Raw genomic sequence first — 55,258 nt, 5'->3', positions numbered from 1 at the left:
CCCTACCCCGAGGAATTTTTCCGGTCCGAGCGCCGCCCGGCCGGCGCGGATGACATCGCCGACCGCATCGGGCTCCATGTCGTAGCAGCAGAGAATTGCTCCGTCGCAGAGTTTGCCGGTGGCCGCGAGATCGACGCCGCCGAGCCAGCCGTCCTTCAGGTCGATGAGCACGATGCGGCTGGCCGGATCGGCGGCTGCCTTGATCTCGCCGATCAGGCTGGTCACCGGTTCGCTGTGCCAGGCGAGAAAGGCATGCAGCTCGGGATGGTCGCGGAATGCGTCGATGCCGGCTGCCGGGAAGTCCGGGAACTGCCGTTCCGGGACGGCGCGTTCGCAGAGTTCGACGATGAAGCGCGCAACCGTGCTGCGCGCACCTTCGACCGGCACGCCGGCCTTTGCGGCGCGCGCCGTGCAATGATCGCAAAAGCAGAGCGACAGCAGGAAATCGTCTTCGGCATTCAGGCCGACGCCGTCTTTTTCGTGATGGTATTCGTGCGCGAAGCCCATGAAATTAGGGCTTTCCAGCTCCACCATATCGGGCCGATAGTTCTTCGTGATGTCGCGAACGAGGGTGACGGCATAGTCTCTCGCCGCCGGGCTGGAGGGGCAGAGATTGTAACAGTTCGGATTGCCGAAGGCGTTGTGCGTCACATGTTCAGGATGCAGCATGCCGAGCCGGGTATTGTGGAGGCAGACGGTCCAGCAGGAGACTTTGAGGCCGGTCGTTTCTCGCCCTTTGACGAGCGCTTCCAGCATGTCGCCGCGCGCGGCGACATTTCCGGCCATCAGCGGCCGGATCATCTTGTCCTGCCACAGGCCTTCATCCGGCCGGAAATAGACCGTTCCGTCTTCGGGGAAATAGGCCTTCTGCTTGGGGCTTCGCGGCTGAAGGAAACGGCCGGCATGATAGGAGGTCGCCAGGCTGACCGTGTTGAGACCCGCGCGCCCGCGAAGCTCGGCGGCGAAGGCGTCGAGCCCCTGATCCTGAATGTCCCAGGGATAGGTCCACATGGAAAGATGCATGGCGTGCTCCCGCTGAATCTGTCCGCTTTATAGAACATCTGTCCATAATAGTGTCGAGCCAAATCATCGTTTCTCGATGATTAATCAATCTGCTTTCGCGGGTTGGAACCCGCCCGCCGGGAGGATCCTGCCGATCGACGACGCCGTTGCAACGCGCTGCGCGCATTTGCATATTCCCGACCGGCGCAATGGGGGATGCGTTGATTGCTGCGACCGCACTCGTTCACAATCTCACCGTGGTACGCGAAATGTGAGAGATTTCGACGGCGCCGGTGTCATTATCGTCGATCCGTGGCAGGGTCAGGCAGCGCAGACGCCTTGAATGGAATCGAGTATGAGCAAGACGAATTATCGGGACATCGCGCGTCTTGCCGGTGTGGGCACCGCGACGGTCGAGCGGGTTCTGAACGGGCGCGGAGGCGTTCGCGCCGAGCTGGTCGAGAAGGTCGTCATTGCCGCGCGCGCTTTGGAATATCCGCGCAAGCTGCCCGAGGCTCATCGCGGCCCGCTGCGCATCGAAGTGCTGATGGTTTGTTTTGAGACGACCCAAAAGACATGTTTGAGATCGTCTATTATACGCTGGTGATCGGCTCCGGCGCGGGCGCCCGCATGGGCGAAACCCCGGAGGCTTCGGTGCTCAATCCGTATAATCAGGTCTGGGACGCTCCGAACCTCATCGTCACGGACGCCAGCGCCTTCCCCGGCAGCGGCATCGCCGGCACGACGCTTACGGTCATGGCCTTGACGATCCGCGCCTGCCGGAACCTTGTCGGCCAGTACAGAGCAGGGAAGCTCTAGGCGCGCTCATCGCGTGCTGTATATGCCTGCCTGGCAGGGGAACGACGGAGGCGCGCAGCCGTTTCAGCTTTTGATGACGGGTCGTCACACAACCGTTGCACGGACATGCTCCTGTCAAAGAAGCAGAAGGAAAAAGGCCATGTCTCAAACACATCAGGACCAGCTCAGCCGGATAAAGGCCGAAATCGCCGACAGCTTCGATGAGGAGCTGGAAATGCAGATGGAGGAGGACAGGCTGGATGATCTGGTCGCCGAAGGAATGTCGGAACCGGCCGAGCAGACGCTCGAGCGAAAGATCTACTTCCGGGAGCTTTTCCGGTTACAGCACGAACTGGTGCGGCTGCAGGATTGGGTTCAGCATAAGAAGCTGAAGGTTGTGGTCCTGTTCGAAGGCCGGGATTCGGCCGGCAAAGGCGGGGCGATCAAGCGCGTGACCCAGAGGCTCAATCCACGCGTCTGCCGCACGGTCGCACTGCCCGCACCGACCGAGCGGGAACGCCATCAATGGTATTTCCAGCGTTACGTCCCGCATCTTCCCACTGCCGGCGAAATCGTGCTCTTCGACCGCAGCTGGTACAATCGCGCCGGCGTCGAGCGCGTCATGGGCTTCTGCACCCCCGACGAACTCGAAGAGTTCTTCCGCTCGGTGCCGGAATTCGAACGGATGCTCGTCCGCTCTGGAATCGTGCTGATCAAATACTGGTTTTCGATCACCGACGAGGAGCAGGAATTCCGTTTCAAGATGCGTATCCACGATCCGTTGAAGCAATGGAAGCTTTCACCGATGGACATGGAAAGCCGTGTCCATTGGGAGGAATATACCAAGGCCAAGGAAGAAATGCTGGCGCGCACGCACACCAAGGAAGCGCCTTGGTGGGTGGTGCAGGCGGTGGACAAGAAAAGGGCGCGGCTGAACTGCATCGCTCATCTTCTCGAGCAGATTCCTTACGGGGATGTCCCGAAGCCCGAAATCGAGTTGCCGGACCGCATCCGTCACGCCGACTACACCAGGGCGCCGGTGCCCCCTGAGATGTGCGTACCGGAGCGTTATTGAAGCAATAGCCGCAACGGGCTTTCATAGCTGAAGACCACGTTCTCGCATGGCGCCGCAACGCCACGCGAGAATGTGGCGTTGCGGTCGGTCGCGCGCGGCTTCCCCTGCTCTCAGGCAGCGATGTCAGCCATATGATTCAGCTCCTCGACAGCCTCATGCGGCAGCGTGAGTCCGGCTGCGGCGAGGTTCTCCCTGAGATGGCCGACGGACGAGGTGCCGGGGATCAGCAGGATATTCGGCGCGCGACGCAGCAGCCAGGCGAGCGCCACCTGCATGGGCGTGGCGCCGAGGCGTGCGGCAACATCCGACAGCGTGGACGATTGCAGCGGGGTGAATCCGCCGAGTGGAAAGAACGGCACGTAAGCGGTGCCCTCCTGCGCGAGTTCATCGATCAGGGCATCGTCGGCCCGGTGCGCAAGATTATATTGGTTCTGCACGCAGACGATCTCGGTAATCCCGCGGCCTTGGGCGATCTGCTTCGCGGTAGCGTTGCTCAAGCCCACGTGACGGACGAGACCCTGCCGCTGGAGATCGGCAAGCACCGTCAACGGCCCTTCGATCGACCCTTCCGCAGGCTTATGCAGGTCGAAGGCGATCCTGAGGTTGACGACGTCAAGCACATCGAGGCCGAGATTGCGGAGGTTGTCATACACGGTCTGCGTCAGCTCCTGTGATGAAAAGGCTGGAATCCATGATCCATCCGCGCCGCGCCGTGCGCCGATCTTGGTGACGATGACGAGATCGTCGCGATAGGGGTGAAGCGCTTCACGGATGAGCTGATTGGTGACGTGCGGGCCGTAGAAGTCGCTGGTATCGATGTGGTTGACCCCTGATGCCACGGCTTCGCGCAGCACAGCCAGGGCCGCATCATGATCGCGGGGCGGACCGAATACGCCAGGGCCTGCGAGCTGCATGGCGCCGTAACCGAGGCGCCTGACGCGGCTGTTGCCGATGGGGAACGTTCCGGACTGATCGATAATGGACATGATCTAACTCCTTCTTGAGATGAGATGAAGTTAAGCGTTGTTCAGTCGTATGAAAATCAGGCATAATCCGTACAGGCTGTGCGGGAATACGAACAATGAAAGTTGATCTTGGAGATCTGAATGCCTTCGTTGCAGTGGCGCAGGCCGGCGGTTTTCGCGAAGGTGCCCGCGTCAGCGGCGGCAGCGCCTCCTTTCTCAGCGAAGCGGTGCGCCGCCTGGAAGCTCAGCTCGGCGTCAGGCTGCTCAACCGCACGACGCGCAGCGTCGTTCCGACCGAAGCGGGCAAGGGTTTGCTGGAACGGCTCGGCCCCGCCTTGACGGAGGTGGAGGCGGCCCTCGACGTCGTCAATGGTTTTCGCGACAAGCCGGCCGGTTCGCTGCGTCTGAACGTGCCGGTCAGCGCGGCGCGGCTGGTGCTGCCTTCCATCATTCCACAATTCCTCGCGACCTACCCGGATATCCGGCTGGAGGTCGTGACCGAGGAGAGTTTCGTCGACGTGCTTGCGGCCGGGTGCGATGCCGGCATCCGTTATGACGAGCGGCTAGAGCAGGATATGATCGCAGTGCCGATCGGGCCGCGCGTCCAGCGTTTCGCCACCGCCGCGTCGCCTGATTATCTCGACCGCCACGGCCGGCCGCAGCACCCGAGCGAGTTGCTCGGCCATGCCTGTCTGCTGGGCCGCTTTGCCAGCGGCGCGCTAACGACGCCGTGGGAGTATGAGCGCGACGGCGAGGTCATGCGGGTCGAACCCTCGGGGCCATTGATCGTCAGGGTCGGCGGGGCGACCGATCTTTCCGTCGACGCGGCAATATCGGGCATCGGGATCATCTGCGTCTTCGAGGACTGGCTGCTTCCGCATATCGACCGCGGGGCTCTCGAGCCGATCCTCGAACCATGGTGGCAGCGCTTTTCCGGCCCGTTCCTCTACTATCCCGGACGGCGCCTGGTGCCCGCCCCGCTTCGGGCGTTCATCGACTTCGTCAAGGCGTCGAACCACCAGCCGGCGACCGAGCCTCAATGAACGCTCGGGATTTCCACGGCCATCGCGAAATCCTCGGCCACCAGTTCGCTGACGGCGATGAGGATCTCTTCCCGGGAAAACCCTGATTTCAGGGCCTGCTGGATCAGGTCCTGCAGATCCGGTTCCACGACGTCGCGGCAATCCTCGAGGCGCTCTTCCGAGACGGTGAGGCTGTTCAATTCGTCCATTATCTATCCTTTCCGGTAATCGTCGAAGCCTGGAGAAAGACCGCTAGCTAGAGCAATTCCGTTTTTCTTCGAATCGCGGAATTGCTCTATCTCTTTGTTTTCACGCAATTCCCGGCAAAAGCGCTTTGCGCTTTGCCTGAGAAAACCGCTGCACACTTTTTTCTGGAATTGCTCTAGCGAGCGGCCGTCCGCTTGCGCCCGGCAAGCAGGCCTTCGCGCTGCATCTTCTTGCGTGCCGCCTTGCGCTGCCGGCTGATTGCCTGCGCTTTTTCCCTGACGCGGCGTTCGGACGGTTTCTCATAGGCGCGCCGTTCCTTCATTTCGCGGAAGAGACCTTCGCGCTGCATTTTCTTCTTCAAGGCTCTCAGCGCTTGGTCGACGTTGTTGTCTCTGACGAGTACCTGCATTTCGAGTTCTCCTTGTTTGGATGGGTGTCCCGACTGCCGTTGGCCGAGCTGCCCTCATCGCCCTCACGCGGATTGACGACCGCAATTGCGGCCGCGGTATGTAGATGGTTCAAAAAGAGATCCTTTGCCTCAAGCAGCCGGGATCATCATTAATTGCTGGGAACATCCATACGCACCTGGGACGGCGCGCATCGCTTTGGACGTTCACTGAGGGGCCGGCACTCGGTTTGACCGGTCTGATCGGGTCGGTTCTAAGGTAGGTGCCGGTGCCGGCGATTGCAATGGTGTGCAGACGGCCTGGAAGCGGCACCATGAATGCGATGCTGCAACATAGTCGCGCAGAGGTTCCTTCAAGTTTACCGCGTATAAACTACTCGAAATTTCTTCAAATTTGACTGAACTCAGGAACGTATTGGTCGTTAAAAAGGCGACAGCACACGTTTGAGGCGAATGTTAACCTTGCGTTAAATACCCCATTGACTTGTAGTATTAATAAGTTGTTAAAGGAGCCGCTCGCTAAGGTCAAAATGACCCGCCGATAATTATTCTAAGGAGAGAGCGATGGCTTCGCCGATACACGCAACTGATGATAGCGCAACATTTCAAGAAACTGACGTAATTTCCGGAAATCTCCTTTCCAACGATTCTTCCGACAACGGCCACCTGTTCCTGCGCGCCTTCGACGGCGCTGCCGTTGGCGCCAAGGGCGGCAACAGCCAGGTTACCGAGATCCAGGGCGACTACGGCACCTTCTTCGTCAAGCCGGACGGCAGCTATACCTACGTCCTGAGCGACGCTGCCAAGATCGGCTTCGCCAACGGTGAATCTTACCAGGAAAGGGTTTCCTACAAGATTTCCGACGGCAGCGGCCATACCGATGTCGGCCTGTTCACCCTGAACATCCAGGGCGTCACCCAGGTCAAGCCGATCGCTGTCGACGATGTCTACAGCTTCACCGAAGGCAGCCCCATCGGCGGCAACGTTCTCGACAACGATATTGCCGGCGACAACGGCAAGATGTTCCTGCGTCAGTTCCTGAGCACGCAGGTAGACGCCCACAATGACGCGGTTACCGACGTTCTCGGCACCTACGGCACGTTCCACGTCAAGTCGGACGGCACCTTCACCTACGATCTGACGGCCGATCTGGACGCAGGCGTGACCTACACGGAAGTTCTCCGTTACTACAAGATCTCCGATGGCGAAGGCCACACGGACACTGCCAAGGTGACGCTCAACATCCTCGGCACGGACGCTCATCCCGATGGCGTCGGCGTTTGATCCGCAGCAATAGATCAGTGAGACAAGACGCCCGCCGCGCAATCGGCGGGCGTTTTCGTATATCCGCCGCGCTTGGCGCGAGACCCGGCGGATATAACTCTTTTTAGCTAGTTCTTATAAAAGGCGGGCGGGCGTAGTCTCGATGTTCGGAGGACACGCCCTTGACCGAACACATCGAACCCAAGCAAATCGAAACGGACGATCTGACGAAAGTCTGGTCCGTAACCGAATTCTGCGCTCGTCATCGGATAGATGCCGAGGAACAAGCGCTGTTGCTCAAACTCTTCGGGCCGTTCGCGACGGCCTGCGAGTTGCTCCACAATGCCAGGCGCGCGCCACGATTCCGATGAGACATCCTCGCTCGTCGACTGGCGAAATGTCACGCTTCCTTCGTTGATCTCGACCTTCTCATCCCCCGGAACCGGCAGAAGAATCACCAGATAGGGTGACCGTCGCTGTCGTGCTTCCGAGGGCTGCGGTGAATTCCAATCCGCCGTCACACCCGCCGCGGGCTGGGGGCCTTCCATGGTTTCCCGGATCGGGCCATTTCCTGAATTGCTCCTCACTCTCTGCACAAAATCTGCAATCCGGCGCGGCATCTTCTCGCCATGAGCAAAAACGACATCCCGCCCCGCCTGACATCGCCCGCCTTGCCGGATTGCCTCCGCAAGGACGGATGGTGGCTGACCGAGGGGACCCCTGCCGAGGGGAGGTTGGGACATACGCTCATCGTGATCGAACATCGGCATCTGCGAGAGGAGCACCAATGGACACAGCCGACATCTTGACACCACCGATGCCCATCAGGCGTGGCAGCGGCGGGGTCGCCGCACTGCTTGCGCTGGTGGCGCTTGCCGATTTTCTGATCTTTGGCTACGCGCCCGGGATAAACCTTTTCCTCTTTGCCGTTGCCGTCTCAGTCGGCATTCTGCTCTCGGCCCGGAAGCCGCCATCGCCTGCGAAGGCCGCTCTGCTGGTGGGCTTTCTGGTCCTGGCTTCGGCGCCCCTGCTGGAGGCGCCGTCACTCTCGGGCCTTGCCTTTTGCGTCGGCGGATTAATGTCGGTCGCTCTCGGCAGCGCCAGGCTCATGCCTCGCCGGCTAACCGCCCTGCCCCTGGTGTATTGCCGTTTCGCCCTCGTCCTTCCGTTCCGGCTTGCCGGGGATGTCAGGAAATATCTTGCGGCACCGGGTAAACGCCTATCTCTAACCGGCGTCCGGCAAAGCATAAGCCTCTGGATCATGCCGCTGGTTCTCGCCGCGGTCTTCGTGTCTCTCTTCGCGGCTGCGAACCCGCTTATCGAGATCGCGCTGCGGAGCATCGATTTCGGCGTTCTGCTGCAGTTCCTCGATTTTTGGCGGATCGGCTTCTGGATGATCATCGCCATCGTGGTCTGGGCGATGCTGCGTCCGCGCCTGAAGCGTCGCGCGGCGCGGTCGCAGGCCAGCAGGGCCTTCATGATCGTGCCTGCCAGGAATGCGCCGCTCGGCCACGCCTCGCTGCTGCGGTCGCTCGTCCTGTTCAACGCGGTCTTTGCCGTGCAGACGCTGCTTGATCTCGTCTATCTCTGGGGTGGCGCGGATTTGCCCGATCACATGAGCCATGCCGAATATGCTCATCGCGGCGCCTATCCCCTGATTGCGACCGCGCTTCTTGCCGCCGGTTTCGTCCTCGTAGCCATGCGGCGCGGCGGCCCCGGCGATCATAGCCCACTCATCCGCGGCCTCGTCCACGCCTGGATCGGCCAGAACGTCCTTCTCTGCCTGTCGTCGATGCTGCGGCTCGGGCTTTACGTCGAAGCCTATTCGCTGACCGAACTGCGCGTTGCCGCCGGTCTCTGGATGGGTCTCGTCGCCATCGGCCTCGTCCTGATCCTGCTGCGCATTCTGCTCAACCGATCCAACCAGTGGCTGATCGCGGCCAACCTTGCCTCCCTCGTCACGGTTCTCTACATCAGCGCCTTCATCGATTTTCCGGCATTGATCGCCCGCTTCAATATTATCCATAGCCAGGAAATCAGCCGGGAAGGCCCGCCGCTCGACCTTGTCTATCTCTCTTCGCTCGGCCCCTCCGTCATTCCGGCGCTCGATCTCTATCTCAGCATGCTGCCGGAGCACCTGATCGACCAGAGGAACGAAGCGGTGACAGTTCGGTACTACCTCGCCAGGAATTTTGGGATGCGCCGGAGTGACTGGCGGAACTGGACCTTTCGGGCGGCGCGGCTGGAGAGCTACCTTCTGGCCCCTGCAGCCATTGCAAGATAGGGCGAGAACGATAACAACAGGCACGACAACCAGTACAGGACCGGTGATGGCGCCCCGCATTCTCGTCGTCGATGACGAACCTCATATCCGCGACGTGATCTGCTTTGCCCTTGAACGCGCCGACTTGGCATCAATGGCGGCCCGGAACGGCACGGAGGCGATGGCGGCCTTCCGACGCGGCAACATCGATCTGATCATTCTCGATATCGGCATGCCGGGTATGGATGGTCTGGAAGTCTGCCGCCAGATCCGCAAGATATCGGGGCTGCCGATCCTGTTTCTTTCGGCGCGCGACGATGAAATCGACAGGATATTGGGCCTGGAAATCGGCGGGGACGACTATGTGACGAAGCCTTTCAGCCCGCGTGAACTCGTGGCGCGGGTGAAGGCGATCCTGAAGCGCAGCGGCAATGAAGCGGGGCCCGACAGACGCCACGCCACTTTCGTTGCAGGTGAACTCAGCTTGGATCGCGCCGGCAGGACGGTCACGTTCGGCGAGAGCGCCGTTGCGATGACGGCGCTTGAATTCGCGATCCTGGACGCCTTGTTGTTACGCCCCGGCATGGTCTTCAGCCGCGGACAATTGATGGAAGCGGCTTACGGCGCGGGCACTTACGTCGCTGACCGGACGATCGACAGCCATATTCGCAACATCAGGGCCAAATTGGCTGCCGCCGGCGGCTCCGGGGTCATCGCAACCGTTCACGGCATCGGCTTCAAGCTCGGCGGCGAAAGCGGGAGGAAGGCCTGATGCCTGTGCCGAAAGTCAGGGCGAAATGGCGGCCGCCGCTGGCGCTGATCGTCTACGCGGTGCTTCTCACCGTGATGACGCTGCCTGTTCTGATCGTCATCTGGTTTCGCGCCACAGAGGCGAGCGCGAACCGGATGGAGCCGGTGGAGATCGTCGCCCTCGTCGTCGTTCTCGTGCTGACGCTCGCTGTCGCCTATGTGCTGACGCGCACCATCACCGGCCCCATCGACGCCCTGATCGCACGGACGGATGAGATTGCCCGCGGCGGCAAGGCAGCGATCCGCCCGCTTGAAAGCTATGGAACGCGGGAGATCGCCGTGTTGTCGCAGAGCTTCCTCGATCTTGCGGGAAAACTGGTCGACCGCACCGAATATGTCCGCTCTTTTGCCGCCCATGTCTCCCATGAATTGAAATCGCCGCTGACGGCCATTCGGGGCGCGGCGGAGCTTCTGCGCGACGATGATGCCGAGAGGCCGATGACGAAGGCGCAACGCCTGCACTTTCTGGACAACATCGTCGCTGACGCCGTCCGGCTCGACGCGTTGCTGCAGCGGTTAAGGGAGCTTGCTCAAGCGGAAACGCCAATGACCGAGGGCGCAAGCAGCGTTGCAAGCATCATGGCCCTGCTACGCCAGCGATTTCCGGCTCTTGATATCTCAGGGACAGGCGATACGGAGACATCGATTGCGCTTCCCGAGGAGGCCGCCCTCATCATTTTCGCCAACCTTGCCCACAACGCCCTCCAGCACGGCGCCACGCTGCTTGAATTGAAAGTGTCAGCCGAGGCCCGGACAGCGCTCATTCTCGTCCGTGACGATGGCAGCGGTATTTCGGAGGCGAACCGCGACCGCATCTTTCAGCCGTTCTTCTCGACCCGCCGCGAAGAGGGCGGCACCGGCATGGGCCTCGGCATCGTCCACGCCATGCTGAGCTCCCACGGCGGCACGATCCACCTTCGGCAGGCGACCGGCGGCGCCGAATTCGAGATTGCGATACCCCTGCTATCCCAGCGCGGTTGAGAAGGCCACGCCGTCAGCTTTTGAGATAGCTGACGACGGCATCGGCGATCATTCCGCGATGGCGTTCGATGGTTTCGTCATCCGAGAGATTGCGCCGGAAGATCGTGCCGAACGTATAGCGGTTCGAAACGCGGAAGAAGCAGAAGGCGCTGATCATCATATGGATGTCGATCGGGTCGGCCTTGCGCCGGAAGACACCCTGGTCGAAGCCGCGCTCCAATATGCCGGCAATGGTTTCGATGACGGAGACGTTGAGATCGCGGATCGCTTCGGAGCGAAGCATATGCGCGGCATGATGGATGTTCTCGATGCTGACGAGGCGGACGAAATCGGGATTGGCCTCATCGTGATCGAAGGTCGTCGAAATCAGCGTCCGCAACGCTTGTTCCGGCTCGAGGTTGGAGAGATGCAGATCGGATTCCAGCGAGCGGATCTTGCGGTAGGACTGTTCGAGGACGGCAAGGTAGAGCCCCTCCTTGCTGCCGAAATAATAATAGATCATCCGCTTTGAGGTGCGCGTCTTCTCGGCGATCGAGTCGACGCGGGCGCCGGCGAGCCCATGGGTCGAGAATTCCTCGGTCGCGACGAGCAGAATGTCTTCCCTCGTCTGCTGTGGATCGTTCTTCCGGCCGTTTTCGCCCCGTTCCGCCATGAGCCTGATTACCGCGCTTTCTAATCTCTTGTTTTATATCTCGAATTCCGGTCTTCGGCTGCATTGGAAACAAGTGCTTCTGTTTCCGTATCCGCCAGTCTTATTCACGTTGACTGGATGTTTCAATAGATGCCGCTTGACATACGAACTAGTTAGTACATTTTGGAGAGGCGAACAGTGGAGGAATTGATCGCGACGGCAATATCTTGGTCATGACGTGCATTTCGCAGGTCTGACGACGGTCGGCCGGCAGGAGCAAGGCCACGCTTGGGAGGAGCGAATGACCCGTATCATCGATTTCTATTTCTTCGCGCTGAAGGTGACGATCGCGCTGCTGCTGGCAGGCATGGTCGTGCTGGTTTTCGGCAACGTCGTGCTTCGTTACGCCTTCAACCAGGGCATTACCTCTTCGGAGGAACTGTCGCGCATCTTCTTCGTATGGCTGACCTTCCTCGGCGCCGTCGTCGCGATGCGCGAGCACGCCCATCTCGGCGTGGATTCCCTGATCACGCGCCTGCCGAAACCTGTCGCCAAGTTCGCCGTGCTGCTCGGTTACGGCATGATGCTCGCCGCCACATGGCTGATGATCAGCGGCAGCTGGACCCAGACGCTGATCAATCTTCACGTTTCGGCGCCGGCGACCGGTATCTCGATGGGCGTCTTTTACGGCGCCGGGCTCGCCTTCGGTGTGCCGGCCTTTTTCATCCTTCTCTGGGACGCTTTTGCCATTGCGACCGACCGTATCGACGTCACGACCGCCGAGCTCGTGCGCGACAGCGAGGAACAGGCGGCACTCGAAGATCCCGCGCAGACGGCGTTCCCCGTTCTGAAGCCGAAGCACTGAGGAGCGCGTCATGACCGTCACCATCTTCCTCGGCGCGCTTCTCGGTCCCATGGCGCTCGGCGTTCCGATCGCCTTTGCCCTCATCATCACTGGCGTGGCGCTGATGATGTATCTCGGCATGTTCGATGCGCAGATCGTCGCGCAGAATGTGCTGAATGGCGCTGACAGCTTTCCGCTGATGGCCGTGCCCTTCTTCCTTCTCGCCGGCGAAGTGATGAACACAGGCGGCCTTTCGCGCCGCATCGTCAATCTCGCCATGGCCATGGTCGGCCATATCAGGGGCGGCCTCGGCTTCGTCGCCATTTTCGCAGCCTGCGTGCTGTCGAGCCTTTCCGGGTCGGCCGTCGCCGATGCGGCGGCGCTCGGCGCCCTGCTCCTCCCGATGATGCTGAAATCGGGCCATGACCCTGCCCGCGCCGGCGGCCTGCTCGCTTCGGCCTCGATCATCGGCCCGATCATCCCGCCCTCGATCGGCTTCATCCTCTATGGCGTCATCGGCGGTGTCTCGATCACCAAGCTGTTCCTGGCCGGCATTTTTCCCGGTCTCATGATCGGTGCGGCCCTTTGCATCACCTGGCTGATCGTGGCGCGCAAGGAGCAGTTCGCCCTTCCGCCGAAGCAAAGCGGTGCGGTGCGGATGAAGGCGTTCGTCGAAAGCATCTGGGCGCTGATGCTGCCCGTCATCATCATCGTCGGCCTGAAATTCGGCGTGTTCACGCCGACCGAAGCCGGCGTCGTCGCGGCGGTCTATTCGCTCTTCGTATCGATGGTCGTCTATCGGGAACTGCCGCCGTCACGGCTGTTCGAGGTCTTCGTCGCGGCCGCGAAAATCACCTCGGTGGTGATGTTCCTGGTGGCCTGCGCCGCCGTCTCGGCCTGGCTGATCACCGTCGCCGACGTGCCCGGCGAACTCGCGGCGCTCGTCGAACCGCTGATGGACAATCAGACAATGCTGCTGCTTGCCATCATGCTGCTGATCGTCATCGTCGGCACCGCCATGGACATGACGCCGACGATCCTGGTCATGACGCCGGTGCTGATGCCGATCATCAAGCAGGCGGGGATCGATCCGGTCTATTTCGGCGTGCTGTTCATCATCAACAATTCGATCGGGCTGATAACGCCGCCGGTCGGAACGGTGCTCAACGTCATCTGCGGCGTTTCCAAGCTTTCGATGGAAGAGCTGATGAAGGGCGTCATCCCCTTCATGATCGCCGAACTGATCGTTCTCTTCTTGCTCGTCCTTTTCCCCGCGCTGGTGACCGCTCCGGTCGCCTGGTTCGGGCACTGACTTCGCCGGTGACGGCGATGGAATTTCAACGCGGCCGGAGGGAGATGCCGGCTCTATCCTGGGAGGAAAACATGCTGAATAGATTGACGAAACTGGCGCTGGGACTCGCCCTGCCCATTGCCTTGCTGGCAAGCGGCCCTGCCATGGCCGAAATCCGCGAACACAGCCTCAAATTCGCCGCCGCCAACAATAAGGGCCATCCCCAGGTCATGGGCATGGAGAAGTTTGCCGAGCTGATGAAGGAAAAGAGCGGCGGCAAGATCGAGGTCAAGCTGTTTCCGGGCGGCGTGCTCGGCGGCGACGTTCAGACGGTGTCGGCGCTGCAGGGCGGCGTGATCGAGATGACGGTGCTCAACGCCGGTATTCTCGCCAGCAATGTCAAGCAGTTCGGCGCTGTCGACCTGCCCTTCCTCTTCAACAGCGGCGAAGAGGCCGACAAGGTGATGGACGGCGCGTTCGGCACCGACCTGATGAAGCTCCTGCCCGACACCGGCCTCGTCGGTCTCGGCTATTGGGAGCTCGGCTTCCGCAATCTCACCAACAACCGTCGTCCCGTCACCAAGCTCGAGGATATCAAGGGCCTGAAGATCCGCACGATCCAATCGCCGATCCCGATCGAGCTGTTCAACAGCCTCGGCGCCAATGCGGTGCCGCTGCCCTATACGGAACTCTATACCGCGCTTGAAACCGGCACCGTCGACGGTCAGGAAAACCCGGCCGCCAACATCATCAACGCCAAGTTCTTCGAAGTGCAGAAGTACATGACGATCACCCGTCACCAGTACAATCCGCAGATCGTGCTCATCAGCAAGAAGTTCTGGGACGGCCTGAACGACGAGGAAAAGGCGGTCTTCCAGTCCGCCGCGACGGAAGCTCGCGACTATCAGCGCAAGGTTTCCAGGGAGAAGGACGCCAACGCGATCGCGGAAATCAAGAAGACCGGCATGGAAGTCGCCGAACTCAGCCCGGAAGAAACGCAGAAGCTGCGCGACGCCGTCAAGCCGCTGATCGACAAGTTCACCGCCCAGATCGGCGCGGAGACCGTCACGCAGCTCTTCAAGGAGCTCGACACGGTTCGCGGCAAGTAAGCGGATCGGGGCCCGCAGCGATCCCGCGGGCCTTTTCCATCACGAGCAAATGGGACCTGGCGCATGGCCGAGACACTGCTGAAACCGCTGAAGGCCGGGCTGATCGGCTCCGGCATCCAGGCTTCGCTGACGCCTGCCATGCATATGGAGGAAGGTGCGGCGCAGGGGCTGGACTACGATTATGAGCTGATCGATCTCGTCAAGCTGAACGCCTCGCCGGCCGATCTTCCGCGGCTGGTCGCGGATGCCGAAGCGCGTGGCCTTGCCGGCCTCAACATCACCCACCCCTGCAAGCAGCTCGTCATAGCCCTGCTCGACGAATTGTCGCCGGAAGCGCGGGCGCTCGGCGCCGTCAACACCGTCGTCCTGAAGGACAACAGGCGCTTCGGGCATAATACAGACTGGTGGGGCTTCGCCGAGAGCTTCCGGCGCGGGCTGCCGCAAGCCGATCTTTCCTCGGCCGTGCAGCTTGGAGCAGGCGGAGCGGGTGTCGCAACCGCCTATGCGATCCTGACGCTCGGCCTGAAGAGGCTGACGGTCTTTGATCGCGAGCATGGGCGCGCCGCCGATCTGGCGGAAACGATGTCCGCGCTCTTTCCCGATGCGTCGATCGCCGCCGGCAGCGACCTTGCCGCCGCGATGAACGATGCATCCGGACTCATCCACGCGACGCCGACCGGCATGGCCAAATATCCTGGCACGCCGCTTCCGCCCGAACTTCTGGAAAGGCGGCATTGGGTCGCCGAGATCGTCTACTTCCCCTTGGAGACCGAGCTGTTGCGGCAGGCGAGGCAGCGCGGCTGCCGGACGCTCGATGGCGGCGGCATGGCGGTCTTTCAGGCCGTCGGCGCCTTTCGCCTGATTACCGGAAGGGAACCCGATGCCGGTCGCATGCTTACGCATTTCAAGACCATGACGACTTAACGCTCTCGCAAGGACCACTCCCGATGAAGACATCGATTGCGACTGTTTCGCTGAGCGGCGACCTCCGCGACAAGCTGGGGGCGATCGCCAGGGCCGGCTTCGACGGGGTGGAGATCTTCGAGAATGATTTCCTGATTTTCGACGAAAGCCCGAAGGAGGTCGGCCGCATGGTGCGCGATCTCGGCATGGAGATCACGCTCTTTCAGCCGTTCCGCGATTTTGAAGGCATGCCGGAGCCGTTGCGCAGCCGCACCTTCGACCGGGCGGAGCGCAAATTCGACCTCATGCAGGAGATGGGCACCGATCTCGTGCTGGTCTGCTCGAACGTCTCGCCGGCATCACTCGGCGGCCTCGATCGGGCGGCGGCGGATTTTCGTGAGCTCGGCGAGCGCGCTGGCAAACGCGGCCTGCGCGTCGGCTATGAGGCGCTCGCCTGGGGCCGCCACATCCACGACCATCGCGACGCCTGGGAGATCGTCCGCCGGGCCGATCATCCCAATATCGGCCTGATCCTCGACAGCTTTCATACCCTGTCACGCAAGATCGACGTCAATTCGATCCGGTCGATCCCGAAGGAAAAGATCTTCATCATCCAGCTTGCCGATGCGCCGCTGATCGACATGGACCTGCTCTATTGGAGCCGGCACTTCCGCAACATGCCGGGTGAAGGCGACCTGCCGGTGCTCGACTTCATGAAGGCTGTGGCGGCAACCGGCTATGACGGCTATCTCTCGCTGGAGATCTTCAACGACCAGTTCCGCGGCGGTTCGCCGAACGCGATCGCCGTCGACGGCCGCCGCTCGCTGATCTATCTCGGGGACCAGGTGAAGCGGCCGCAGCCGGAAAGCGCGCTGCCCGTGCCCGCTATGCCGCCGCGCGCTGCCGTCGAGGGCATCGCCTTCATCGAGTTCACCGCCGATGAAGACGAAGCGCCGGAGCTCGAGGCGCTGTTTGCAAGCCTCGATTTCCGCAAGGCGGCCAGGCACAAGACCAAGCGCGTCACGGTCTTCCGCCAGGGCGCCATCAATCTCGTCATCAATACCGAGCAGAAAGGCTTTGCCAGCGCCTCCTACGCCGTCCACGGCACTTCCGCCTACGCCGCCGGCTTGATGGTCGACGATGCCAAGGCGGCCTTGCAGCGCGCGCTCGCACTTGGCGCCGAACGGTTCGAACAATCGCTGGATACAGGCGAGATCGAAATGCCGGCGGTGCGCGGCGTCGGTGGCGGCGTCCTCTATTTCCTCGACCGCAAGACCGAGCTCGGCCGCATCTGGGAGATCGAATTCGATGCGATCGAGGATGATGCCGCTCCGCAGCCGGCGGGGCTGCAATCGATCGATCATATGGCGCAGACGATGAAATATGAGGAGCTGCTGACCTGGCTCTTGTTCTACACCTCGCTGGTCGAGGCTGAGAAGACGCCGATGGTCGATATCGTCGATCCCTCCGGCATCGTCCGCAGCCAGGTGGTGGAAAACAGGGAAGGGTCTTTGCGCATCACCATGAACGGCGCGGAAAACCGCAACACGCTGGCCGGCCGTTTCATCGCAGAAACCTTCGGCTCCGGCATCCAGCACCTCGCCTTCAGGACCGACGACATCTTTGCGACCGCTGCCGCCCTTGCCGCAAACGGTTTCGTATCGCTTACGATTTCGCCGAATTATTATGACGATCTCGAAGCCCGCTTCGGCCTCGACGCCGACTTCGCCGATCGCCTCAAGGCCAACAACATCCTCTACGACCGGGATGATTACGGCGAATATTTCCAGCTTTACAGCCCGACCTATGGCGAGGGCCTGTTCTTCGAGATCGTCGAGCGTCGCGGTTATCGTGGCTATGGCGCCGCGAACGCCATTTTCAGGATCGCAGCGCTGAGGAAACATCTGAGGCCCGCTGGCCTGCCTCGCGCCTGAGCGGCCATCAGGCCGAAGCCCGCAGCATCAGTTCGGCATTGAGAAGAATGCGGCCCGCCGGTGCGGCGGGCCCCTCCCCCTCGCCGAGCCGGTCGAGCAGCAGTTCGATCGCCAGCCGGCCGATCTCGTTATAGTTCTGCGCGACCGTCGTGATCGGAGGGCAGGCGTAGCGGGACAGAGGATGGTCGTCGTGTCCGGCGACACGCAGGTCATGGTTGGCGCCGTGGCCGACCTTGACGCCCAGCTGGTAAGCGGCGGCGATGACGCCGAAGGCGACACGGTCGTTGGCGCAGAGCACGGTGCGCGTCGGGAAGCCCTGGTCCGACGTCAGGATGCGGGTCGCCTCCTCGAAGCCGAAACGCTCGAAATCCCAGCTCTTGCTGTCGGCAAGCTCGACAATGCTGGGCGCCATGCGGAATTGCTCCATCGCCTCCAGGTATGCCGTCTGGCGTGTCAGCGCGTTGGTGTTGACATGCGGCATGCCGAAGTAGCACGGCGGCTCGCCCGAGCGGCAGAGATAGTCGACGATCAGGCTGAAACTCTGGCGATTGTTGGTGCCGACGAAAGAGGACGTCTCATCGAGCGGCGAGTCCACATAGATGAGGGGTACGCTGCGGCCGAGTTCGTCGAGCGTCGCATGGTGGGATTCGACGCCGAGCGGCGCGATGATCGCGCCGGCGACATTCATCGATTTCAGCGTCTTGATCGCCCGGTCTTCCATCTCGGCCTTGCCGTCCGACGACAGCACGAAGGCGAGAAAGCCTGTCTCGTTGGCGATCATCTCGATGCGGCGGGTGAGCGCCATATAGAAGGGATCGGTGGAATTGGGAATGATGACGCCGAGAATATTGCTGCGCCGCCTGTTGAGATTGACGGCGAACATATTGGGGCGGAACCCCGATTTCTTCAGGGCCTGCTCGATCGTCTCCCGGGTCTTCTGGCGCACGGACATCGGATCGCTGAAATATTTCGAGACGGTGGGACGCGACAGGCCGACGAACTCCGAAAAGTCCTCCATGGTTTTGATCGTCTTTCCCACCACCTGATCTCCTGACATGGCGTTTCTGACGGCTTTCTAGATGACTCATCGCCGAACGAAAAGCGGTCCTGTCGAGCGGCCGTGACGACGGCGATAGTTCAAGATTAATCGAGGGAGAACTGTACCTTCATCGTTGCCGGATCGGCGGACTTTCTGGTGATGAAAGGCAGCACCTCACCGAGCGGCAGGCGGTGGGAAACCAGCGCAGCCATTGCGCCCTCGTCCCGTTTGAGGATGGCAAGGGCCTCGGGAATGTTGCGGTTCAGCGAATGGGACCCGGCAAAACGGATCTGACGGCGGAAGATCTCGAAGGGGGCGATGGAAATGCGCTGGTCGGGCGCGCAAACGCCGAAGACGAGAACCGTGCCGCCATCGGCGGTGAAGTCGATCATGCCTTCGACGACGCGGGGGATGCCGGTCGCGTCGGCGACGAAATCGAAGGCACGGCGGCGGCCCGCGAGCGCCTGGGAACCCGAAACTGCTATCTCCAGCCCCAACTTTTCGGCAAAGGCGAGACGCCCCTCGTTGATGTCGGCGACCGTCACCGACGAGACGCCCTCGGCCTTGAGGGAAAGGGCGAGCAGCAGCCCGATCGGTCCAGCGCCGAAGACCAGAGCCGTTTCCGTTCCTGTCGGCCCCGCCCGCAGGCCGGCGCTGTTAAGGCCGTTCAAGACGCAAGCGAGCGGCTCGGCGAGTGCGGCGAGATTGAAGTCGAGATCGCCGATCTCATGGAGATGATCGGTCCTGACCAGGCTGTATTCGGCGAAACCGCCGTTCTCCGTCACGCCATAGGCCTTCAGGTCACGGCAGAGATTGGTCAGTCCCTTGCGGCAGGCGCGGCATTCTCCGCAGGCAAGGTTGGGATCGACGACGACGCGGGCGCCGACGGCAAGGCCGGAGACATCGCCCGCGACGGCCTCGATCACGCCGGCATATTCATGGCAGGGAACCAGCGGGAAACGGCCCTCGCCGTAACGGCCGTGCAGGACGTCGATATCGGTGTGGCAAAGGCCGGCGGCGCGCACGCGCACCAGTGCATGGCCGGGCCTCAGTTCCGGCAGCGGCAGCGCCTTGGTGATCGCGACGCTCTTTTCGGTATAGCAGATGGCTTCCATTCCTATGGCTCCCTGGCTTTGGTGGCTGGGTCGAGCGATCAGCTCATCCAGTTGCCGCCGTCGACATTGTAGGTCTGGGCAAGGATGTAATCGCTGTCGGCGGATGCCAGGAAGACGGCTAGGCCCTTGATGTCGTCAGGTGTCGCGAAACGGCCGATCGGAACGGATTTGGCGACCGCGGCCTTCTTCTCGCCGGGCTTCAAGCCTTCCCACTTGGCGAAATGGGCATCGACGATATCCCAATGCTCGCCGTCGACGACGCCGGGTGCGATGGCATTGACGTTGATGCCGTATTTCACCAGCGCAAGTGCGGCGGACTGCGTCGCCGAGATGATCGCCGCCTTCGAAGCGCAATAGAGAAGCACGAGCGCCTCGCCGCGGCGGCCGGCCTGGCTCGCCATGTTGATGATCTTGCCGCCCCTGCCCCGCTCGATCATGACGTTCGAGACGGCCTTCATCATGAAGAGCGGGCCCTTCAGGTTGATCGAGAAGACCTTGTCGTAGCTTGCTTCGGTGATTTCGTTGACGGGCGCCATGTCGAAGATCGCGGCGTTGTTCACCAGGATGTCGATGCCGCCATGCGTCTCGTCGATCTGCTTGACGACGGCGTCGATGGCCGAAAGATCGGTCACGTCGAGCTTCATCGCCGTGGCGGCGGGCCCGATCGCTTCGGCCGCCTTGGCAGCCCGCGCGATATCGATGTCGGCGATGACGACCCTTGCACCTTCCTTGACGTAGGCTTCCGCGAAGCCCAGCCCGATCCCGCGCGCGCCGCCGGTGATCAGCGCAACCTTGTCCTTCAGTCTCATGATCTTGTCCCTTTCCCTGGAAAGCGTGTTCAGTGCGTCGAAATGGATGTGTGGCTCATTCTCTCCAGTGCCAGTCCCTGGTCATCAAACAGGTGGCAATCGCCGGCATTGAAGGAGAGCCGTACTTTTTCGTGCAGTCGGTGGCTGTCCGCGCCGTCCGTCTCGACGATAACGAGTTGTCCGCGTGCGATCTGCACATAAACATAGGTGTGACCGCCGAGCCGTTCGACGACCATGATTTCGCCCTCGAGCAGTCCCTCGGCCCCGATGCTGAGATGCTCGGGGCGGATGCCGAGCGTCAGATTTTCGGCAGGTCTCGTTCGGCTTTTTGCCGGGACCGTCAACATCTTGCCGCCCGGCAGGGTCACGTCAACGCCTGACGCGCCGGCATTCTGCGGCACAACCGGAATAAAGTTCATGGCGGGCGAGCCGATGAACCCCGCAACGAACTGGTTCGCGGGGTTATTATAGAGCTCCATGGGAGCGCCGACCTGTTCGATGCGTCCATCGCGGAGCACGACGATCTTGTCGGCAAGCGTCATCGCCTCGACCTGATCGTGGGTGACGTAGATCATCGTCGCTCCGAGCTGGTCATGGAGACGCGCCAGTTCGATGCGCATCTGCACGCGCAGGGCGGCGTCGAGGTTCGAAAGAGGCTCGTCGAACAGGAATATGCGCGGCGAACGCACCATCGCACGGCCGATCGCCACGCGCTGGCGCTGGCCGCCGGAAAGCTGCTTCGGCTTGCGATCGAGGAGATGCGCGAGTTGCAAGAGCCCCGCGACCTCGTTGATCTTGGCGTCCCGTTCGGATTGGGGGATGCCGGCGAGCTTCAGCGCGAAGCCCATATTCTCCTCGACCGTCATATGCGGATAAAGGGCATAGGTCTGAAAAACCATCGCAAGACCGCGCTGGTCCGGCGGAACGTCGTTGGCGTGATCGCCATCGATGATGAGATCGCCCTCGCTGATGTCTTCGAGGCCGGCGATCATGCGCAGCAGCGTCGACTTCCCGCAGCCAGACGGCCCGACGAACACGACGAATTCGCGATCCTTGATATCGAGGTCGACGCCCTTGATCACGCTGACCGCGCCAAAGGTCTTCTTCACTTCCTTGAGACTGAGAGTAGCCATGTCGTTTCCTATTTAACCGCGCCGAATGTCAGGCCGCGCACGAGCTGGCGCTGGGTCATCCAGCCGAAGACGAGGATGGGAGTGACGGCGAGCGTCGAGGCCGCCGAGAGTTTCGCCCAGAACAATCCCTCGGGTGATGAGAACGAGGCGATGAAGGCCGTGAGAGGCCCGGCTTTCGAGGCGGTGAGGTTCAAGCTCCAGAACGCTTCGTTCCAGCACAGGATCGTGGAGAGCAGTGCCGTCGAGGCGATCCCAGGAAGGGTCAGCGGCAGAAGAAGGTACCAGATCTGTTCGAAGGTGCTGGCGCCGTCCATGCGGCTCGCCTCGAGGATTTCGTGGGGGACGTCCTTGAAGAAGGAATAGAGCATCCACACGACGATCGGCAGGTTCGACAGCGTGAAGACGATGACGATGCCGCTGCGCGTGTCCAGCAGATTGCTGTCACGGAACAGGAGGTAGATCGGCACCAGCACCCCGACCGCAGGGAGCATCTTCGTGGACAGCATCCACATCAGCAGGTCCTTCGTCCGCTTCCCCGGAAAGAAGGCTGCGGCATAGGCGGCCGGAATGCCGATCGCCAGGCACAACAGGGTCGAGCCGATGCTCTCGATGACACTGTTCAGCGCATAATGAAGATAGTCGGCGCGGGCGTTGACATCGGCGAAGTTTTCAAGCGTCGGCGAGAACAGAAGTTTCGGCGGCGTGGCCACGGCGTCGATTTCCGTTTTGAACGACGTCATGAGCATCCAGAGGATCGGAAAGAACATCAGGAATGCTGCGGTCCATGCGCCGATTCCGCACCAGAGCTTCTGGGATCCGATGAGCTTGTTTCGTTTTGCCATCATCGTTCTCCTCAAGTGTCCAGATTGCGGGCGACGGTGCGGATCAGGAAGGCTGCGACGATATTCGCAAGAATGATCGCAAAGACGCCGCCGACCGATGCCGCCCCGACGTCCCATTGCAGAAGTGCCTTGTTGTAGATGAAGTAGGTGAGCGTGGTGGTGGCCGTGCCCGGCCCGCCCGTGGTCGTCACCTGGATTTCGGCGAAGACCGCAAGGAGGAAGATGGTTTCGATCATCACCACGACGGAGATCGGCCGGAGAAGATGCGGCAGGATGATGTGGATGAAGGTCGACAGCCCCTTCGAACCATCCAGCCGCGCCGCCTCCATCTGCTCCCTGTCGAGCGACTGCATCGCCGTCATCAGGATCAGCGTCGCGAAGGGAATCCATTGCCAGGCGACGATGATGATGATCGAGGTCATCGGGATCTGCACGAACCAGTCGATCGGCGTCAGGCCGACGAGCTTGGCAAGATAGGCGAACAAGCCGTTGACGGGATGCATCAGCAGGTTCTTCCAGATCAGCGCGGTGACGGTCGGCATGACGAAGAAAGGTGCGATGATGAGAAGGCGGGCGATGCCGCGCCCTGCGAATTCCACGTCGAAAAGCAGCGCGAACAGCACACCGAAGCCGACCGACAGCGCCAGGACGGAAACCAGGATGACGAGTGTGCGGAAAATGGCCGCCAGAAGGCCGTCATCGACGACGAGGTAGGTATAGTTGTCGAGGCCGGCGAAACCGGCGCTCAGCGGGTCCAGCAGATTGTAATATTGCAGCGAGAACCAGAGCGTCAGCGCAAGGGGAATGATCATCCATGCGAGCAGAAGGCTGACAGCCGGAGCAAGAAGCGGACCCGTGCGGACCGATCGGCTGGAACGCTTCTGCGTCCGCCGGATGATTGCACCCGAAATCGTCGTCATCGAAAACCTCTTCGCAGGGCGCGCGACGGCCGCCAAGGGCGGTGATCGGCGGAGCGATTGGGAAGAAACCAGATCCGGAGTTCCGGCAGCCGACACTGCCGGAACCCTCCGGGAGGAACCCGCGGCCTCAGCCGCGGGCGAGGCCGCTACTCACTTGGGGTAGCCGGCCTTTTTGATGTCGCGCTCGACCTGCTTCTGGGCGTTGTCGAGGGCAGCGTCGACGGTCTGCTGGCCGGCCAGGGCCGCGGAGATCTGCTGGCCGACAATCGTGCCGATCCCCTGGAATTCCGGGATCGCGACGAACTGGACGCCGGTATAGGGGACCGGGTCCTTGGTCGGCTTGGACGGATCGGCCGACAGGATGGCCTTCAGCACGGTGTCGGCAAAGGGAGCGGCCTTCTGATACTCGGCGAGCTCATAGGTCGACTTGCGGGTGCCGGGCGGAACTGCGACCCAGCCTTCCTTCTCGCCGACCATCTTCACATAGGCTTTCGACGTCGCCCACTTGATGAAGGATTTCGCCGCTTCGGCCTTGGTCGAGGTGGCGGGGATGGCGAGGTTCCACGACCATGACCAGCTCGATCCGTTCGGCGTGACATTGACCGGGGCGCGGGTAAATGCCGTCTTGTCGGCAACCTGGCTCTGCTTCGGATCGTAGACGCGGCCTGCCGCCGACGTCGCGTCGATCCACATCGCGCAATGGCCGGTCGAGAACAGCGCCTGGTTTTCGTTGAAGCCGTTGGAGGTGACGCCGGGAGGACCGTATTTGGTCAGCAGGTCGACATAGTCGGTTACTGCCTTCTTCCACGGCTCGGAATTGATCTGCGGCTTCCAGTCCATGTCGAACCAGCGTCCGCCATAGGTGTTGATCATGGTTCCGAGAAACGCCATGTTCTCGCCCCAGCCGGGCTTGCCGCGCAGGCAGAGGCCGTATTGCTCCTTGGACTTGTCGGTGAGCTTCTCGGCAAATTCCCTGATCTGGTCGTAGGTCGGCTGCTCCGGCATCTTCAGGTCGGCGGCGTCGAACAGGTCCTTCCGGTAAAGGGTGAAGGAGCTCTCGGTGTAGAACGGCACGGCGTAAAGCTTGCCGTCGACGGTCAGGCCGGTCTTGATGGGGGCGAGCAGATCGCCGTAGTCATAATCGTCGCCGAGATCGTCGAGCGACTCGAGCCAGCCCTGCTTGCCCCAGATCGGCGCTTCGTAGCCGCCGATCGTCAGGATGTCGTACTGACCGCTCTTGGTCGCGATATCGGTCGTCACCTTCTGACGCAGGACGTTCTCCTCGAGCACGACCCAGTTGAGTTTGTTGCCGGTCTCCTTTTCCCATTCCGGCGACAGTTTCTGCATGATGATCATATCGCCATTGTTGACGGTGGCGATCGTCAGCTCCTCGGCATGCGCCATGCCGGCGGCCAGCGCGAGGCCGGCTGCGGATGCAGACAGAATGAAAGTGAATTTGTTCATGGTCTCCGCTCCTCCTTTACGGGTGTTCACGCATAAACTTACATGCGTAAACTTTCTATCTGCTTGTCTGTTGATATTGTCAAGCAGGTTTTAAGCGGCCGATATCTCCTTATGAGGTGAATAAAAGCCGGAAATATCGCAATGTGGCTGGTAAGACGGGATTTTGCAGCGCAATGCGGTCTGGGTTTTCGCTATCGCATCGCAATAAAAACTTATCGCGTGTAAAATTATTCTTGACTGACTTCGGCAGTCGGGTTACGGCCGAAACGGGACGCGTTTTAGAGACGCGCGGAGCGCGGACGCCGAAGCTTCCCGCATGAAGGAGATTGCAGATGCCGTTACCTCACAGGGCACTCGCGCCGGAAGCGCTCGGCCCGACGATTACCGTCGGGGAAATCCTGGTGGAGATCATGGCGACCACGGTCGGCGCCGGCTTCCTGGAGCCGCAATCCCTGACCGGGCCTTATCCCAGCGGTGCGCCGGCTATCTTCATCGATCAGGTTGCCCGCATGGGCGGTGCGGCAGGCATCGTCGCCTGCGTCGGCAGTGACGATTTCGGCCGGCTGAATGTCGAACGCCTGCGCCGCGACGGCGCCGATGTGTCCGCTATCGCCACCAGCCAGGACTGGCCGACAGGCAGCGCGTTCGTTCGTTACCGGCCGGACGGCGCTCGCGATTTCGTTTTCAACATCGCCAGATCCGCCGCCGGTCAGATTGCTCTGACGCCGGCCGCTGAGGCCCTGGTTCAGCGCGCCGGCCATGTGCATGTCATGGGAACGGCTCTTTCCATTCCCGGCGCCCGCGAGGTGATCCTCTACGCCATCGAGACGGTGCGCGCTCGCGGCGGCTCGGTGTCTCTAGACCCCAACCTCCGTAAGGAACTGCTGACGGATGACGGCGCCCTGGAAAGCTTCGACAGGGTGCTGGCCGCAGCCGACCTGTTGCTGCCATCAGGCGACGAGCTTTTCACCGCCGCTGGAGTGAGCGACGAGGCCGGGGCTGTCGCAAGGCTGCTGGAGAGCGGTATCGGTGAAATCGTCCTGAAACGGGGCGAACAGGGCGCGTCCTTCTTCGGCCGCGATCTCCCGCGCGTCGATTGCGTCGCCTTCGCGGTTGACGAGATCGATCCGACCGGCGCGGGGGACTGCTTCGGCGCGGCCTACCTCACCTGCCGCCGCAAGGGCATGACCCCGGAGGCTGCCCTCCTCCACGCCAATGCGGCCGGCGCCCGCAACGTGACCCGGCTCGGCCCGATGGAAGGCGTTTCCACCCTTGCCGAACTGGCGGCCTTCATCACTGAGACCCCGAGGAGATAGACGATGGACCGGATATTGACCCGTCTTGCAACTGCGCGGCGCGAAGGAACCCCCTTCGGCATTACCTCCGTCTGTTCCGCTCATCCCCTCGTCCTCAGGGCCGCCATCCGGCGGGTGGTGCGCGACGGCGGCCCGGTCTTGATCGAGGCGACCTGCAATCAGGTCAACCATCTCGGCGGCTATACCGGCATGACACCGGAAGACTTTATCCGCTTTGCCGAGCGCATTGCCGCCGAGGAAGGGCTCGACCGGTCGCAGATGATCTTCGGGGGCGATCACCTCGGTCCCAATCCATGGCGCAAGGAAAAGCCGGAGGCCGCATTCGAGAAGGCTGAGGCCATGGTCGAAGCTTATGTCCGAGCCGGGTTCGGCAAGATCCATCTCGATGCATCGATGGGCTGCGCCGGCGAACCGGCCGCGCTCGACGACCGGACGATCGCCGAGCGCGCCGCAAGACTTGCTCAGGTGAGCGAAAGGGCCGCTAAGGCGAGCGGTGCGCCGCTGCCGCTCTATATCCTCGGCACCGAGGTTCCGGTGCCGGGCGGCGCCGACCATGCGCTTGAAGAACTCCGGCCCACCGCGCCGGAGGCCGCCCGCGCGACGATCGCCATTCATCGCGAGATCTTTTCGCAGGCGGGATTGGAAGACGCCTTTTCCCGCGTGATCGCCTTCGTCGTCCAGCCGGGCGTCGAATTCGGCAGTGAGAACGTCATCGGCTACAGGCCGGAGCTTGCCACCGAATTGACCGGGCTTCTCGATCAAGAACCGCAATTCGTCTTCGAAGCGCATTCCACGGATTATCAGACGAGAAATGCCCTGACGCGGCTGGTGAAGGATGGATTCCCGATCCTGAAAGTCGGTCCCGGCCTGACCTTTGCGCTGCGCGAGGCGGCCTATGCGCTCGACATGATCGCCACCGAGATGGTTCCCGATTATGGGGACAGACTGCTTGCGGCCGCGATGGAGGCACTGATGCTGGCAGCACCGGGCGACTGGCAGGCTCATTATCACGGCGACGAGACGGCTTTGCGCCTGCAGCGGCACTATAGCTACAGCGACCGTATCCGCTATTACTGGAACAGGCCCGAGGCCGATCGGGCGTTCGAGAATCTGCTCGGCGCGCTGCGCGGAAAGACGATCCCCGAAACGCTGCTGCATCAGTTCCTGCCGCAACTTTCGGCCGCTGAAGCCGGCAATCCCGAGAATATCCTGATTGCCGCGGTCGACAGCGTGCTTGCCGACTATCAGAGCGCCTGCGGCACCGCGCCCTGAACTTTTGCCTGCGTCCGATTGGTCGATCGGGGGGGCGCCCTCCCCGTCTGCCGCTTGAGCCCTACCGCGTCGTGTAACCGCCGTCGATGACAAGCACTTCGCCGGTGACGTAACTTGCCGCCGCCGAGCAAAGGAACAAGGCAGCACCCGCCACCTCCTCCGGCTGTCCGACGCGTCCCATCGGGGTCATGCTGCGCCAGGTCGGGAACCAGTCGGGGTTGTCGATGCCGCCGCGCGACAGATCGGTCTCGATATAGCCCGGCGCAATGGCGTTGACGCGGATGTTCTCGGCGGCGACTTCGCTCGCCAGGCTCTTCGTCATCATATGGACCGCCGCCTTGGAGGTGTTGTAGGCGACCTGGTTCTGCGGAATGTTGGAGACGATGCCCGACATCGAGCCGATATTGAGAATGACGCCGCCGCCCTGCCGGCGCATCGGCGCGAGCGTGGCCCGGCAGGCGCGGAAGACGGCATCGACATTGACGGTCATGATCTCGCGCCAGATGGCATCCGAGAATTCGCCGCTGTCGCCATGAATGGCGATGCCGGCATTGTTGACGAGGATGTCGAGCCGCCCTGCCCGCGAGAGGGTTTCGCTGACGAGCTCGTCGGCGGCGCGTTCCTTCATCAGGTCGGCGGCGATGAAATCGCAATCGATGCCGGCCTTGGAGAGCCGCTCTTCCGCCGCTGCATTCCGCGTTCGCCCCGTAATGATGACCTTGGCGCCCGCCTCGCCGAGCGCCTCGGCGATGGCAAGCCCGATGCCGCGCGTGCCGCCGGTCACCAGTGCCACCTGCCCGTTCAGCCGAAATCTGTCGAAGATCATGTCCGTTTCCTTTCTGCGATTATCAGCCGCGCATCCTCGTCAGATGTCGGTGCTCTGCGGCAGGATGACGAGATCGCGGATGGTGATGTTGCGCGGACGGGTCAGCATGAAGAGAACGGCTTCGGCCACTTCCGTCGGTTCCATCAGGCCGCCGGCGGCGAGCGCCTCGTCCAGCTTCTCCTGCGGCCAGTCGCTGAGAAGGGCCGTTACGACGGGGCCGGGCGCAATGGCACCGACGCGCAGGCCATGCTTGGCCACCTGTCGTCGCAGCGTATGGACGAATGCCTGGACCGCATGCTTGGAGGCGGTGTAGATCGGCTCCCAGACGACGGGCACCATTCCGGCGACGGAACTCGTCAGGATGACGTCTCCGGTTTTGCGCTCGACCATATGCGGCAGGACGGCATGCACCGAGCGGAAGGCAGCGTTGACGTTCAGGTTGAGCATCCGGTCCCAGGCGTCGGGATCGCCGCCCAGGACCTCGCCGCCGATATAGGAGCCGGCATTGGCGTGGAAGATATCCAGCTGGCCTGTCTTCTCCAAAATCGCAGGCATCATCCGAGCCATGCTTTTCGGATCCATGAGATCGATGACCAGCGGAATGGCGTCTGCGCCAAGCGTCGAGCAGATTTCCCTCAAGCCTTGCTCGTTGCGGTCGATGAGCACGACCCGAGCGCCTGATGCAAGCATGGCTTTGGCGCATTCCAGCCCGATACCTGACGCCGCCCCGGTGACGGCCGCGACTTTTCCAGACAGATCCTGTCCCATTTTCTTCCTCTGCTTTCCTGGTTGATTTAGGCTCGTCCGTGCGAAATGCGCGATCGGCGTGCCAGGGAGTCGACGATGACGGCGACGGCAAGAACGGCGCCCGTGATCATGTAGCGAAGCGATGACGACAGATCGAGAAGCGTCAGACCGCTGGCGATCGACTGAATGACGATGATGCCAAGCAGGGCCGAATAGGCGCTGCCGCGCCCGCCGAACAGGCTTGTGCCGCCGATGACGGCCGCGGCGATGGCATTGAGATTGACATCGCCCGTGCCCGCCTGCTGACTGGCCGTCGCCAGCCGCGCGGCCGAGAGCACGCCGCCGGTTGCCGCTAGCAAAGCGCACATGACGAAGGCGCTCGCATAGATGCGCGACACGTTGATGCCCGAGCGGCGGGCCGCCTCCCTGTTGCCGCCGACGGCATGCATGGAGCGTCCCCATTTCGTGCGCGTCAGCGCATAGTTCATCGCCGCGACAAGCCCGACGAAGAGGCCGAACATCCAGGGAATACCGCGCGACTGGTTGAGATAGAAGGCCACCGCTTCCAGAGCGACGGTGATGACGACAGCGCGAAAGAGCAGCCCGCCGGTCGATTTCGAGGAGAGGCCGGCAGCCCGCCGCCGCGCTGACGTGCGGTAGCTGGAGAAAAAGAAGGCGGCGCCGGCAAGTGCCACGAGCGCATAGGCGACTGGATCGGGCATGACCATGATCTGCCCGAAATTCACCAGCCAGGAACCGTAGGTCAGGTTGATCGATCCGGTCGATCCGAGGATATACAGCTGCAGGCCGAGAACGGCGAGCAGTCCCGACAGGGTGGAGACGAAGCTCGGCATGCCGAAGCGGTTGAACAGGAAGGCATAGAGCGAGCCGATCAAGGCGCCGACAGCCATGGCGGCGAGGATGGCCAGCACCACCGGCCAGCCCTGGTTGATCCAGAAGACGCCGGTGAGCGCCGAGGCGAAGCCGCTGACGGAGCCGACGGACAGATCGATCTCACCGACCATCAGGATGCAGACGATGCCGAGCGAGATGACGCCGACCGTCGAGCAATCGAACAGCATGTTAACGAGGTTGGCGCTGGAGAGAAATACGGGATTGAGCGCCTGGAACACCGTCCAGATGATCACAAGGCCGACGATGACAGGCAGCGAGCCGAGGTCGCCGGAACGGATGCGGTCCCAGAAGGCGCGGACCCACCCGGCGAGGCTATCGTCGTGGCGCACGCGTTCGTCGCGCCGGTCGAGGAGAACAGGTGCCGCCGGTTCGTTCTGCATGGTCTTCATCATGGTCTTCCCTCCTCGTTCTCTCGGCTTTGCGCCTTGCGGCGCATTGCGCGGCGGGAGACGGAATTGTTGGATGCGCCGGTGATCGCGCTGACGAGCTCTTCGTTGGATGCGTCGGGCATGAAGGTGCCGTTGTTGCGGCCGAGCCGGAGCACGACGATGCGGTCGGCGACCGCCCGCACATCCTCCATATTGTGGCTGATCATGATAACGCCGAGGCCGCGTTCGCGCACGCGTTCGATCAGATCCAGCACCTCGGCGGTCTGGGCGACGCCGAGTGCGGCGGTGGGTTCGTCGAGCATGATCAGTTTCGGCTCGAGCAACAGCGACCGGGCGATCGCCACGGTCTGGCGCTGGCCCCCGGAAAGCGAGGCGACGGGCTCTCGCACGCTCGGGATGCGAGCGGAAAGTTCACTCAGCAGCTTCCAGGCGCGGATCTCCATCGCGACCTCGTCGAGCTGGAAAGGATTGAGCTCCTTGCCGAGAAAGATATTGGCGACGACGTCGAGATTTTCGCAAAGGGCCAAATCCTGAAAGACGGTCGCAATGCCGAGGTCGAGAGCGGCACTCGGGCTCGACAGATTTGCCTGTTTTCCCTCGAACAGGATCGTGCCCGAACTCGGCTGGTGCACGCCGGCCAGGATCTTGACCAGGGTCGATTTGCCGGCGCCGTTGTCGCCGACCAGCGCCACGACTTCGCCGGCATGGACGTCGAGTTCGATATCGGTGAGCGCCGACACCGCCCCGAAATTCTTCGATATCCCACGCAGGCTGAGAACGGGCTGGCGGGAAGGGTCAAGAGGATGAGAGGTTTCAGACATCGCCTGGCCTTTCGGAAAAAGCGAAAACCGGAAGCGCGACCGGTGGGCGGCCGCGCTTCCCCTGCGAATTACTGGATGATGCCGAGCTTCTTGCAGCCTTCGGCATAGCGGCCGGTGCAGAGCTCCTCGGCGGTATTGATCTTCTTGTCGATGATCTCGGCCTTGAGGTTTTCGGCGGTGACGACGGCCGGGACAAAGAGCTGTGCCGGCGTGTCGTAGAGCGTCATCTCGGCCTTGACCGTTTCTCCTGCGAGCAGCTTCACGGCAACATTCGCAGCGGCGGCGGCGACGATTTCGCTCGGCTTGGAGATCGTGTTGTATTGATCGCCCGATATGATCAGCTGGAGTGCTGCGATCGTCGCGTCATTGCCGGTCACTGGCGGCACGGGATCGACACCGGCTGCCTTGAAGGCGGCGATGGCGCCGCCGCCGGTGCCGTCATTGGCGGCGACGACGCCGACGATCTCTTTGCCGAAGCGGGTGATCTGGCCGCCCGCCCATTGCTGGGCATTCGCCGGCTGCCAGTTCGGCGTGTCGAATTCGGCAAGCGTCTTATATCCGCCGCTGGCGAGACCCTCGTGAATGCCGTCCTTGATCAACCCGGCAGCCGCATCGGTCGGCGAACCGTTGATCTGCAGGATGCCGCCGCCGTCGGTCGGCACGTTCTTGGCCTTCAGATGCTGAACGAGCGATTCCGCGATCGCCTTGCCGATCGCCTTATTATCGAAGGAGACATAGAAATCGGCCTTGCCGGTCGGGATCGGGCGGTCATAGGCGATGACCTTGACGCCCTGGCTCTGGGCGAGCTGGACGAGAGAGGCGGCCGCGGCCGAATCCACCGGATCGAGCACGATGACCTTGGCCCCCTGGGTGATGGCCGAATTGAACTGCTGCTGCTGTTTGGCGATATCGGCATCGGCATTCTGGTAGAGGACCTTGCAGGACGCGCAGAGCTTCTTCATTTCCGCGACGAAGCCGGGGTGATCGTGCTCTTCATATCGGGTCGAGCCCTGGTCGGGCATGAGGAACGCCACCGTCGCATCGGCGACGGCGCTTTGCGCGAAGGCGGATGTGCCGCCCAGCAGGGACAGGACAAATGCCGCGGCGCCTGCCGCTTTCATCGAGAATTTCATCATTTCCATCTCCTCCCGTTGGAAAAAATTGTGTAGCTTCGTCGTTGCAGTGTTCTGCTGTGGCCGTTCGGCTGAACGAACAGCCGCGCTTGTCCCGGCGGTTTGCAGTTTGTCTCAGGACAAGCGTCTCCTGTCGCGAACCGCCCATTGCGCGCTCGCGTTCAAATCAGTGTCGGTTTTGGTTCCTCCTCCTCGTCCTCCCTATTCGCCGTCTTCGGCTGGCTCAGGCGGCCTTCGCCACGTTGATATTGTCACCCAACAATCGCCGGAAGCGGGACGGCGTCATGCCTTTTTCCGCGAGAAACTGACGGTTGAAGTTGGACAGATTGTTGAAGCCGACTTCGAAGCAGATATCGGTGATCGATGCATGGTCGTCGCTCATCAGGATCTGGCAGGCGAGGTTGATGCGCAGCCGTTTCACATATTGCACCAGCGACATGCCGGTATGGCGGCGGAAGGCGCGTGAGAAGGCGCCTGTGGACTGTCCGGCGATCGCAGCGAGATCGGCTTCGTCGAAGGATTTGGTCAGGTTTTCCCTGATATAGGCGAGCGCCTTGTTGATGCCGGCCGACATGTAACCGGACGGGTCGGGCAGATAGCTGGGGCTCGCCAGAAGCTGGGCGTCCTGCGCCCGGCTGAGCAGGCCGATCATCATCATGAAGAGTTCGATGCGCCGCACGCCCTGCGCCTGCTGCACCTCGTTCATTAGGGGCGCAACCTGCCGGCTGGTCTCGGCGCCGAACAGCACGCCGCGGCGGGAGGCTTCGAGAACCGGCTCGAAAGGGCCGAGCTCGGCCAGCACCTTCATCGTGTCGCTGATGAAATTCTCGCTGAACTGAATGAGCTGGCAGCGAAGCGGAATGCTCGATCCCTTCGGAACGTCGCTGATCCAGTTATGTGGAAGATTGGGGCCTGCCAGCACCAGATTGCCTGGTTCGAATTCGCCGATGAAATCGCCGACGAAATAACGGCCGGTTGTCGCCACGACGAGATGGAGTTCGTATTCCGGGTGAAAGTGCCAGCGAACCGTATGATAGGGATAACCATGCGCTTTCGTTGCGAAAGATTCGCCCGGCCTGATCTGAACGACTTCCAAGTCAGGTTCCATCGTTTCCTCCTCCGAGGCGGTCTTAAGTCCGCCCGCCAAAATTCCCGTTTTGGCTTTTATTGTTGATGGGAGTGTAGTGGGCTCATTTCATGCCCGCCACCACGATTCCCGGTCAAAACCGATACTTTTTTGACAATTGACGCTGCGCGGCCGGTCTAAAGGCGAGAGCAATTCCCGCCGTGCCTCGCCCAGCCGCCCTCGCCTCAAGCGGCCAAGGCAGCGATGACGTTCCTGACCAGCGCAGCGGACGACAGCCGGTTGGTGGCGCAACTCGGGGCGCCGATCGTGCCGACACGCACGGAGACACCGCCGCGGGCGTTGGCGATCGCAAACATAGACTCGTCGGTGAGGTCGTCGCCGAGGGTGATCGGGCAGCGATTCTTGAAGGGTTCGGATTGGAGGAACCGTTCGAGCGCATCGCCCTTGCTCGACCGTGCCGGGCGCAGTTCGAACACCATCTTGCCGAGCTGCAGCGCCCAGTTCGGCCCGGCGGCCTCCGCATAGTGATGCATGCGCTCTTCGAGGACCTTTTCATATTCGGGCGCAAGCCGGTAATGGGCCGCAACGGCCGCGCCTTTGTCTTCTATCAAGACACCGGGATAGTGCTCGGCCTCCGCCGTCAGCGCATGTTTCAACGCCTGAAACTCCGGCGTCGCCTCGATCGTGTGCATTCCGGCGGCACTTCTGATCTCCGCGCCGTGAAGACCTGCCGTCGGAAAAGCGAAGGGTTTGAACAGAGTGTCCGCGAAGGCGAGCGACCGTCCGGTGACCAGGGCCAAGGCGCCGCCGAGTTTGTTCGACAGGCGATGAAGTTGCGCGGGAAGAGCCTCCGGAACCTCGATCGCATCCGGTGTAGGCGCAAGATTGAGCAGCGTCCCGTCGATATCGAGAAACATTGCCCAACGTTCCGGCTCTTCCAGAACCAGGGAGAGCATTTCGTGGGTGGCGGCGTCTTCCTGCACGGCATTCTCCAAACTCTGCAATCATTGAAGCTAGGTCGCTGTCCGGCGAGGACAAGATGACCGGTTCGTCCCCCGGAACATCCAGAGGCAAGTCCGCGTTTTATCTGGCCCGCCCGTTCACGCACTCGCGCAGTAAAAGGTAGATTGATGGCCAAAGGCAGTTCCAAGCACCATGAAGAGGTCAATGCTCCGCTGGCGCATGGCGCGACGGTTTTGCCGCTGGTGACCATCGATGACTACAACAATGAACTGCGTGACAAGAACGGTTTCGTTGGTGACAACGCCAACAAGAAAACCTTCCAGCAGAAGCTCGACGATTGGAGAAAGCGCGTCCGCAAGGTTGGAGACGATCCGATCGGCAAGGTCGCGACGGCTAAGCTTTCCAAGAAGAAGATCGAGGCCCTGCTGAAGGGAGACGATATGGAAGCCGCCGCGCTGGTCATGGGCGCGGTCGAGGACTTCTCGCAGGACTTTGCCGTGGTGATCGGAAAGTTCCTGAAAGACGAGCGCTGGTCGAAGACGGAACGTATCGTGGTTGGCGGCGGCTTCCGGCAAAGCCGTTTCGGAGAGTTGGCAATCGCCAGGACCATGGTTCTTCTGAAGGCCGCCGGCATCAACATCGACGTCGTGCCGATCGCTCATCATCCCGACGAGGCCGGGCTGATCGGTTCCGTTCACCTGATGCCGCCCTGGATGTTCAAAGGCTACGAGGCAATCCTCGCGGTCGATATCGGCGGCACGAACGTCCGCGCCGGCGTCGTTAAATTCGGGAAGGAAAAAACGCCGCATTTTGCCGATGCGAGCGTCTGGGAATCGGCAATCTGGCGCCATGCCGATGACGAGCCAAGCCGCAGTGCCACGATAGAGAAGCTGGCGGCGATGTTGCAGGAGTTGATCGACAAGGCCGAAAAAGCCAATCTGAAACCCGCTCCCATCATCGGGATCGCCTGTCCCGGTATGATCAACGCCGATGGGTCGATCGAACGCGGCGGACAGAACCTGCCGGGCGGGAATTGGGAAAGCGATAGTTTCAACCTTCCCCTCGCGCTGATGAAGGCCATTCCCGAAATCGGCGACCACAGCACCTTCGTGATGATGCACAACGACGCCGTCGTGCAGGGGTTGTCTCAGATCCCCTATATGACGGACGTGTCGAGATGGGCGGTGCTGACCATCGGCACGGGTCTGGGCAATGCCCACTTCACCAATCGCGAGGGAATGAAAGCGCGATAGCCCGATGCCCGCGCGGTATCACGCCTGGATGCTTGCAATCTGCCGCCAATGAATGTGATCGGGCGCGCGCAGACTTATGGTAAATATTGGGTAAATAAAGAGGAATTCGGCAGACGGAAGCGAAGCCGCTATTGCGTTCCGCTAGGGCGGAGCGATCTCGACATGTAATGGTGCGTGGTTTGGAAGAGTAATCTGCTTCGATGACTCGTGGTGATCATAGCCACGGGCATTTGATTCGCATAGCGCCGAGGTTCGGCAATCTTCGTGGACGGATAACGATGGCGCCCGATGCTCGGGCATCGAAGCGCCCTCCCCTCCTCTTTGTGATCGGAGTCGGAAAAGATGGTGATAACGCCGGCAGGCAGTTCTCCGCAGGTTCAAATTGCGCTTATCTCTATGTTCCACACAAGCTCATATGCAGACGAAAGATGGAAGATGAACTTCAAGGGAATAAACGCTCCGCTCAATGCCGGCCGTCTCGAACAAATGCTCGGCCTTGCCCCGTCACGCCGCGATTCTGAAACCCATGAAGCGAACGACAAGTCCTCCGGCGGCGAGCCCGTCCGTGGATTGGAGGCCGAGAGCCTTTACCGGCCGTCTGCTTATAAATGAGAACGGGCTCGCCGGATGCTGTCTTTATCGTCGGCGACCGGGTGAGTCGGGAATATCGAAAGCGTGCTGCGATACATGAGCTCGACATGGAAGATGCTGGTATAGCCGTCGTTGTCAGCTGACAACCGAGCTAAGATTTCGGAATTACAGACGATTTTTCCGTTGAATCCGTTGTGTTACATGTTTGCTAACCAAGAAATCGCTTGACGGAATCGCCAGACTCACGATCATTTGCGCAAAATTACCCGATTTATCAGGATTTGCGTGAATGCCGACGAAGGCCGCGATTGTTGAGAAAGCCAAGAGAGCGAGTCAGGTCTCGATCGACGAGACGATTGCGCAGGACTCGACGATGCTCAGCAGCCAGTTGCAGGTGCTGTTCGAGCGGCTGTTTTCGCCTGACGCCCGCAAATCGCTGCGCCGGTTCAGCAGCATCGAGGCGGCCAAGCTGCTTGGTGTCACCGACAGCTACGTTCGCCACCTCGCCGCCCAGGTGGAAACCATCAATCCCGAGAAGACGGCATCGGGGCGCCGGGTATTCTCGCTCGAGGAAATCCATGCGATGCGCCAGCATCTCGGGCGCACCAAACCTTCCTATCTGCCGATGCGCCGGCCGGGTGATCATCTCCAGGTGATCGCCGTCACCAATTTCAAGGGCGGCTCCGGCAAGACAACGACCTCAATCCACCTGGCGCAGTTCCTGGCGCTGCGTGGCTATCGCGTGCTTGCCGTCGATCTCGATCCGCAGGCGTCGATGTCGGCGATGCTCGGATATCAGCCCGAGTTCGACGTCGGTGAAAACGAGACGCTCTACGGCGCCATCAAATATGACGAGACGCGCCGTGACGTTGCCGATATCGTCCGCCAGACCTATTTCCCGGGCCTCGATCTCATCCCCGGCAATCTCGAACTGCACGAGTTCGAGCACGATACTCCGAAGGCGCTCGCCGACACCAACCGCGACGACAAGGACATGTTCTTCATGCGGGTCGGCAATGCGCTGCATTCGCTGGAACAGAGCTACGACGTCGTCATCATCGATTGCCCCCCTACCCTCGGCTTCCTGACGCTGTCTGCTCTCTGCGCCGCCACCGCCGTGCTCATTACCGTTCATCCGCAGATGCTCGACGTGGCGTCGATGAACCAGTTCCTGACGATGACCTCCGACCTCTTGGCCGTCGTCAAGCAGGCGGGCGGCAATCTCGATTATGACTGGATGCGCTACCTGATCACCCGCTATGAGGCCAATGACGGTCCCCAGGCGCAGATCGTCGCCTTCCTGCGCAGCCTGTTCGGCGAGCGCGTGTTGACCTCGATGATGGTCAAGTCGACTGCGGTCTCGGATGCGGGGCTATCCAAGCAGACGATCTATGAGGCGGGGCGCGAGACGATGCATCGCCAGACCTACGACCGCGGCGTCGAATCCGTCGACAGCGTCAATGCCGAGGTCGAGCAACTCATTCGCAGCGCATGGAGCAGGACATGAGCCCAAAAGGTCGCGATATCCTGAAGAGCATGGTTGGCGCCGTGGAGCCTGCACGGCCGGAGGCGCCAAGCGCGCCGCCGCCGCATCGGCCATCGGGAGCGGTCAAGGCGATGAACCTGTCGCTTGGACGGCTGGGTGAGGAGGCGGCTGCCGCCAAGGCGTTGCGGGAATCGCTTGCTTCCGGCGACAAGGTGCTGGAGATCGATCCGGCCGCTGTCGAAATGTCCTTTATCCGCGACCGCATCCCGGTCGATAGGGATGCCGAATTCGAACGGTTGAAGCAGTCAATCCAGGAAAGCGGACAGCAGGTCCCGATCCTGGTGCGGCCGGATCCTGTTAAAGCCGGACACTACCAGGCTGCTTATGGTCACAGGCGTCTGCGCGCCGCCGCCGAGATCGGGGCTCCCATCAAGGCCGTCGTGCGCAAGCTCACAGATGAAGAGTTGATCCTGGCACAAGGCCAGGAAAACGGTCCCCGCGTCGATTTGAGCTTCATCGAACGGGCGCTGTTTGCACGGCGCATGGATGAGCACGGCTTCAGCCGGGACATGATTGCCCAGGCGCTGGCCACGGATAAGCCGGAAACGTCGAGGCTGCTGCAGGTGGCGCAGACGATCGATCCGGAGATCATTCTCGCCATCGGGCCGGCCCCCAAGGTCGGGCGTCCGCGCTGGCTGGCCTTTGCTGAAAAATTCCGGGAGGCAGGCGGACAAAAGAAGGCGCAGGCCGCGATCCGTGCCGGCGGTTTCCAGGCGTTGGAGACCAACGGGCGTTTCGATGCCGTCTGGAAGACGCTGGAAGAGAAGGGGGCGCCGCAGCGGGCCGAACAGACGCTTCGGACCCAAGGGGGCACGCCGCTTGCCTCAGTGTCCCGCTCCGGCAAGACCTTTCGCATTGCCGTCAAATCGGCAGCGTTTTCGGAATTCCTGGCTCGGCGGTTGGTTGGCCTCGCCGCTGAGTTCGAAGAGGAAAATGAGGGAAAATGAGGCAGTTAGACCGGTTGTCAGCTGACAATTCGGATAGGAGATAACGCGCAAAAGAAAAAAGCCCCCGAACGTCACCGTCACGGAAGCTTTCCTCGTAGTCTTGAACACCTCCGAGAATCGCACTTCCGAGAATCGCTGTCAAGAGTTTTTGGCGCCGTTTTGGCGAGCGGATTTCTTTTGCCTCGTTGAGGTGGAAGAGATGGAAACCGGAAGTATAACGACGCCCTTCGGGCGGCGGTCGATGACGCTTGGCATGCTGGCAAACCAGGTCATGGCAGGTGAGATCAAGCCTGCTCAGACGGTCGACAAATGGAAACTGTTTCGTGCGCTGTGCGAAGCAAAGCCGTTGCTCGGCATCGGGGATCGGGCGCTTGCCGTACTCAATGCGCTGTTGAGTTTTTATCCGAAGAACGAGCTGGCCGAGCAAAATGGCCTGATCGTCTTCCCATCGAATGTCCAGCTTTCGCTGAGGACGCATGGCATGGCCGAACAGACCGTCCGGCGCCATCTCGCCGCGCTCGTCGAAGCGGGGCTTCTGCTGCGCAAGGATAGCCCCAACGGCAAGCGCTATGTCCGCAGGGACAGGGCAGGGGAGATTGACGAAGCCTTCGGCTTCTCACTGGCGCCGCTGCTTGCCCGCGCCGAGGAGATCGAGCAGCTCGCAGCCGAGGTGATGGCCGAGCGCTTGCACGTCCAGCGCCTGCGCGAACGCATCACTCTTTGCCGCCGTGATATCGCAAAGCTGATCGAAGCGGCTGTCGAGGAAGACGTTGAGGGGGATTGGCAGGGGTTATATCAGGAATTTCGGGATCTGATCGAAGGCCTGCCGAGATCGCCCACGACAGCACAACTCGAACAGCTGCTGGATGAATTGACAGCGTTTCGGGCAGATATCCTTAACCGGTTAGAAACGCGGATTAAATCAACAAAACAGCGCGGCAATGCCGATTATATCGAGCGTCACATACAGAATTCAAACCCCGAATCCACTTCTGATCTTGAACCAAGCTTCGAACCGAAGCAGGGCGCGATGCCGGAGCAAGATAATGGGCGAGGGGCCGTAACGTTGGAAAAGGGGAGGGATGAGACGGCCCTTCCGATCGGACAGGAGGAGCAGCAAAGTCGACGGCCGGGCGGCCGCGATGATGCCGGCGGCCTGAAATCCTTCCCACTTGGCCTGGTCCTGCAGGCCTGCCCGGAAATCGTGGCTTATGGGCCGGATGGTGTGATCCGCAACTGGCGCGACCTGATGAGCGCCGCCGTCATGGTTCGATCGATGCTGGGCGTCAGCCCGTCAGCCTATGAGGAGGCGGCAAATGTGATGGGAGCTGAAAACGCCGCGACCGTGATGGCATGCATCCTGGAACGCGGGGGCCACATCAATTCAGCCGGCGGTTATCTTCGCGACCTGACGCGGCGAAGCGAAAAGGGAGAGTTCGCGATCGGCCCGATGCTGATGGCGCTCCTGCGGGCAAATGCGCCGGCCGGCCGAAAGGCTGGATAGATCTTTGGCGGCTGTCGATGGTCAGGGGAGGGACGATGTACGGAATTTCAGCGGATAAGTCTTCGCTCAAGGAAAGACTGCATGTCGCGGCGCCCATCCACCACGCAATAGACGACGACGTCGGTGCCGATGATGCGGTAGATCATGCGCCAGGGTTTATGGTGCAGTTCCCGGTATTCGGAGATGCCGATGCTGGCCAGTTCCTTTGGGATATTTCCGCGGGCGGGGAATTCTTCGAGATCGGCGCAGGCGCTCTCGATTTCCGTCAGGATGCGTTCCGCCGTCTCGGTGCCGTCGCGGCCGGCGACGAAACGATAAAGATCTTCGACATCGCGCTCCGCGTCCTTGGCGAAAAGAACACGATAAGGCATCAGGACTGGCTGTCGGCCAGACGCTTGCGAATGCGCGCGAAGGATTCCGCAGCGGGGCGCGTCTTGCCTTCCTCGACTTGCCGATTGGTGAGCGCCAGCACCTTCAGGAGCGCCAAGGTCTCCTGCGTTTCTTCATACTGGCCGACATCCTGAAGGATCGCTTTCGCTTCGCCGTGGAGGGTAATGACGACAGGCTGCGGATTGTCCTTCAGCGTCCGGATGATTTCAGGCGCATGCGCCTTGAGATAGCTGATCGGCTTGACCTGTTCTGACAGCTTCATGCGACTACTCCGTTTCGACCAGAATATAGATCATAAAATGGTCGATTGGAAGGGTTCAGGCCAGTCATCCGAACATGCGCCCGAGGCGTTCAGACGCGCCTGTTTTTTCCCCTCAGCGGCTGCGAAAGAGAATGTCATTTCTTATAACGAAGTTTGTCTACTGATTTTATAGATTAATCTTTGCAACCATTGAGCGGATCGGGACGTCATGACCTACCTCCTCAGCCTTCTCGACAAAAGCCCGATCGAACAGGGTCTTTCCGCCGCCGATGCGCTGAGGGCGACGGTAAAGATCGCCACCCGGGCGGAGGAACTCGGTTATCACCGTTTCTGGGTCGCCGAGCACCATAACATGTCCAACCTGGCGAGCTCCGCACCGGAGGCGCTGATCGCCTATCTTCTCGCCAGGACCTCGAAGATCCGTATCGGTTCCGGCGGGGTCATGCTGCAGCACTACAGCGCCTACAAGGTTGCCGAAACGTTCAATCTACTGGCATCGCTTGCGCCCGGCCGCGTCGATCTCGGCGTCGGCAAGGCGCCGGGCGGTTTTCCGCTGTCGACGCGGGCTCTGCAGCTTGCCGTCGATCCGTCCAGGAAGCCGGATTTTGCGAGCCAGCTTTCCGATCTCAACACGTATCTCGCTGCCGACCCCAATTACGCCGGCGCGCAGGCGACGCCTTTCCCGCCGACGGCTCCGGAACGGTTCCTGCTCGGCGCCAGCGTCGAAAGCGCCAAGCTCGCCGCCGAGAAGGGCTGGGAGCTTGTCTTTGCCGGTCACCTGAACGGCGATCCTGACAATCTCACCAAGACTTTCGGGGCCTATGAGGAGGCATCCGGCGGCAGGCGCCCGATCCTGGCGCTCGCAGCCTTTGCCGCCGAAAGCGAGGACTATGCCCGCGAGCGGGTCGGCAATCTGCGTATCGTCAAGGTGTTCCTGCCGAACGGCCAGACCGTCAATGTCGGCAGCGAGGAGCAGGCGGCCGAATTTGCCCGCCAGGCGGGCGTCACCGATTACCGCATCGAGGAGAAGGTGCCGAGCGTGCTCCACGGCACGGCAAAGCAGATCCGCAAGGAACTGGACGAACTTCATCGCCGCTACGGCGTCAAGGAATTCGTGCTCGACACCCCGGCGCTTTCAACTGCCGACCGCCTTGCCTCCATCGAACTGCTCGCAGCCGAGCGGCTTTCCCTCGTCGCCTGACCCTTCCAAGGAGGATCGATCCCATGGCTCAGAAACACGTCACGTTCGGCATCATGCTGCAGGGCCCAGGCGGCCATATGAATGCCTGGAAACACCCAAGTGGACCGGCCGATGCCAGCGTCAATTTCGACTTCTTCGTCAAGACGGCGCACAAGGCGGAAGCGGCCGGCATCGCCTTCGCCTTCGTCGCCGACGGACTTTATATCAACGAGCAGTCGATCCCGCATTTTCTCAACCGGTTCGAGCCGATCGCCATTCTCTCGGCGCTGGCGGCCTCCACCTCGAAGATCGGCCTCGTCGGCACGGTCTCGACCTCCTACAGCGATCCCTTCACCATCGCCCGCCAGTTCGCCTCGATCGATCTCATCAGCGGCGGCAGGGCAGGGTGGAATGCGGTGACTTCGCCGCTCGAAGGCTCGGGGCGCAATTACAGCCGCGAGCATCCCGAGCACGAGCTGCGTTACGAGATCGCCGAGGATTATATCGACGCGATCAAGGGTCTCTGGGATTCCTGGGACGACGATGCTTTCGTGCGCAATCGCGAGACTGGCGTCTTTGTCGACAAGACGAAGATGCATCGCCTCAACCATAAGGGCCGCTTCTTCCGCGTCGAGGGGCCGCTCAACATCGGCCGGTCGAAGCAGGGCCAGCCCGTCGTCTTCCAGGCCGGCGCTTCGGATTCCGGCATCAGGCTCGCCGGCAAGCATGCCGATGCCGTCTTCACCAATGGCGGGCCGTTCGAAGAAGCGCAGGCCTTCTACCGGCAGCTCAAGGACAGCGTGATTGCACATGGCCGCAGTGCCGCGGAAGTCGGTATCTATCCGGGCATCGGGCCGATCGTCGGCGCGACGCCCGAGGAGGCGGAAGTCAAGTACCAGGCGATCCGCAACCTCGTCACGATCGAGGAGGCGCTCCTCTATCTCGGCCGTTTCTTCGATCATCATGATTTCAGCGTCTATCCGCTCGACGAGCCGTTCCCCGAACTCGGCGACATCGGCAGGAACAATTTCCGCGCCACCACCGATCGCATCAAAAGGACAGCACGGGAAAAAGGGCTGACGCTTCGCCAGGTCGCGCTCGATTCAGCAACGCCGCGCACCGCTTTCATCGGCACCGCCGAGCATATTGCAGGCGAGATCATCCGCTGGGTGGATCACGGCGCCGCCGACGGCTTCATCCTCGGCTTCCCCGTCATCGCCGAGGGCTTCGACGATTTCGCCCGATACGTCCTGCCGATCCTCACCGAGCGAGGCTATTTCGATCCTATCCTGAAGGGCGAGACGCTGCGCGACCATCTGGGCTTGCCCTTCCGCGAAAGCCGCTATGCGGCCGCTGTGGATGCGCTCGAACGCGGAAAGGCTGTCGGCGCCTGAGGCGCCGGCGAACCGCCATGGACGTCATCGCTCAGAACCCGCGCAGCAACGATCCGGTCGAGAAGGGCATCGCCCGTTATCTCGATGAAATCATCACACTGCGCCGCGATCTGCACCAATATCCCGAGCTCGCTTTCCAGGAGTTGAGAACCAGCAAGCTCGTGGCATCCCGCCTTTCCTCTTGGGGCTACGAGGTGGCGACGGGCATTGCCGGCACCGGCATCGTCGCCACCCTCAGGCGTGGCGAAGGCAAGAAGCGGATCGGCATCCGTGCTGATATGGATGCGCTGCCGATCGAGGAGGCGACCGACCTTGCCTATGCCAGCAGCAACCCTGGCGTCATGCATGCCTGTGGCCATGATGGGCATACCTCAATCCTGCTTGCCGCCGCCCGCTATCTCGCAGAGAGCGGCAATTTCAGCGGCACGCTCAGGCTGATTTTCCAGCCGGCCGAAGAGATCGGCGCCGGCGCCCGCAAGATGATTTCCGAAGGGCTGTTCGAGCGGTTTCCCGTCGATGCGGTCTTCGGCTTGCACAACTGGCCCGGTGTCGCGGCAGGTCAGTTCGGCTTCGTCACCGGCCCCGCCATGGCGTCGGTCGACCAGGCGGTCATCCGGATCGTCGGCAGAGGCGGCCATGGGGCCGAGCCGCATCGCGCTGTCGACCCGGTGCTGGCGTCGGCCTCCTTCATCACCGCGCTCCAGAGCGTCGTCTCGCGCAATGTCGATCCGCAGGACATGGCGGTCGCCACTGTCGGCTCGATCCATGCCGGTTCCGCCTCGAACGTAATCCCGGAAAGCGTGGAGATGAAGCTCACCATGCGGGCCTTCAGCGAGACCGTGCGTCAACTGCTGCAGGAGCGCATTCCGGCGCTTGCCCGCGCCCAGGCCGAAAGCTTCGGCGCCGAGGCGGACGTGAACTACCGGCTCGGTTTTCCCGCGCTCATCAATCACGCCAGGGAAACGGCCTTTGCCCGCGACGTCGCCTATGACGCGCTCGGCCTTGCCGCGATCGAGAAGGATTTCCGGCCGAGAACCGCGAGCGAGGATTTCGCCTTCATGCTGCAGGCAAATCCCGGCAGCTATCTCTTCGTCGGCAATGGCGACAGCGCTCCTCTCCACAGCGCTCACTACGATTTCAACGACGCGATCATCGCGCCGGCCGCCCGCTACTGGGTGCGGCTCGCGGAAACCTTCCTCACTGAAGACAACGGGTGATGAACGATATGAGCGATACGTTTCTCTATACGACCCCTCTCGATCCCCGCGCCAAGCCGCTGATCGACGAGCTGATCTACGAATATGACAGCCGCTACGGCAATTATTTCAGCGCCGAGGGTGCCGCGGCCGAGCTCAACCGCTATCCCCCCGAAGCCTTCGCGCCGCCTCATGGCAATTTTCTGCTGCTGATCCGGAATGGTGAAACCATCGGCGGCGGCGCCTTCAAGCACTACGACGATCGCACGGCCGAGTTCAAACGCATCTGGACGCGCTCCGATCTGCGCCGCCAGGGCCTCGCCCGCAAGGTGCTGGTGGAGTTGGAGGCTCAGGCGGCCCGCCAGGGTTATGGCAGGATCTATCTGACGACCGGTTTCCGCCAGCCGGAGGCCGTCGGCCTTTATCTGAATTATGGCTACACCGCGCTCTTCGACACGGCTGCCGATCCCGAGATCTACAAGAGCCTGCCCTTCGAGAAGGACATCACCCATCTCACTGCGCCGGCTTTCGAAAGCGAACCGCGCCTGAAGGTGGCCGGCGCAAATCTCTGAAACGGCAAGACCGACAATCATAAAAGGGAAAGACGATGGCACTGACGACGGATTTTGCGGGCCTCGAGCCCGCCAGCAGGACGGCAGAACCCAGGCAGGACACTTCCCGTTACCGCATCGTGCCGGCGCGCCATCCCGAGCGGCTGGCGGGCACGATATTCGCCGCTGTCGTCATCGTCGCCGTGCTCTATTCCACCTTCACCAATCCGCGTTGGGGTTGGGGCGTCTTTGCCGAATGGTTCTTTGCCGAACCGGTGCTCGTCGGCCTGGGCAGGACATTGCTCCTGACCGCGCTCGCCGCCGTTTCCGGTTCCATCCTCGGAACGGCTCTGGCGCTTGCCCGTGTTTCCAGGTCGCCGCTGCTATCAGGCCTTTCCTGGGGCTATATCTGGCTGCTGCGCTCGATCCCCATGATCGTGCTGCTCTTGATCTTGAACAATCTCGGCTACCTCTACGAAACGATCAAGATCGGGGTTCCCTTCACCGATACGGTCTTGTTCAGCTATCCCACCGTGCAACTGCTGACGCCCTTTGCCGCCGCCTATCTCGGCCTGACGCTCAACCAGTCGGCCTTTTTCGCCGAGATCGTCCGCGGCGGCATTCTGTCGGTGGATCATGGGCAACTGGAGGCCGCAGCCGCGCTCGGCCTGCCGCGCCGCCGCCAGGCCTTCCGCATCGTGCTGCCGCAGGCCATGCGCTCCATTCTGCCGACCGGTTTCAACGAGCTCATCGGATTGGCCAAGAGCACGTCCGTCGTCTATGTGCTGGCGCTGCCGGAGCTCTTTTACACGGTCCAGGTGATCTACCGCCGCAATCTCGAAGTCATTCCGCTGCTGATGGTCGCAACCGTCTGGTATCTGATCATCATGACCGTGCTGTCGGCCGCCCAGTACTATATCGAGCGCTACTTCTCCAAAGGCGCCGTGCGCAATCCGACACCGCTGCCCTTCCAGGCATTCCTGGAGCGCTTCCGCCGTCCGCTGCCTGCTCTCGAGAACACGACCGATAGCGCGCGCAATCCCGGTTTCCATGATGCGACGGCCCTGCGGACAGGCGGTGCGGTGCGCATCCATGCTATCTCGAAAAGCTTCGGTTCGCTGAAAGTGCTCGACAATGTCGAACTCAACCTGCCGGCCGGCAGCGTGACCACCGTCCTCGGTCCCTCCGGTTCGGGAAAATCGACGCTGCTGCGCGCGATCAACCATCTGGAGCGTGTCGACGACGGCTTCATCTCCGTCGACGGCGATTTCGTCGGCTACAGCAGGAAGGGCGATACGCTTTATGAGCTCAAGGAGAAGGATATCCTCAAGCGCCGCGCCGATATCGGCATGGTCTTCCAGAGCTTCAATCTCTTCCCGCATCTGACCGTGCTCGAAAACCTCATCGAGGCGCCGATCCAGGTTCGCGGCATCGGCCGCGAGGAAGCCGTGCAATTGGCGCAGGAACTCCTCGCCCGTATCGGACTCAGCGACAAGATCAATGCCTATCCGCGCCAGCTTTCCGGCGGCCAGCAGCAGCGCGTCGCGATCGCCCGGGCGTTGGCGCTCCGCCCCAAGGTGCTGCTCTTCGACGAGCCGACCTCCGCGCTCGATCCCGAACTCGTCGGCGAAGTGCTCGATGTCATCAAGGAACTCGCCCGCACCGGCACGACGCTCGTCATCGTCACCCATGAAATCGGTTTCGCCCGCGAGGTCGCCGATACCGTCGTCTTCATGGAAAGCGGTCGTATCCTGGAGGCCGGCCCGCCGGCCCGGGTCTTTACGCAAGCGGAACATCCTCGAACACGCGAATTCCTCGCCAAGGTTCTCTAGCGCCGAAAGTGCTGGCGAAATACCGGGCCGCGACGGGCTGCCCCGGTCGAATGACGATAACCACAACCCTAGAATGAAATGGAGAAGGGGCATGACATTTACAAATAGAGCAAGGCTTCTGATAGCGGGGGCCGTTACCATTGCGGCGATTGGTTTCGGTTCCGCTCAGGCGCAGCAGAAGTTCGATCTCAGCCCCGAACAGCCGAACCGGCTGCGGGTGGAAAAGAACGAGAAGCGCATCGCCGAAATCAAGGACTTCAAGTTCGTCGAAAACGGCGTCTTCACTGTTGGCATCAGTTCGAGCGGCAATCTTCCGCTGCACGACTATGCCTCTGATTCCAAGACCGTCATCGGCTACGACGTCGATCTGGCGCAGGCGATCGCCGACAGTCTCGGCCTGAAGCTCAATCTGGTTTCCGTCGCATGGGCGGATTGGCCGCTCGGGCTCACCTCCGGCAAGTTCGACGCGGTGATCTCGAACGTGACGGTTACGGAAGAGCGCAAGGAGAAATTCGATTTCTCCACCTACCGCAAGGACGAGCTCGGCTTCTACGTCAGGGTCGACAACCCGATCACCTCGATCAAGCAGCCGAAGGATATTGCCGGCCTGAAGGTCATCACCGATGCCGGCACCAACCAGGAGAAGATCCTTCTGGAATGGGATAGGCAGAACGTCGCGGCCGGCCTGAAGCCGATCGAGGTGCAATATTACGATGATGACGCGGTCAAGGATCTTGCCGTCCAGTCCGGCAGGGCCGACGCCGTCTTCAGCGTCAACGCGACGCAGGCCTATTCAGCGGGGATCAACGGCAAGACCAAGCTCGTCGGCACCGTCAGCGGCGGCTGGCCGATCACGGCCGAGATTGCGGTCACCACGCGCAAGGGCAGCGGCCTTGCGTCACCCGTGACCGATGTCGTCAACGATCTGATCGCCAGCGGCGCCTACAAGAAGATCCTCGATACGTGGAATCTCGGTCCCGAGGCGATCGACAAGGCGCAGACCAACCCGCCCGGCCTGCCGAAGAGCGGTTCGTAACGTTCACTTGGCGGACCGGTATGCGAGCCGGTCCGCCTCTGCTTTTCGATGCAAACGGAGACATATCGACCGTGATGACCTTTCCCGCGATCCGCACCTTCTTCCTCGCAGCGCTGACGGCAGCCTTGACCGGCCTTGGCGCCGCCCATGCCGCAGATGATTTCGACCTCAGCCCGCAGCAGCCGGGCAGGCTTCACGCCGCGAGGAACGATGCGGCCATCGCTGCGATCCCGAAAGACTTCACGTTCGTCACGCCAGGCAAGTTCACCATCGCCGTGAGCCCCGGCGGTCCTCCGCTTGCGACCTATGCCACCGACGCCAAGACCGTCGTCGGGGCGGATCCCGACTATGCCTATGCCATCGCCGATAGCCTCGGCCTGACGCTGGAGATCGTCCCCGTCGCCTGGATCGACTGGCCGCTCGGCCTCACCTCCGGCAAATATGACGCCGTCATCTCCAATGTCGGCGTGACCGAGCAGCGCAAGGAGAAGTTCGATTTCTCCACCTATCGCCAGGGCCTGCACGGTATCTTCGTGAAATCCGACAGCCCCATTGGCTCGATCAAGGAGCCGAAGGATGCAGCCGGCCTCAGGATTATCGTCGGCGCCGGGACCAACCAGGAGCGCATCCTGGTGAAGTGGAGCGAAGAGGACGTCGCCGCCGGCCTGAAGCCGATCGAACTGCAATATTACGACGACGAGGCGGCGAGCCTGCTCGCGCTGCGTTCCGGCCGGGCCGACGTCATCGTCCAGCCGCACGCCCAGCTCGTCTTCATCGCCGCGCGCGACAAGAACATCAAACGGGTCGGCACGTTGAGCGCCGGCTGGCCGGATCGTTCGGATGTCGCCATCACCACCCGCAAGGGAAGCGGGCTGGCGAACGCGCTGACCATCGCCACCAACGGCCTGATCAAGGACGGCACATACGCCAAGATCCTCGACCACTGGCATCTTTCCGAAGAGGCCTTGCCGGCATCCGAGACCAATCCGCCCGGCCTGCCGAAATATTGATGACCGGAAGGCATGACATGAGCGGCCGCAATATATCCATCAGCCATATCGGCTTCCTCACCCCCGGCAATTATCCCGACGATGATCCCCTGTCGGGATTGGAGCAGACGCTTCAGCAGCTGCAATATGGCGAGGAGTTGGGCTTCGAAAGCGCCTGGGTCCGCCAGCGGCACCTCGAGCCGGGGATTTCTTCGGCGAGCGCCTTCCTAGCGGCGGCCACACAGCGCACCAGCCGGATCGAACTCGGAACGGCGGTCATTCCGATCGGCTATGAAAGTCCTTATCGGCTGGCCGAAGACCTCGCCACGGTCGATGTCCTGTCGCGCGGACGGCTGAATATCGGCGTCAGCGCCGGCCGGCCGCTGCACGCCGAGCTGATTGGCCCGCTCGCCTTCGACGGGGACTGGACGAGCTACGATTTTTCCCACGATCGCGTTTTGCGCTTCGCCGGCAATCTGCGCGGCAGCTATCTCGGTGACGAGCAGACCTTCATCAAGACGCCCTTCGGCTCGCAGCGGCCGCGCCTGCAGCCTTTTGCCAAGGGGCTGATCGACCGCATCTGGTATGGCGGCGGGTCGCAGCGCTCGGCCGAATGGGCCGGCCGCAACGGTTTCAACCTGTTGACCGGCAATGTGATAACGGGGGAGGGGACGGATGATTTCTTCGTCGCTCAGTCCCGGCTCATCGAAACCTATCGCGCCTCCGGAACTGAGCGCCGCGTCGCGCTCGGCCGCGTCATCGTGCCTTTCGACAGCGCCGATGCGGCAACGCGCCGCCGCTACCGCGATTATGCCGACGGCCGCCACGAGCGGACGCTTTCGCCGCAGGGCGAGCGGCGCACCTTGTTCGCCCGGGATATCGTCGGCACGTCGGAGGAGATATTGGAGCGGCTTTTTTCCGATCCGATCCTGCCCGAGGTCAGCGAGCTCAGGCTGGAACTCCCTTACGAGTTCGAGCACGAGGAGTATCGCCAGATTCTCCACGACTTCGTGACAAAAATCGCGCCCGAGCTCGGATGGAAAGCGCAATCCGGAATTCGCGCCGCGTCCTGATTTGATCACCATCACCGACGCCAGAACAATCGCTTTACGAGGAACATTCATCAGTGACCAAAACGGTAGAATACTTCTTTTCGATCGGCTCGCCCTGGTCCTACATCGGCTTTGACGCCTTTACCGAACTGGCGGCGAGGAATGACGTTGCCATCACGCCTTTTCTGACGACGGTGGTCGAAGAAAACGGCGGCATCTTCTCACGCAACCGCCCGGAAATCCGCCGCGCCTACTGGACGCGGGATCTGAAACGCTGGGCGCGCGTGCGCGGCAAGGAGCTGCGGCTCGAACATCGCCCGGAGCTCAGCGATCCCACGCCGGCCTCTCTCTTCGTGATTGCGGCCTATCTCGACGGGCAGGACTGGATCGGCGTCGCGCGAGCCCTACAGCACGCCTTCTGGAGCGAGGCGAGGGATATCGGCAGGCCCGATGTGCGCGAGGCGATCGTTAACGCGGCAGGTTTCGATGGCGCAGCACTTCTCAGGCGGCAGGCCGACGAGGATGTTCAGAGCAAGTGGTCGGCGGACCGCGTGCATGCCCGCGACAGCGGCGTCTTCGGCTTTCCGAGCTATGTCTATGACGGCGAGCTCTACTGGGGGCAGGACAATCTGCCTTTCCTCGAACGTCATCTTCGCGGCGACAGGCCTTAGGACTGGATCGGGCAAATGGCGGCGAACGTTTTTTTCAACGAGGCAAACAAGGAGAGACACGCATTCCTTTAATCTATCAATTTTGTAGACAATAGTTGAGGCAACCACAGCGCAGAAAAACCATCCCAGGTTTCAAACTCGCCGCGGTCGAATAAGCCATAGCTCAATCTCAGGAGGCAAGGATGGACGATGCGGATAGGCCGGTATCGGCCGACCAATTGTGGAGCGTCTTTGAATTTGCCCGCCGATACCGTCTCGCCAAACGCGAGGAGAACCGTCTGCTAATGCTCTACGGGCCGACGGCATCGCTTCGCGATCTTCTGGCCAATGCGCGGCGTCATTCGCTGATTTCCTAGTTCGAAAATTCTGGTCCCTGACAAGGAGGTTCGCATGAAGCTTGATTTCTACGTCTGGCTGAAACTCGCGGTCGACCGCTTTTTCAAGGTGGAGACAGTGGCTGCGCGAGGGTCCGTAAACGGTCCGCTCATCCGAGACGATGAGCGGGACTGGTCCGCCCGCGATTATGAACTTCATTATTGGGGCGCGATGCCCGGACTTTGGTATTGAGGAGGTGGCGTGATGGCAATCGTCGTTGAAACCGGCCTCGGCCGGCATCGTGCGAGAAGAGCAACGGACAGTCTCAGGTCGCAGTTCCGCCATGCGGCCGGAATTTGCACGATCACAGGCTCCTTCGCCTTCCTGTTCGCGCTGGTGATCGGGCTGATCCGATGAGCGAGGTCCTTATCCTGCCCGGGCTCTTCGGCTCGGGAGAAGGGCACTGGCAACAGCACTGGCTGCAGGATCAGCCGGACAGCCGTTGCGTCACCCAGGATGACTGGGAGTATCCACATGTCGACCGGTGGCTGCCGCGGCTGGAAAGTGCCCTCGAAGAGGCGGGTGAGGCCTATCTGGTTGCCCATAGTCTCGGATGCCTGCTGGCTGCCCGGCTCGCCGGCCGGAGTGCCGCGCGCCGCGTCAAAGGGGCCTTGCTCGTTGCTCCGTGCGACCTGCCGGCTACGGAAATTCTGCATCCCGGACAAATCACCTTCGGCGATATGCCGGCGGCGCCCCTGCCTTTTCCGAGCATCGTCGTCGGCAGCATGAACGACGCCTATATGGCGGTCGACCGCCTCACCCTGTTCGGCCGGCTGTGGAACGCCGAGACCAGGAATATCGGTCTTGCCGGCCACATCAATATCGCAAGCGGTTTCGGACGCTGGCGCAACGGCTATCGGCTCCTGGAGGCCCTGAAGATGCGTTCGGGCGCGCGCAAGCGCATCGTTTCCATGCCGACGGCTTTTGCAATCTGAGTGGAAGTGCAATGTCCGATATTATCGCCGACCTCCTGCGCCTGAGCGAAGATCCGAACGCCGATCCGAGAAGCAGGCGCAGGCAAACCATGAATCGTTTGGTGGACTCTCTGCTTGCCATGGCCGACAGCCAATTCGGACCGGAGGACGCGCAGAACCGCCATTCGATCATCCATTTGACGACGATCATTCGCGATATGACGGGACGGATCGCCGATGCCGACGATGCGACGTTTTCGGCAATCGTCAGGGAGGCCGCGATGCTGATCCGTAGCTTGGAACGGCGCAAGGCCGATGCGGCGAGATTTACGGTGCATTGACCGCATTGGCGAGCGACGATGCCTGCCAACTGTTTGTCAGAGCTTGCCTTTCCACGGCACGAGGAAAGTCTCCAGAAAGCGAACGGCGGCCGAAAAGGTGAAGGCGCAGATCGCGATGATGGCGATGCCGACGAAGACGACGTCGGTCGCCAGGAACTGCGAAGCAGACATGATCATGAAGCCGATCCCGCGCGTGGAGGCGATCAGTTCGGCGGCGACCAGCGTGCTCCAGCCGACGCCGAGTGCAATGCGGATGCCGGTGAGGATCTCGGGCAGGGCCGACGGCAGGACGATGTCGAGAAAGAGCTGCAGCCGGCTTGCGCCCAGCGAACGGGCGGCATTGACGCGCTCGATCGGAAGCGAGCGAACGCCGGCCTGGGCCGAAAGGCAGATCGGCGCGAACATCGCCAGCACTAGCAGGGTGATTTTCGACGTCTCGCCGATGCCGAGCCAGATGATCATCAGTGGCAGGTAGGAGAGGGGTGGAAGGGGCCAGTAGAATTCGATCGGCGCGTCGAGCACGCCTTTCGCCCAGCGGTTCAGGCCCATGAGCAATCCGAGCGGAATGGCGGTGGAGATGGCGATGAGGGCGGCGACCACGATGCGGAACAGACTCGCGGAGACATGCTCGGAAAGCGATGCCCCGGCGTAGCCGTCGCGATAGATGACGCCGATCTGCGTCAGCACCTCGTCCGGTCGAGGCAGAAACAGGTGCGGTACGACGCCGAGCGCGGCTACGAACCACCAGAGCAGCAATATGGCGAGGGCAGTGACGATGCTGATGGCGACCGTTGATTTCTCGCCGGCGCCGAAGCCGGCCATTTTCACGAGCTTGACCTGGCGGTCCTCGCTATGTGCCGCGACCGGGGAGGCTTGGGTTATATCGCTCATGCGGCGCTCCTGAAATCTTCGCTGCTGTGGAGGATGGCGCGAATTTCCTCGCGCAATTCGGCAAATTGCGACGAGGCCTTGATCGACCGGGCATCGCCGGTTTCGGCGAAACGATTGATGAAATCGAGATCGAAGCGCGCAACGACACGCCCCGGCCTGGGCGACATGACGAGCACTTGCGTGCCCAGGAACAAGGCCTCTTCGATCGAATGCGTGATGAAGAAGACCTTCTTAGCCGTCTTGTTCCAGACGGAAATCAGCAGTTCCTGCATCTGCTCGCGGGTCAGGCTGTCGAGCGCGCCGAACGGCTCGTCCATCAGCAGGATATCGGGATTGGTCGCCAGAGCCCGCGCGATGCCGACGCGCTGGCGCATGCCGCCCGACAGCTCATAGGGAAAGGCGCTGGCGAATTCGTCCAGGCCGACGAGCCGGAGCAGTTCCAGGGCCTGCGCCTGCCGCTCCTTCCGGCCTATGCCGGCGAATTTCAGGCCGAGCGCGACATTGTCGAGGACGGACTTCCAAGGTAGCAGCGAGTCCTTCTGGAAGACCACGCCGCGATCGGCGCCCGGTCGTTCGACGCTGCGGCCATCGAGCAATATCCGGCCGTCCGAAAGCGGAAGAAAACCGGCAATCGCGTTGAGAAGGGTTGATTTGCCGCAGCCCGAAGCTCCGAGTGCGACGACGAAGCCGCGTTCGGGAATATCGAAGGACACGCGATCGAGCGCGTGAACGGTCCGCCCGTCGCGGGCTGCGAAGAAGACGCTGGCGTGGTCAACTTTAAGCATGTTGGCGCTCGCAAGTTAGACGCCGGCGCGATTGCCGCGCCGGTGTCAGGAGGGATCAGTTGCTGACGCCGGTCAGCGCGTCCGCGGTGACGAAGCTTCCGTAATTGTCCAGCACGCCGGACACCTTGCCCTGTTCCTTCAGGAAGGTTGCGGTGTCCTTGAGGATCTTGCCGGCGCCGGCCTTTTCGCCGCCGCCGAGCCAGGCGTCCGATGCCTGGACTTCGGGTGTGAGCAGCGTCAGGTTCTTCAAGGCCGAGGCCTGCTGATCCGGCGTTCCGCCGAGAAGCTTGGCGAGCGACTTGGCGTTGTCGCTGTCGGGACCCCAGGCGGATTTGTCCGCCGCGAAGGATGCGTAGTATTTGGTGACGACCGAGGCGAAGCCCTTCAGGAACTCCGGATTGTCGGCGGCGAATTTCGAGGTCGCGACCCAGGCCGAGAAGGTCGGCGCACCCTTGTCCGCCACGTCCTTGGACGTCACGAGGACCTTGCCGTTCTTCTTCAGTTCGGTCAGCGCCGGATCCCAGACGAAGCCGCCGTCGATGTCACCGCGGTTATAGCTCGCGACGATTTCCGGCTGCGGGATTGCGAAGACCTGCACGTCCTTTTCGGTCAGGCCGAGCGATTTGATCAGCGCCAGGAGCTGATAGTGGTCCGTGGATACGGGTGCGGCGGCAAGCTTCTTGCCCTTCAAATCGTTCAGGCTTTCGATGCCCGAACCGTTGCGCACGACGAGAGCCTCGTCGATGCCCGAGATGGAGGCGAGGTAGAAGGCCTTGACCTCGAGCCCGCGAGACACCGCAGCCGCAAACGGGCTGGAGCCGACATAGCCGACCTGAACATCGCCCGAGGCGATGGCCGCAAAGATCTCGGCGCCCGAATTGAACTTGCGGAAGTCGATGTCGTATCCCGTCGTCTTGGCGAATTCGCCGTTGGCGATCGCAACCGAAGACGGCAAGGCGTCGGTTTGATAGCCGACGACGACCTTCTTGTCCGCCGCTTCAGCGACGACAGCCGTTGCAAGAGTGCCGACGCCGATAGCGATCGCGGCAACCAAATTTCTGAAATTCATCTTGAGCCCCTTCGTTCAGGGCCACCCGGCCCTTGATATCACCCTCAAAAGGGTAATCGTTCAGATTGGGCTAGGACCAATCGACATTCAGGATTCCCAAATCAGTTGATCACTGATTCATAGAGTACCCGTGTGACGCACGGAGGCCTTGATGGCGGTGAAGCGATACGAGTTGAACGAGTCGCAATGGTCGA

Annotated in this window: 57 protein-coding genes and 3 pseudogenes (1 of these 60 cut by a window edge); 36 read left to right on the top strand and 24 right to left on the bottom strand. The window is 61.6% G+C overall.

Going from position 1 to position 55,258, the window contains the following annotated elements; all coding sequences use genetic code 11:
* On the bottom strand, nucleotides 1–1,023 hold the 5' portion of the coding sequence (locus ATY78_RS07825; RefSeq protein ID WP_088681777.1) for a hypothetical protein. 162 nt of this gene lie to the left of the window's left edge; 1,023 of the gene's 1,185 nt are visible here — the first part of the coding sequence; the start codon lies at nucleotides 1,021–1,023; its stop codon lies off the left edge, out of view.
* A 115-nt stretch (nucleotides 1,024–1,138) separates the two neighbouring features.
* Here ATY78_RS07825 and ATY78_RS28810 point away from each other — a divergent pair.
* The 4 genes and pseudogenes from ATY78_RS28810 to ppk2 form a co-directional block, all read left to right on the top strand.
* A pseudogene (locus tag ATY78_RS28810) lies at nucleotides 1,139–1,345 on the top strand (PIN domain-containing protein); the annotation flags it as partial.
* Between the two features lie 12 nt (nucleotides 1,346–1,357).
* A pseudogene (locus ATY78_RS07815) lies at nucleotides 1,358–1,570 on the top strand (helix-turn-helix domain-containing protein); the annotation flags it as partial.
* A 53-nt stretch (nucleotides 1,571–1,623) separates the two neighbouring features.
* Nucleotides 1,624–1,821, top strand: a pseudogene (locus ATY78_RS07810) (GMC oxidoreductase); the annotation flags it as partial.
* Between the two features lie 139 nt (nucleotides 1,822–1,960).
* Entirely contained in the window at nucleotides 1,961–2,875 is a 915-nt protein-coding gene (gene ppk2 / locus ATY78_RS07805) for a polyphosphate kinase 2 (RefSeq protein WP_088681776.1), read from the top strand.
* Between the two features lie 110 nt (nucleotides 2,876–2,985).
* Here ppk2 and ATY78_RS07800 read toward each other — a convergent pair whose 3' ends face one another.
* The gene (locus ATY78_RS07800; RefSeq protein ID WP_088681775.1) at nucleotides 2,986–3,861 is read right to left on the bottom strand and encodes an aldo/keto reductase family oxidoreductase; all 876 of its coding nucleotides are present in this window, start codon (nucleotides 3,859–3,861) and stop codon (nucleotides 2,986–2,988) included.
* Between the two features lie 95 nt (nucleotides 3,862–3,956).
* On the opposite strand from ATY78_RS07800, the gene ATY78_RS07795 reads away from it, so the two are divergent.
* Nucleotides 3,957–4,883: a LysR family transcriptional regulator gene (locus tag ATY78_RS07795; protein WP_088681774.1), complete on the top strand. Its 927-nt coding sequence runs from the start codon at nucleotides 3,957–3,959 to the stop codon at nucleotides 4,881–4,883.
* Here the strand turns inward: ATY78_RS07795 and ATY78_RS07790 are convergent.
* Together ATY78_RS07790 and rpsU are read right to left on the bottom strand one after the other, a co-directional pair.
* The gene (locus ATY78_RS07790; protein WP_088681773.1) at nucleotides 4,877–5,071 is read right to left on the bottom strand and encodes a hypothetical protein; all 195 of its coding nucleotides are present in this window, start codon (nucleotides 5,069–5,071) and stop codon (nucleotides 4,877–4,879) included. The two genes, ATY78_RS07795 and ATY78_RS07790, sit on opposite strands and share 7 nt — an antisense overlap.
* Before the next feature lie 173 nt (nucleotides 5,072–5,244).
* Nucleotides 5,245–5,478, bottom strand: coding sequence for a 30S ribosomal protein S21 (gene rpsU, locus ATY78_RS07785; RefSeq protein ID WP_088681772.1), 234 nt, complete (start codon nucleotides 5,476–5,478; stop codon nucleotides 5,245–5,247).
* Between the two features lie 561 nt (nucleotides 5,479–6,039).
* Here rpsU and ATY78_RS07780 point away from each other — a divergent pair.
* The 5 genes from ATY78_RS07780 (at nucleotide 6,040) to ATY78_RS07755 (ending at nucleotide 10,792) form a co-directional block, all read left to right on the top strand.
* Entirely contained in the window at nucleotides 6,040–6,759 is a 720-nt protein-coding gene (locus tag ATY78_RS07780; protein WP_088681771.1) for an Ig-like domain-containing protein, read from the top strand.
* A 161-nt stretch (nucleotides 6,760–6,920) separates the two neighbouring features.
* Complete coding sequence (locus ATY78_RS07775) at nucleotides 6,921–7,109, top strand: hypothetical protein (RefSeq protein ID WP_088681770.1); 189 nt, start codon at nucleotides 6,921–6,923, stop codon at nucleotides 7,107–7,109.
* Between the two features lie 416 nt (nucleotides 7,110–7,525).
* Nucleotides 7,526–9,022 (top strand): DUF4173 domain-containing protein, encoded by a 1,497-nt coding sequence (locus ATY78_RS07765; RefSeq protein WP_088681768.1) that lies wholly within the window; start codon nucleotides 7,526–7,528, stop codon nucleotides 9,020–9,022.
* Between the two features lie 46 nt (nucleotides 9,023–9,068).
* Nucleotides 9,069–9,773: a response regulator gene (locus tag ATY78_RS07760; RefSeq protein ID WP_088681767.1), complete on the top strand. Its 705-nt coding sequence runs from the start codon at nucleotides 9,069–9,071 to the stop codon at nucleotides 9,771–9,773.
* Nucleotides 9,773–10,792 carry a HAMP domain-containing sensor histidine kinase gene (locus ATY78_RS07755; RefSeq protein ID WP_088681766.1) on the top strand — a complete coding sequence of 340 codons (1,020 nt, stop codon included), beginning with the start codon at nucleotides 9,773–9,775 and terminating at the stop codon, nucleotides 10,790–10,792. Before ATY78_RS07760 ends, ATY78_RS07755 begins: the two co-directional genes overlap by 1 nt.
* 13 nt (nucleotides 10,793–10,805) lie before the next feature.
* Here ATY78_RS07755 and ATY78_RS07750 read toward each other — a convergent pair whose 3' ends face one another.
* Nucleotides 10,806–11,444: a TetR/AcrR family transcriptional regulator gene (locus ATY78_RS07750; protein WP_088681765.1), complete on the bottom strand. Its 639-nt coding sequence runs from the start codon at nucleotides 11,442–11,444 to the stop codon at nucleotides 10,806–10,808.
* 280 nt (nucleotides 11,445–11,724) lie between these two features.
* Between ATY78_RS07750 and ATY78_RS07745 the strand changes: the two genes are divergently transcribed.
* The 5 genes from ATY78_RS07745 (at nucleotide 11,725) to ATY78_RS07725 (ending at nucleotide 17,504) form a co-directional block, all read left to right on the top strand.
* Nucleotides 11,725–12,288: a TRAP transporter small permease gene (locus tag ATY78_RS07745; RefSeq protein ID WP_088681764.1), complete on the top strand. Its 564-nt coding sequence runs from the start codon at nucleotides 11,725–11,727 to the stop codon at nucleotides 12,286–12,288.
* 10 nt (nucleotides 12,289–12,298) lie between these two features.
* A complete protein-coding gene (locus ATY78_RS07740) occupies nucleotides 12,299–13,579 on the top strand; it encodes a TRAP transporter large permease subunit (protein ID WP_088681763.1) in 1,281 nt (426 codons plus the stop codon).
* Between the two features lie 71 nt (nucleotides 13,580–13,650).
* Nucleotides 13,651–14,667, top strand: coding sequence for a TRAP transporter substrate-binding protein (locus tag ATY78_RS07735; protein WP_088681762.1), 1,017 nt, complete (start codon nucleotides 13,651–13,653; stop codon nucleotides 14,665–14,667).
* A 63-nt stretch (nucleotides 14,668–14,730) separates the two neighbouring features.
* Nucleotides 14,731–15,591, top strand: coding sequence for a shikimate dehydrogenase (locus tag ATY78_RS07730; protein WP_088681761.1), 861 nt, complete (start codon nucleotides 14,731–14,733; stop codon nucleotides 15,589–15,591).
* A 23-nt stretch (nucleotides 15,592–15,614) separates the two neighbouring features.
* Nucleotides 15,615–17,504: a sugar phosphate isomerase/epimerase and 4-hydroxyphenylpyruvate domain-containing protein gene (locus ATY78_RS07725; protein WP_088681760.1), complete on the top strand. Its 1,890-nt coding sequence runs from the start codon at nucleotides 15,615–15,617 to the stop codon at nucleotides 17,502–17,504.
* A gap of 7 nt (nucleotides 17,505–17,511) precedes the next feature.
* On the opposite strand, the gene ATY78_RS07720 is transcribed toward ATY78_RS07725, so the two are convergent.
* The 7 genes from ATY78_RS07720 to ATY78_RS07690 all read right to left on the bottom strand — a co-directional run bounded on the left by ATY78_RS07720 (nucleotide 17,512) and on the right by ATY78_RS07690 (nucleotide 24,826).
* Complete coding sequence (locus ATY78_RS07720; RefSeq protein ID WP_190237420.1) at nucleotides 17,512–18,522, bottom strand: LacI family DNA-binding transcriptional regulator; 1,011 nt, start codon at nucleotides 18,520–18,522, stop codon at nucleotides 17,512–17,514.
* Nucleotides 18,523–18,647: 125 nt separating this feature from the next.
* Entirely contained in the window at nucleotides 18,648–19,658 is a 1,011-nt protein-coding gene (locus ATY78_RS07715; RefSeq protein WP_088681758.1) for a zinc-dependent alcohol dehydrogenase family protein, read from the bottom strand.
* Nucleotides 19,659–19,696: 38 nt separating this feature from the next.
* Nucleotides 19,697–20,467: an L-iditol 2-dehydrogenase gene (locus tag ATY78_RS07710; protein WP_088681757.1), complete on the bottom strand. Its 771-nt coding sequence runs from the start codon at nucleotides 20,465–20,467 to the stop codon at nucleotides 19,697–19,699.
* A gap of 29 nt (nucleotides 20,468–20,496) precedes the next feature.
* Nucleotides 20,497–21,600: a sn-glycerol-3-phosphate ABC transporter ATP-binding protein UgpC gene (gene ugpC / locus ATY78_RS07705; protein WP_088681756.1), complete on the bottom strand. Its 1,104-nt coding sequence runs from the start codon at nucleotides 21,598–21,600 to the stop codon at nucleotides 20,497–20,499.
* Between the two features lie 8 nt (nucleotides 21,601–21,608).
* Nucleotides 21,609–22,445 (bottom strand): carbohydrate ABC transporter permease, encoded by an 837-nt coding sequence (locus ATY78_RS07700; protein ID WP_348626685.1) that lies wholly within the window; start codon nucleotides 22,443–22,445, stop codon nucleotides 21,609–21,611.
* Between the two features lie 8 nt (nucleotides 22,446–22,453).
* Nucleotides 22,454–23,362 (bottom strand): sugar ABC transporter permease, encoded by a 909-nt coding sequence (locus tag ATY78_RS07695; RefSeq protein WP_088681754.1) that lies wholly within the window; start codon nucleotides 23,360–23,362, stop codon nucleotides 22,454–22,456.
* A gap of 150 nt (nucleotides 23,363–23,512) precedes the next feature.
* On the bottom strand, nucleotides 23,513–24,826 hold the full coding sequence (locus ATY78_RS07690; protein ID WP_190237418.1) for a sugar ABC transporter substrate-binding protein: 1,314 nt from the start codon (nucleotides 24,824–24,826) through the stop codon (nucleotides 23,513–23,515).
* A gap of 332 nt (nucleotides 24,827–25,158) precedes the next feature.
* On the opposite strand from ATY78_RS07690, the gene ATY78_RS07685 reads away from it, so the two are divergent.
* Nucleotides 25,159–26,142, top strand: coding sequence for a sugar kinase (locus ATY78_RS07685; protein ID WP_088681753.1), 984 nt, complete (start codon nucleotides 25,159–25,161; stop codon nucleotides 26,140–26,142).
* A gap of 3 nt (nucleotides 26,143–26,145) precedes the next feature.
* On the top strand, nucleotides 26,146–27,414 hold the full coding sequence (locus tag ATY78_RS07680; protein WP_088681752.1) for a D-tagatose-bisphosphate aldolase, class II, non-catalytic subunit: 1,269 nt from the start codon (nucleotides 26,146–26,148) through the stop codon (nucleotides 27,412–27,414).
* 61 nt (nucleotides 27,415–27,475) lie between these two features.
* Here the strand turns inward: ATY78_RS07680 and ATY78_RS07675 are convergent, their stop codons facing one another.
* The 7 genes from ATY78_RS07675 to otsB form a co-directional block, all read right to left on the bottom strand.
* Nucleotides 27,476–28,240, bottom strand: a complete 765-nt coding sequence (locus ATY78_RS07675; RefSeq protein ID WP_088681751.1) for an SDR family NAD(P)-dependent oxidoreductase — start codon at nucleotides 28,238–28,240, stop codon at nucleotides 27,476–27,478.
* Between the two features lie 39 nt (nucleotides 28,241–28,279).
* Nucleotides 28,280–29,008 carry an SDR family oxidoreductase gene (locus ATY78_RS07670; protein WP_088681750.1) on the bottom strand — a complete coding sequence of 243 codons (729 nt, stop codon included), beginning with the start codon at nucleotides 29,006–29,008 and terminating at the stop codon, nucleotides 28,280–28,282.
* 26 nt (nucleotides 29,009–29,034) lie between these two features.
* Complete coding sequence (locus tag ATY78_RS07665; RefSeq protein WP_088681749.1) at nucleotides 29,035–30,294, bottom strand: ABC transporter permease; 1,260 nt, start codon at nucleotides 30,292–30,294, stop codon at nucleotides 29,035–29,037.
* The gene (locus ATY78_RS07660) at nucleotides 30,291–31,112 is read right to left on the bottom strand and encodes an ATP-binding cassette domain-containing protein (protein WP_088681748.1); all 822 of its coding nucleotides are present in this window, start codon (nucleotides 31,110–31,112) and stop codon (nucleotides 30,291–30,293) included. The genes ATY78_RS07665 and ATY78_RS07660 overlap by 4 nt, the downstream gene beginning before the upstream one ends.
* Nucleotides 31,113–31,180: 68 nt before the next feature.
* Nucleotides 31,181–32,254, bottom strand: coding sequence for a sugar ABC transporter substrate-binding protein (locus ATY78_RS07655; RefSeq protein ID WP_190237417.1), 1,074 nt, complete (start codon nucleotides 32,252–32,254; stop codon nucleotides 31,181–31,183).
* A 214-nt stretch (nucleotides 32,255–32,468) separates the two neighbouring features.
* Nucleotides 32,469–33,353, bottom strand: coding sequence for an AraC family transcriptional regulator (locus ATY78_RS07650; RefSeq protein ID WP_088681747.1), 885 nt, complete (start codon nucleotides 33,351–33,353; stop codon nucleotides 32,469–32,471).
* 203 nt (nucleotides 33,354–33,556) lie between these two features.
* Complete coding sequence (gene otsB, locus ATY78_RS07645) at nucleotides 33,557–34,336, bottom strand: trehalose-phosphatase (protein WP_190237416.1); 780 nt, start codon at nucleotides 34,334–34,336, stop codon at nucleotides 33,557–33,559.
* A gap of 126 nt (nucleotides 34,337–34,462) precedes the next feature.
* Between otsB and ATY78_RS07640 the strand changes: the two genes are divergently transcribed.
* The 5 genes from ATY78_RS07640 (at nucleotide 34,463) to repC (ending at nucleotide 40,136) form a co-directional block, all read left to right on the top strand.
* Complete coding sequence (locus tag ATY78_RS07640) at nucleotides 34,463–35,548, top strand: ROK family protein (protein ID WP_088681745.1); 1,086 nt, start codon at nucleotides 34,463–34,465, stop codon at nucleotides 35,546–35,548.
* Nucleotides 35,549–35,983: 435 nt separating this feature from the next.
* Complete coding sequence (locus ATY78_RS28520) at nucleotides 35,984–36,160, top strand: hypothetical protein (protein ID WP_210191793.1); 177 nt, start codon at nucleotides 35,984–35,986, stop codon at nucleotides 36,158–36,160.
* Nucleotides 36,161–36,428: 268 nt separating this feature from the next.
* Entirely contained in the window at nucleotides 36,429–37,646 is a 1,218-nt protein-coding gene (repA, locus tag ATY78_RS07635; protein WP_088681744.1) for a plasmid partitioning protein RepA, read from the top strand.
* Nucleotides 37,643–38,632 (top strand): plasmid partitioning protein RepB, encoded by a 990-nt coding sequence (gene repB, locus ATY78_RS07630; protein ID WP_088681743.1) that lies wholly within the window; start codon nucleotides 37,643–37,645, stop codon nucleotides 38,630–38,632. Before repA ends, repB begins: the two co-directional genes overlap by 4 nt.
* A 199-nt stretch (nucleotides 38,633–38,831) precedes the next feature.
* Nucleotides 38,832–40,136 (top strand): plasmid replication protein RepC, encoded by a 1,305-nt coding sequence (repC, locus tag ATY78_RS07625; protein WP_088681742.1) that lies wholly within the window; start codon nucleotides 38,832–38,834, stop codon nucleotides 40,134–40,136.
* A 47-nt stretch (nucleotides 40,137–40,183) separates the two neighbouring features.
* Here repC and ATY78_RS07620 read toward each other — a convergent pair whose 3' ends face one another.
* Nucleotides 40,184–40,507, bottom strand: a complete 324-nt coding sequence (locus tag ATY78_RS07620) for a type II toxin-antitoxin system RelE/ParE family toxin (RefSeq protein ID WP_088681741.1) — start codon at nucleotides 40,505–40,507, stop codon at nucleotides 40,184–40,186.
* Entirely contained in the window at nucleotides 40,507–40,788 is a 282-nt protein-coding gene (locus ATY78_RS07615; RefSeq protein WP_085780800.1) for a type II toxin-antitoxin system Phd/YefM family antitoxin, read from the bottom strand. The genes ATY78_RS07620 and ATY78_RS07615 overlap by 1 nt, the downstream gene beginning before the upstream one ends.
* A 208-nt stretch (nucleotides 40,789–40,996) precedes the next feature.
* Between ATY78_RS07615 and ATY78_RS07610 the strand changes: the two genes are divergently transcribed.
* From ATY78_RS07610 to ATY78_RS07560, 14 genes are all read left to right on the top strand, one after another.
* On the top strand, nucleotides 40,997–41,989 hold the full coding sequence (locus ATY78_RS07610; RefSeq protein WP_088681740.1) for an LLM class flavin-dependent oxidoreductase: 993 nt from the start codon (nucleotides 40,997–40,999) through the stop codon (nucleotides 41,987–41,989).
* 23 nt (nucleotides 41,990–42,012) lie between these two features.
* The gene (locus tag ATY78_RS07605) at nucleotides 42,013–43,362 is read left to right on the top strand and encodes an LLM class flavin-dependent oxidoreductase (RefSeq protein ID WP_088681739.1); all 1,350 of its coding nucleotides are present in this window, start codon (nucleotides 42,013–42,015) and stop codon (nucleotides 43,360–43,362) included.
* Between the two features lie 17 nt (nucleotides 43,363–43,379).
* Nucleotides 43,380–44,579, top strand: a complete 1,200-nt coding sequence (locus ATY78_RS07600) for a M20 aminoacylase family protein (RefSeq protein ID WP_088681738.1) — start codon at nucleotides 43,380–43,382, stop codon at nucleotides 44,577–44,579.
* Nucleotides 44,576–45,130, top strand: coding sequence for a GNAT family N-acetyltransferase (locus ATY78_RS07595; RefSeq protein ID WP_088681737.1), 555 nt, complete (start codon nucleotides 44,576–44,578; stop codon nucleotides 45,128–45,130). The genes ATY78_RS07600 and ATY78_RS07595 overlap by 4 nt, the downstream gene beginning before the upstream one ends.
* A 35-nt stretch (nucleotides 45,131–45,165) precedes the next feature.
* Nucleotides 45,166–46,941, top strand: a complete 1,776-nt coding sequence (locus ATY78_RS28965) for an amino acid ABC transporter permease/ATP-binding protein (protein WP_088681736.1) — start codon at nucleotides 45,166–45,168, stop codon at nucleotides 46,939–46,941.
* A gap of 91 nt (nucleotides 46,942–47,032) precedes the next feature.
* Entirely contained in the window at nucleotides 47,033–47,977 is a 945-nt protein-coding gene (locus ATY78_RS07585) for an ABC transporter substrate-binding protein (RefSeq protein WP_088681735.1), read from the top strand.
* Between the two features lie 71 nt (nucleotides 47,978–48,048).
* Nucleotides 48,049–48,987, top strand: coding sequence for an ABC transporter substrate-binding protein (locus ATY78_RS07580; RefSeq protein ID WP_088681854.1), 939 nt, complete (start codon nucleotides 48,049–48,051; stop codon nucleotides 48,985–48,987).
* Between the two features lie 17 nt (nucleotides 48,988–49,004).
* Nucleotides 49,005–50,039, top strand: coding sequence for an LLM class flavin-dependent oxidoreductase (locus ATY78_RS07575; protein WP_088681853.1), 1,035 nt, complete (start codon nucleotides 49,005–49,007; stop codon nucleotides 50,037–50,039).
* 53 nt (nucleotides 50,040–50,092) lie between these two features.
* Nucleotides 50,093–50,689, top strand: a complete 597-nt coding sequence (locus ATY78_RS07570; RefSeq protein WP_088681734.1) for a DsbA family protein — start codon at nucleotides 50,093–50,095, stop codon at nucleotides 50,687–50,689.
* Between the two features lie 182 nt (nucleotides 50,690–50,871).
* Nucleotides 50,872–51,045 (top strand): hypothetical protein, encoded by a 174-nt coding sequence (locus tag ATY78_RS28515; RefSeq protein ID WP_190237415.1) that lies wholly within the window; start codon nucleotides 50,872–50,874, stop codon nucleotides 51,043–51,045.
* 34 nt (nucleotides 51,046–51,079) lie between these two features.
* Nucleotides 51,080–51,256 carry a hypothetical protein gene (locus ATY78_RS28510; RefSeq protein ID WP_190237414.1) on the top strand — a complete coding sequence of 59 codons (177 nt, stop codon included), beginning with the start codon at nucleotides 51,080–51,082 and terminating at the stop codon, nucleotides 51,254–51,256.
* Between the two features lie 12 nt (nucleotides 51,257–51,268).
* The gene (locus tag ATY78_RS28505; RefSeq protein ID WP_190237413.1) at nucleotides 51,269–51,421 is read left to right on the top strand and encodes a hypothetical protein; all 153 of its coding nucleotides are present in this window, start codon (nucleotides 51,269–51,271) and stop codon (nucleotides 51,419–51,421) included.
* Entirely contained in the window at nucleotides 51,418–51,999 is a 582-nt protein-coding gene (locus tag ATY78_RS07565) for an alpha/beta hydrolase (RefSeq protein ID WP_088681733.1), read from the top strand. The genes ATY78_RS28505 and ATY78_RS07565 overlap by 4 nt, the downstream gene beginning before the upstream one ends.
* Before the next feature lie 11 nt (nucleotides 52,000–52,010).
* Nucleotides 52,011–52,319, top strand: coding sequence for a hypothetical protein (locus tag ATY78_RS07560; RefSeq protein ID WP_088681732.1), 309 nt, complete (start codon nucleotides 52,011–52,013; stop codon nucleotides 52,317–52,319).
* 36 nt (nucleotides 52,320–52,355) lie between these two features.
* Here the strand turns inward: ATY78_RS07560 and ATY78_RS07555 are convergent, their stop codons facing one another.
* From ATY78_RS07555 to tauA, 3 genes are read right to left on the bottom strand one after another with little or no spacing between them, the layout of a single operon-like run.
* Nucleotides 52,356–53,210, bottom strand: coding sequence for an ABC transporter permease subunit (locus ATY78_RS07555; protein ID WP_088681731.1), 855 nt, complete (start codon nucleotides 53,208–53,210; stop codon nucleotides 52,356–52,358).
* Nucleotides 53,207–53,995 carry an ABC transporter ATP-binding protein gene (locus tag ATY78_RS07550; protein WP_088681730.1) on the bottom strand — a complete coding sequence of 263 codons (789 nt, stop codon included), beginning with the start codon at nucleotides 53,993–53,995 and terminating at the stop codon, nucleotides 53,207–53,209. The genes ATY78_RS07555 and ATY78_RS07550 overlap by 4 nt, the downstream gene beginning before the upstream one ends.
* 55 nt (nucleotides 53,996–54,050) lie before the next feature.
* The gene (tauA, locus tag ATY78_RS07545) at nucleotides 54,051–55,064 is read right to left on the bottom strand and encodes a taurine ABC transporter substrate-binding protein (protein WP_088681729.1); all 1,014 of its coding nucleotides are present in this window, start codon (nucleotides 55,062–55,064) and stop codon (nucleotides 54,051–54,053) included.
* Nucleotides 55,065–55,258: the final 194 nt, after the last annotated feature.

Origin of the sequence: Rhizobium sp. R635, from assembly GCF_002211285.1 — a bacterium.
GTDB lineage: Bacteria > Pseudomonadota > Alphaproteobacteria > Rhizobiales > Rhizobiaceae > Rhizobium.
This window is presented reverse-complemented; position numbering and strand designations above follow the sequence as displayed.

Bases quoted from the DNA above. Each gene is read 5' to 3' on its own strand.
- ATY78_RS07560 (WP_088681732.1), top strand. From the start codon at position 52,011: ATGTCCGATATTATCGCCGACCTCCTGCGCCTGAGCGAAGATCCGAAC.
- repB (WP_088681743.1), top strand. From the start codon at position 37,643: ATGAGCCCAAAAGGTCGCGATATCCTGAAGAGCATGGTTGGCGCCGTG.
- ATY78_RS28515 (WP_190237415.1), top strand. From the start codon at position 50,872: ATGGACGATGCGGATAGGCCGGTATCGGCCGACCAATTGTGGAGCGTC.
- rpsU (WP_088681772.1), bottom strand. From the start codon at position 5,478: ATGCAGGTACTCGTCAGAGACAACAACGTCGACCAAGCGCTGAGAGCC.
- ATY78_RS07650 (WP_088681747.1), bottom strand. From the start codon at position 33,353: ATGGAACCTGACTTGGAAGTCGTTCAGATCAGGCCGGGCGAATCTTTC.
- ATY78_RS07685 (WP_088681753.1), top strand. From the start codon at position 25,159: ATGCCGTTACCTCACAGGGCACTCGCGCCGGAAGCGCTCGGCCCGACG.
- ATY78_RS07555 (WP_088681731.1), bottom strand. From the start codon at position 53,210: ATGAGCGATATAACCCAAGCCTCCCCGGTCGCGGCACATAGCGAGGAC.
- ATY78_RS07730 (WP_088681761.1), top strand. From the start codon at position 14,731: ATGGCCGAGACACTGCTGAAACCGCTGAAGGCCGGGCTGATCGGCTCC.
- ATY78_RS07740 (WP_088681763.1), top strand. From the start codon at position 12,299: ATGACCGTCACCATCTTCCTCGGCGCGCTTCTCGGTCCCATGGCGCTC.
- ATY78_RS07660 (WP_088681748.1), bottom strand. From the start codon at position 31,112: ATGTCTGAAACCTCTCATCCTCTTGACCCTTCCCGCCAGCCCGTTCTC.
- ATY78_RS07710 (WP_088681757.1), bottom strand. From the start codon at position 20,467: ATGAGACTGAAGGACAAGGTTGCGCTGATCACCGGCGGCGCGCGCGGG.
- ATY78_RS07760 (WP_088681767.1), top strand. From the start codon at position 9,069: ATGGCGCCCCGCATTCTCGTCGTCGATGACGAACCTCATATCCGCGAC.
- ugpC (WP_088681756.1), bottom strand. From the start codon at position 21,600: ATGGCTACTCTCAGTCTCAAGGAAGTGAAGAAGACCTTTGGCGCGGTC.
- ATY78_RS07585 (WP_088681735.1), top strand. From the start codon at position 47,033: ATGACATTTACAAATAGAGCAAGGCTTCTGATAGCGGGGGCCGTTACC.
- ATY78_RS07700 (WP_348626685.1), bottom strand. From the start codon at position 22,445: ATGATGGCAAAACGAAACAAGCTCATCGGATCCCAGAAGCTCTGGTGC.
- ATY78_RS07610 (WP_088681740.1), top strand. From the start codon at position 40,997: ATGACCTACCTCCTCAGCCTTCTCGACAAAAGCCCGATCGAACAGGGT.
- ppk2 (WP_088681776.1), top strand. From the start codon at position 1,961: ATGTCTCAAACACATCAGGACCAGCTCAGCCGGATAAAGGCCGAAATC.
- ATY78_RS28510 (WP_190237414.1), top strand. From the start codon at position 51,080: ATGAAGCTTGATTTCTACGTCTGGCTGAAACTCGCGGTCGACCGCTTT.
- ATY78_RS07720 (WP_190237420.1), bottom strand. From the start codon at position 18,522: ATGGAGGACTTTTCGGAGTTCGTCGGCCTGTCGCGTCCCACCGTCTCG.
- ATY78_RS07690 (WP_190237418.1), bottom strand. From the start codon at position 24,826: ATGAACAAATTCACTTTCATTCTGTCTGCATCCGCAGCCGGCCTCGCG.
- ATY78_RS07795 (WP_088681774.1), top strand. From the start codon at position 3,957: ATGAAAGTTGATCTTGGAGATCTGAATGCCTTCGTTGCAGTGGCGCAG.
- ATY78_RS07715 (WP_088681758.1), bottom strand. From the start codon at position 19,658: ATGGAAGCCATCTGCTATACCGAAAAGAGCGTCGCGATCACCAAGGCG.
- ATY78_RS07565 (WP_088681733.1), top strand. From the start codon at position 51,418: ATGAGCGAGGTCCTTATCCTGCCCGGGCTCTTCGGCTCGGGAGAAGGG.
- ATY78_RS07670 (WP_088681750.1), bottom strand. From the start codon at position 29,008: ATGGGACAGGATCTGTCTGGAAAAGTCGCGGCCGTCACCGGGGCGGCG.
- ATY78_RS07735 (WP_088681762.1), top strand. From the start codon at position 13,651: ATGCTGAATAGATTGACGAAACTGGCGCTGGGACTCGCCCTGCCCATT.
- ATY78_RS28505 (WP_190237413.1), top strand. From the start codon at position 51,269: ATGGCAATCGTCGTTGAAACCGGCCTCGGCCGGCATCGTGCGAGAAGA.
- ATY78_RS28965 (WP_088681736.1), top strand. From the start codon at position 45,166: ATGGCACTGACGACGGATTTTGCGGGCCTCGAGCCCGCCAGCAGGACG.
- ATY78_RS07600 (WP_088681738.1), top strand. From the start codon at position 43,380: ATGGACGTCATCGCTCAGAACCCGCGCAGCAACGATCCGGTCGAGAAG.
- ATY78_RS07800 (WP_088681775.1), bottom strand. From the start codon at position 3,861: ATGTCCATTATCGATCAGTCCGGAACGTTCCCCATCGGCAACAGCCGC.
- ATY78_RS07750 (WP_088681765.1), bottom strand. From the start codon at position 11,444: ATGGCGGAACGGGGCGAAAACGGCCGGAAGAACGATCCACAGCAGACG.
- ATY78_RS07790 (WP_088681773.1), bottom strand. From the start codon at position 5,071: ATGGACGAATTGAACAGCCTCACCGTCTCGGAAGAGCGCCTCGAGGAT.
- ATY78_RS07680 (WP_088681752.1), top strand. From the start codon at position 26,146: ATGGACCGGATATTGACCCGTCTTGCAACTGCGCGGCGCGAAGGAACC.
- ATY78_RS07675 (WP_088681751.1), bottom strand. From the start codon at position 28,240: ATGATCTTCGACAGATTTCGGCTGAACGGGCAGGTGGCACTGGTGACC.
- ATY78_RS07665 (WP_088681749.1), bottom strand. From the start codon at position 30,294: ATGATGAAGACCATGCAGAACGAACCGGCGGCACCTGTTCTCCTCGAC.
- ATY78_RS07605 (WP_088681739.1), top strand. From the start codon at position 42,013: ATGGCTCAGAAACACGTCACGTTCGGCATCATGCTGCAGGGCCCAGGC.
- ATY78_RS07780 (WP_088681771.1), top strand. From the start codon at position 6,040: ATGGCTTCGCCGATACACGCAACTGATGATAGCGCAACATTTCAAGAA.
- ATY78_RS07615 (WP_085780800.1), bottom strand. From the start codon at position 40,788: ATGAAGCTGTCAGAACAGGTCAAGCCGATCAGCTATCTCAAGGCGCAT.
- ATY78_RS28520 (WP_210191793.1), top strand. From the start codon at position 35,984: ATGAACTTCAAGGGAATAAACGCTCCGCTCAATGCCGGCCGTCTCGAA.
- ATY78_RS07620 (WP_088681741.1), bottom strand. From the start codon at position 40,507: ATGCCTTATCGTGTTCTTTTCGCCAAGGACGCGGAGCGCGATGTCGAA.
- ATY78_RS07550 (WP_088681730.1), bottom strand. From the start codon at position 53,995: ATGCTTAAAGTTGACCACGCCAGCGTCTTCTTCGCAGCCCGCGACGGG.
- ATY78_RS07755 (WP_088681766.1), top strand. From the start codon at position 9,773: ATGCCTGTGCCGAAAGTCAGGGCGAAATGGCGGCCGCCGCTGGCGCTG.
- ATY78_RS07575 (WP_088681853.1), top strand. From the start codon at position 49,005: ATGAGCGGCCGCAATATATCCATCAGCCATATCGGCTTCCTCACCCCC.
- ATY78_RS07695 (WP_088681754.1), bottom strand. From the start codon at position 23,362: ATGACGACGATTTCGGGTGCAATCATCCGGCGGACGCAGAAGCGTTCC.
- ATY78_RS07745 (WP_088681764.1), top strand. From the start codon at position 11,725: ATGACCCGTATCATCGATTTCTATTTCTTCGCGCTGAAGGTGACGATC.
- ATY78_RS07655 (WP_190237417.1), bottom strand. From the start codon at position 32,254: ATGGAAATGATGAAATTCTCGATGAAAGCGGCAGGCGCCGCGGCATTT.
- repA (WP_088681744.1), top strand. From the start codon at position 36,429: ATGCCGACGAAGGCCGCGATTGTTGAGAAAGCCAAGAGAGCGAGTCAG.
- repC (WP_088681742.1), top strand. From the start codon at position 38,832: ATGGAAACCGGAAGTATAACGACGCCCTTCGGGCGGCGGTCGATGACG.
- ATY78_RS07640 (WP_088681745.1), top strand. From the start codon at position 34,463: ATGGCCAAAGGCAGTTCCAAGCACCATGAAGAGGTCAATGCTCCGCTG.
- tauA (WP_088681729.1), bottom strand. From the start codon at position 55,064: ATGAATTTCAGAAATTTGGTTGCCGCGATCGCTATCGGCGTCGGCACT.
- ATY78_RS07725 (WP_088681760.1), top strand. From the start codon at position 15,615: ATGAAGACATCGATTGCGACTGTTTCGCTGAGCGGCGACCTCCGCGAC.
- ATY78_RS07765 (WP_088681768.1), top strand. From the start codon at position 7,526: ATGGACACAGCCGACATCTTGACACCACCGATGCCCATCAGGCGTGGC.